Source organism: Bacillus sp. Marseille-Q1617 (assembly GCF_903645295.1).
Taxonomy (GTDB): Bacteria; Bacillota; Bacilli; order Bacillales; family Bacillaceae_B; genus Rossellomorea.
The window spans coordinates 1-57,671 of the sequence record NZ_CAHJXM010000002.1; the positions used below are offsets into that span (position 1 = coordinate 1).

The 57,671-nt window shown below is 44.5% G+C and carries 49 protein-coding genes, 11 tRNA genes, 3 rRNA genes and 2 pseudogenes (1 of these 65 running past the window's edge); 3 read left to right on the top strand and 62 right to left on the bottom strand.

The features are described from left to right. Nucleotides 1-258 precede the first annotated feature (258 nt). From HWX64_RS11510 to spoIIE, 31 genes and pseudogenes are all read right to left on the bottom strand, one after another. Nucleotides 259-334: transfer RNA gene (locus tag HWX64_RS11510), tRNA-Ala, on the bottom strand. 8 nt (nt 335-342) lie between these two features. Continuing rightward, nucleotides 343-419 (bottom strand) — tRNA-Pro (locus HWX64_RS11515). Nucleotides 420-426: 7 nt separating this feature from the next. Beyond that, nucleotides 427-503, bottom strand: a tRNA-Arg gene (locus tag HWX64_RS11520). 67 nt (nt 504-570) lie between these two features. Next, nucleotides 571-659: transfer RNA gene (locus HWX64_RS11525), tRNA-Leu, on the bottom strand. A gap of 9 nt (nt 660-668) precedes the next feature. Continuing rightward, nucleotides 669-743: transfer RNA gene (locus tag HWX64_RS11530), tRNA-Gly, on the bottom strand. A 5-nt stretch (nt 744-748) separates the two neighbouring features. Then, nucleotides 749-833, bottom strand: a tRNA-Leu gene (locus HWX64_RS11535). Between the two features lie 35 nt (nt 834-868). Further along, nucleotides 869-944: transfer RNA gene (locus HWX64_RS11540), tRNA-Lys, on the bottom strand. Nucleotides 945-1,129: 185 nt separating this feature from the next. Beyond that, a tRNA-Thr gene (locus HWX64_RS11545) sits at nt 1,130-1,205 on the bottom strand. A gap of 105 nt (nt 1,206-1,310) precedes the next feature. After that, nucleotides 1,311-1,386: transfer RNA gene (locus HWX64_RS11550), tRNA-Val, on the bottom strand. A 12-nt stretch (nt 1,387-1,398) separates the two neighbouring features. Continuing rightward, a 5S ribosomal RNA gene (gene rrf, locus HWX64_RS11555) occupies nt 1,399-1,515 on the bottom strand. 100 nt (nt 1,516-1,615) lie between these two features. Next, a 23S ribosomal RNA gene (locus tag HWX64_RS11560) occupies nt 1,616-4,551 on the bottom strand. Between the two features lie 312 nt (nt 4,552-4,863). After that, a 16S ribosomal RNA gene (locus HWX64_RS11565) occupies nt 4,864-6,415 on the bottom strand. The 16S, 23S and 5S rRNA genes sit together here with 9 tRNA genes alongside, the layout of an rRNA operon. A gap of 418 nt (nt 6,416-6,833) precedes the next feature. Continuing rightward, on the bottom strand, nt 6,834-8,321 hold the full coding sequence (gene lysS, locus HWX64_RS11570) for a lysine--tRNA ligase (protein WP_175989745.1): 1,488 nt from the start codon (nt 8,319-8,321) through the stop codon (nt 6,834-6,836). Nucleotides 8,322-8,584: 263 nt separating this feature from the next. Next, nucleotides 8,585-8,809, bottom strand: a complete 225-nt coding sequence (locus tag HWX64_RS11575; RefSeq protein ID WP_175989746.1) for a helix-turn-helix domain-containing protein — start codon at nt 8,807-8,809, stop codon at nt 8,585-8,587. After that, a complete protein-coding gene (folK, locus tag HWX64_RS11580) occupies nt 8,761-9,288 on the bottom strand; it encodes a 2-amino-4-hydroxy-6-hydroxymethyldihydropteridine diphosphokinase (RefSeq protein WP_175989747.1) in 528 nt (175 codons plus the stop codon). Before folK ends, HWX64_RS11575 begins: the two co-directional genes overlap by 49 nt. 1 nt (nt 9,289) lies before the next feature. Then, on the bottom strand, nt 9,290-9,649 hold the full coding sequence (gene folB, locus HWX64_RS11585; protein WP_175989748.1) for a dihydroneopterin aldolase: 360 nt from the start codon (nt 9,647-9,649) through the stop codon (nt 9,290-9,292). Beyond that, nucleotides 9,642-10,475 (bottom strand): dihydropteroate synthase, encoded by an 834-nt coding sequence (gene folP / locus HWX64_RS11590; RefSeq protein WP_175989749.1) that lies wholly within the window; start codon nt 10,473-10,475, stop codon nt 9,642-9,644. The genes folB and folP overlap by 8 nt, the downstream gene beginning before the upstream one ends. After that, nucleotides 10,459-11,346, bottom strand: coding sequence for an aminodeoxychorismate lyase (pabC, locus tag HWX64_RS11595; RefSeq protein WP_175989750.1), 888 nt, complete (start codon nt 11,344-11,346; stop codon nt 10,459-10,461). Before pabC ends, folP begins: the two co-directional genes overlap by 17 nt. After that, nucleotides 11,331-11,933: an aminodeoxychorismate/anthranilate synthase component II gene (gene pabA / locus HWX64_RS11600; protein WP_175989751.1), complete on the bottom strand. Its 603-nt coding sequence runs from the start codon at nt 11,931-11,933 to the stop codon at nt 11,331-11,333. Before pabA ends, pabC begins: the two co-directional genes overlap by 16 nt. Further along, complete coding sequence (gene pabB, locus HWX64_RS11605) at nt 11,930-13,348, bottom strand: aminodeoxychorismate synthase, component I (protein ID WP_175989752.1); 1,419 nt, start codon at nt 13,346-13,348, stop codon at nt 11,930-11,932. The genes pabA and pabB overlap by 4 nt, the downstream gene beginning before the upstream one ends. Nucleotides 13,349-13,488: 140 nt before the next feature. Continuing rightward, a complete protein-coding gene (cysK, locus tag HWX64_RS11610; RefSeq protein ID WP_175989753.1) occupies nt 13,489-14,418 on the bottom strand; it encodes a cysteine synthase A in 930 nt (309 codons plus the stop codon). A gap of 614 nt (nt 14,419-15,032) precedes the next feature. Further along, nucleotides 15,033-15,935 (bottom strand): peptidyl-prolyl cis-trans isomerase, encoded by a 903-nt coding sequence (locus HWX64_RS11615; RefSeq protein WP_175989754.1) that lies wholly within the window; start codon nt 15,933-15,935, stop codon nt 15,033-15,035. 28 nt (nt 15,936-15,963) lie between these two features. Then, nucleotides 15,964-16,842 carry an Hsp33 family molecular chaperone HslO gene (gene hslO, locus HWX64_RS11620; RefSeq protein WP_175989755.1) on the bottom strand — a complete coding sequence of 293 codons (879 nt, stop codon included), beginning with the start codon at nt 16,840-16,842 and terminating at the stop codon, nt 15,964-15,966. Nucleotides 16,843-16,865: 23 nt separating this feature from the next. Next, entirely contained in the window at nt 16,866-17,633 is a 768-nt protein-coding gene (locus HWX64_RS11625; protein WP_175989756.1) for a type III pantothenate kinase, read from the bottom strand. 5 nt (nt 17,634-17,638) lie between these two features. After that, nucleotides 17,639-17,897 (bottom strand): annotated as a pseudogene (locus HWX64_RS21940) (hypothetical protein). A gap of 158 nt (nt 17,898-18,055) precedes the next feature. Then, nucleotides 18,056-20,032, bottom strand: coding sequence for an ATP-dependent zinc metalloprotease FtsH (ftsH, locus tag HWX64_RS11630; RefSeq protein WP_175989757.1), 1,977 nt, complete (start codon nt 20,030-20,032; stop codon nt 18,056-18,058). A 125-nt stretch (nt 20,033-20,157) separates the two neighbouring features. Beyond that, nucleotides 20,158-20,706: a hypoxanthine phosphoribosyltransferase gene (gene hpt, locus HWX64_RS21945; protein WP_254871133.1), complete on the bottom strand. Its 549-nt coding sequence runs from the start codon at nt 20,704-20,706 to the stop codon at nt 20,158-20,160. Nucleotides 20,707-20,709: 3 nt separating this feature from the next. Continuing rightward, nucleotides 20,710-22,116 carry a tRNA lysidine(34) synthetase TilS gene (gene tilS, locus HWX64_RS11635; protein ID WP_254871134.1) on the bottom strand — a complete coding sequence of 469 codons (1,407 nt, stop codon included), beginning with the start codon at nt 22,114-22,116 and terminating at the stop codon, nt 20,710-20,712. Between the two features lie 66 nt (nt 22,117-22,182). Further along, on the bottom strand, nt 22,183-23,196 hold the full coding sequence (locus HWX64_RS11640; RefSeq protein ID WP_175990707.1) for a serine/threonine-protein kinase: 1,014 nt from the start codon (nt 23,194-23,196) through the stop codon (nt 22,183-22,185). Then, entirely contained in the window at nt 23,165-23,905 is a 741-nt protein-coding gene (locus HWX64_RS11645; protein WP_175989758.1) for a VWA domain-containing protein, read from the bottom strand. The genes HWX64_RS11640 and HWX64_RS11645 overlap by 32 nt, the downstream gene beginning before the upstream one ends. A 97-nt stretch (nt 23,906-24,002) precedes the next feature. Further along, the gene (gene spoIIE / locus HWX64_RS11650) at nt 24,003-26,495 is read right to left on the bottom strand and encodes a stage II sporulation protein E (RefSeq protein WP_175989759.1); all 2,493 of its coding nucleotides are present in this window, start codon (nt 26,493-26,495) and stop codon (nt 24,003-24,005) included. Nucleotides 26,496-26,775: 280 nt separating this feature from the next. On the opposite strand from spoIIE, the gene HWX64_RS11655 reads away from it, so the two are divergent. Both HWX64_RS11655 and HWX64_RS11660 read left to right on the top strand, forming a co-directional pair. Then, nucleotides 26,776-26,852 (top strand) — tRNA-Met (locus HWX64_RS11655). 8 nt (nt 26,853-26,860) lie between these two features. Continuing rightward, a tRNA-Glu gene (locus HWX64_RS11660) sits at nt 26,861-26,932 on the top strand. Between the two features lie 45 nt (nt 26,933-26,977). Here the strand turns inward: HWX64_RS11660 and HWX64_RS11665 are convergent. From HWX64_RS11665 to metG, 30 genes and pseudogenes are all read right to left on the bottom strand, one after another. Further along, the gene (locus HWX64_RS11665) at nt 26,978-27,448 is read right to left on the bottom strand and encodes a DinB family protein (protein ID WP_175989760.1); all 471 of its coding nucleotides are present in this window, start codon (nt 27,446-27,448) and stop codon (nt 26,978-26,980) included. A 64-nt stretch (nt 27,449-27,512) separates the two neighbouring features. Then, nucleotides 27,513-27,767: a GNAT family N-acetyltransferase gene (locus HWX64_RS21950; protein WP_254871187.1), complete on the bottom strand. Its 255-nt coding sequence runs from the start codon at nt 27,765-27,767 to the stop codon at nt 27,513-27,515. Then, nucleotides 27,755-27,958 (bottom strand): hypothetical protein, encoded by a 204-nt coding sequence (locus HWX64_RS21955; protein WP_254871135.1) that lies wholly within the window; start codon nt 27,956-27,958, stop codon nt 27,755-27,757. Before HWX64_RS21955 ends, HWX64_RS21950 begins: the two co-directional genes overlap by 13 nt. Before the next feature lie 119 nt (nt 27,959-28,077). After that, on the bottom strand, nt 28,078-28,503 hold the full coding sequence (locus HWX64_RS11675) for a S1 domain-containing RNA-binding protein (RefSeq protein ID WP_175989761.1): 426 nt from the start codon (nt 28,501-28,503) through the stop codon (nt 28,078-28,080). Between the two features lie 74 nt (nt 28,504-28,577). Further along, on the bottom strand, nt 28,578-28,970 hold the full coding sequence (locus HWX64_RS11680; RefSeq protein ID WP_175989762.1) for a septum formation initiator family protein: 393 nt from the start codon (nt 28,968-28,970) through the stop codon (nt 28,578-28,580). A gap of 47 nt (nt 28,971-29,017) precedes the next feature. After that, the gene (gene yabQ, locus HWX64_RS11685; protein ID WP_175989763.1) at nt 29,018-29,665 is read right to left on the bottom strand and encodes a spore cortex biosynthesis protein YabQ; all 648 of its coding nucleotides are present in this window, start codon (nt 29,663-29,665) and stop codon (nt 29,018-29,020) included. Next, nucleotides 29,662-29,964, bottom strand: coding sequence for a sporulation protein YabP (yabP, locus tag HWX64_RS11690; protein ID WP_175989764.1), 303 nt, complete (start codon nt 29,962-29,964; stop codon nt 29,662-29,664). The genes yabQ and yabP overlap by 4 nt, the downstream gene beginning before the upstream one ends. Before the next feature lie 83 nt (nt 29,965-30,047). Next, the gene (locus tag HWX64_RS11695; RefSeq protein ID WP_175990708.1) at nt 30,048-30,317 is read right to left on the bottom strand and encodes an RNA-binding S4 domain-containing protein; all 270 of its coding nucleotides are present in this window, start codon (nt 30,315-30,317) and stop codon (nt 30,048-30,050) included. A 22-nt stretch (nt 30,318-30,339) separates the two neighbouring features. Next, nucleotides 30,340-31,806 (bottom strand): nucleoside triphosphate pyrophosphohydrolase, encoded by a 1,467-nt coding sequence (gene mazG, locus HWX64_RS11700; RefSeq protein ID WP_175989765.1) that lies wholly within the window; start codon nt 31,804-31,806, stop codon nt 30,340-30,342. A gap of 10 nt (nt 31,807-31,816) precedes the next feature. Continuing rightward, a complete protein-coding gene (locus tag HWX64_RS11705; RefSeq protein WP_254871136.1) occupies nt 31,817-33,439 on the bottom strand; it encodes a polysaccharide biosynthesis protein in 1,623 nt (540 codons plus the stop codon). Nucleotides 33,440-33,659: 220 nt separating this feature from the next. Next, nucleotides 33,660-34,196 carry a stage V sporulation protein T gene (spoVT, locus tag HWX64_RS11710; protein ID WP_175989766.1) on the bottom strand — a complete coding sequence of 179 codons (537 nt, stop codon included), beginning with the start codon at nt 34,194-34,196 and terminating at the stop codon, nt 33,660-33,662. Nucleotides 34,197-34,747: 551 nt separating this feature from the next. Then, on the bottom strand, nt 34,748-38,281 hold the full coding sequence (mfd, locus tag HWX64_RS11715) for a transcription-repair coupling factor (RefSeq protein WP_175989767.1): 3,534 nt from the start codon (nt 38,279-38,281) through the stop codon (nt 34,748-34,750). Between the two features lie 135 nt (nt 38,282-38,416). Continuing rightward, the gene (locus HWX64_RS11720; protein WP_175989768.1) at nt 38,417-38,647 is read right to left on the bottom strand and encodes an anti-sigma-F factor Fin family protein; all 231 of its coding nucleotides are present in this window, start codon (nt 38,645-38,647) and stop codon (nt 38,417-38,419) included. 200 nt (nt 38,648-38,847) lie between these two features. Beyond that, a pseudogene (locus tag HWX64_RS11725) lies at nt 38,848-40,205 on the bottom strand (IS3 family transposase). 151 nt (nt 40,206-40,356) lie between these two features. Beyond that, nucleotides 40,357-40,914, bottom strand: coding sequence for an aminoacyl-tRNA hydrolase (gene pth / locus HWX64_RS11730; protein ID WP_175989769.1), 558 nt, complete (start codon nt 40,912-40,914; stop codon nt 40,357-40,359). Between the two features lie 83 nt (nt 40,915-40,997). Then, the gene (locus HWX64_RS11735; protein ID WP_175989770.1) at nt 40,998-41,651 is read right to left on the bottom strand and encodes a 50S ribosomal protein L25/general stress protein Ctc; all 654 of its coding nucleotides are present in this window, start codon (nt 41,649-41,651) and stop codon (nt 40,998-41,000) included. Nucleotides 41,652-42,166: 515 nt separating this feature from the next. After that, complete coding sequence (locus HWX64_RS11740; RefSeq protein WP_175989771.1) at nt 42,167-43,126, bottom strand: ribose-phosphate diphosphokinase; 960 nt, start codon at nt 43,124-43,126, stop codon at nt 42,167-42,169. A gap of 14 nt (nt 43,127-43,140) precedes the next feature. Next, nucleotides 43,141-44,514, bottom strand: a complete 1,374-nt coding sequence (gene glmU / locus HWX64_RS11745; RefSeq protein WP_175989772.1) for a bifunctional UDP-N-acetylglucosamine diphosphorylase/glucosamine-1-phosphate N-acetyltransferase GlmU — start codon at nt 44,512-44,514, stop codon at nt 43,141-43,143. Between the two features lie 640 nt (nt 44,515-45,154). After that, nucleotides 45,155-45,448 carry a septation regulator SpoVG gene (gene spoVG / locus HWX64_RS11750; RefSeq protein ID WP_172255667.1) on the bottom strand — a complete coding sequence of 98 codons (294 nt, stop codon included), beginning with the start codon at nt 45,446-45,448 and terminating at the stop codon, nt 45,155-45,157. A 196-nt stretch (nt 45,449-45,644) separates the two neighbouring features. After that, a complete protein-coding gene (locus HWX64_RS11755) occupies nt 45,645-46,019 on the bottom strand; it encodes a RidA family protein (protein ID WP_175989773.1) in 375 nt (124 codons plus the stop codon). Nucleotides 46,020-46,034: 15 nt separating this feature from the next. Continuing rightward, nucleotides 46,035-46,871 (bottom strand): pur operon repressor, encoded by an 837-nt coding sequence (gene purR, locus HWX64_RS11760; RefSeq protein ID WP_175989774.1) that lies wholly within the window; start codon nt 46,869-46,871, stop codon nt 46,035-46,037. A gap of 69 nt (nt 46,872-46,940) precedes the next feature. Beyond that, nucleotides 46,941-47,795: a 4-(cytidine 5'-diphospho)-2-C-methyl-D-erythritol kinase gene (gene ispE / locus HWX64_RS11765; RefSeq protein WP_175989775.1), complete on the bottom strand. Its 855-nt coding sequence runs from the start codon at nt 47,793-47,795 to the stop codon at nt 46,941-46,943. Nucleotides 47,796-48,012: 217 nt separating this feature from the next. Beyond that, a complete protein-coding gene (locus tag HWX64_RS11770; protein ID WP_175989776.1) occupies nt 48,013-48,195 on the bottom strand; it encodes a small, acid-soluble spore protein, alpha/beta type in 183 nt (60 codons plus the stop codon). Between the two features lie 440 nt (nt 48,196-48,635). Further along, nucleotides 48,636-48,905: a biofilm formation stimulator Veg gene (gene veg, locus HWX64_RS11775; RefSeq protein ID WP_064091133.1), complete on the bottom strand. Its 270-nt coding sequence runs from the start codon at nt 48,903-48,905 to the stop codon at nt 48,636-48,638. 376 nt (nt 48,906-49,281) lie between these two features. Continuing rightward, nucleotides 49,282-50,163: a sporulation peptidase YabG gene (yabG, locus tag HWX64_RS11780; protein ID WP_175989777.1), complete on the bottom strand. Its 882-nt coding sequence runs from the start codon at nt 50,161-50,163 to the stop codon at nt 49,282-49,284. A 391-nt stretch (nt 50,164-50,554) separates the two neighbouring features. Further along, nucleotides 50,555-51,433 (bottom strand): 16S rRNA (adenine(1518)-N(6)/adenine(1519)-N(6))-dimethyltransferase RsmA, encoded by an 879-nt coding sequence (rsmA, locus tag HWX64_RS11785; RefSeq protein WP_175989778.1) that lies wholly within the window; start codon nt 51,431-51,433, stop codon nt 50,555-50,557. Then, a complete protein-coding gene (gene rnmV / locus HWX64_RS11790; protein ID WP_175989779.1) occupies nt 51,426-51,986 on the bottom strand; it encodes a ribonuclease M5 in 561 nt (186 codons plus the stop codon). The genes rsmA and rnmV overlap by 8 nt, the downstream gene beginning before the upstream one ends. A gap of 130 nt (nt 51,987-52,116) precedes the next feature. After that, nucleotides 52,117-53,355, bottom strand: coding sequence for a G5 and 3D domain-containing protein (locus tag HWX64_RS11795; protein WP_254871137.1), 1,239 nt, complete (start codon nt 53,353-53,355; stop codon nt 52,117-52,119). 250 nt (nt 53,356-53,605) lie between these two features. Continuing rightward, on the bottom strand, nt 53,606-54,373 hold the full coding sequence (locus HWX64_RS11800) for a TatD family hydrolase (protein ID WP_175989780.1): 768 nt from the start codon (nt 54,371-54,373) through the stop codon (nt 53,606-53,608). A 369-nt stretch (nt 54,374-54,742) separates the two neighbouring features. Then, nucleotides 54,743-56,704: a methionine--tRNA ligase gene (gene metG, locus HWX64_RS11805; protein ID WP_175989781.1), complete on the bottom strand. Its 1,962-nt coding sequence runs from the start codon at nt 56,702-56,704 to the stop codon at nt 54,743-54,745. A 474-nt stretch (nt 56,705-57,178) separates the two neighbouring features. Here metG and HWX64_RS11810 point away from each other — a divergent pair, with 474 nt between their 5' ends. Further along, on the top strand, nt 57,179-57,460 hold the full coding sequence (locus tag HWX64_RS11810; RefSeq protein ID WP_172253980.1) for an AbrB/MazE/SpoVT family DNA-binding domain-containing protein: 282 nt from the start codon (nt 57,179-57,181) through the stop codon (nt 57,458-57,460). A 49-nt stretch (nt 57,461-57,509) separates the two neighbouring features. Here HWX64_RS11810 and rsmI read toward each other — a convergent pair whose 3' ends face one another. Then, nucleotides 57,510-57,671 carry the final stretch of a 16S rRNA (cytidine(1402)-2'-O)-methyltransferase gene (gene rsmI / locus HWX64_RS11815; RefSeq protein ID WP_175989782.1) on the bottom strand. It continues 717 nt past the right edge of the window, so 162 of the gene's 879 nt are visible here — the last part of the coding sequence; its start codon lies beyond the right edge, outside the window; its stop codon occupies nt 57,510-57,512.

The following is a 57,671-nucleotide window of genomic DNA, read 5'->3' on the forward strand; positions in this document are numbered from 1 at the left end:
CGTCCTGAGCCAGGATCAAACTCTCCGATAAAAGTTTGAATAGCTCTTGTTGCAACGATTCAATCGTTGCGGTAAATCTAGAATTAACGTTGACGTATTGTCTTGTTTTGTTCAGTTTTCAAGGTTCAATTTGTTAAGTGCCTCGTTTGAAGCGACTTTACAAGTATATCATCGACACAAGATAGTGTCAACAACTTTTTTTAAGTTATTCACCGAAGTGAATTATCAAGGTAAGATTTTTGTTGAAGCAAAAATCTTTGGTGGAGCCTAGCGGGATCGAACCGCTGACCTCCTGCGTGCAAAGCAGGCGCTCTCCCAGCTGAGCTAAGGCCCCATCTAAAGTGGTCGGGAAGACAGGATTCGAACCTGCGACCCCTTGGTCCCAAACCAAGTGCTCTACCAAGCTGAGCTACTTCCCGAAATAGATGGCGCGCCCGAGAGGAGTCGAACCCCTAACCTTTTGATCCGTAGTCAAACGCTCTATCCAATTGAGCTACGGGCGCAAATATAATTAAGAATGTTTTTACTTTCGCAAATAAACGAAAGATCTTTTACCAGCGCAAAAATCTCTGGTGCCGAGGACCGGAATCGAACCGGTACGGTAGTCACCTACCGCAGGATTTTAAGTCCTGTGCGTCTGCCAGTTCCGCCACCCCGGCAAAAACCTTTGGAGCGGAAGACGGGATTCGAACCCGCGACCCCCACCTTGGCAAGGTGGTGTTCTACCACTGAACTACTTCCGCAAATATGGTGCGGGTGAAGGGACTTGAACCCCCACGCCTTGCGGCGCCAGATCCTAAGTCTGGTGCGTCTGCCAATTCCGCCACACCCGCATGTAATGAGACATTTGCCTTTTGCAAACATCAAATGGTGAGCCATGAAGGACTCGAACCTTCGACCCTCTGATTAAAAGTCAGATGCTCTACCAACTGAGCTAATGGCTCGTACTAGTTATGATTGATAATTATTATCCCACTTTTATCTTTGTGCATCTACGACGTCCAGCTCTCAGGGAGCTTAACAAGATGCTGCTCGAGCTGTACGCTAGAAGATAAATCGATGAGGTTATTTCTTTCGTGCTCTACCAACTGAGCTAATGGCTCATAAAAGTTATGAGGTAAAACCAAAATGGTGCCGGCAAGAGGACTTGAACCCCCAACCTACTGATTACAAGTCAGTTGCTCTACCAGTTGAGCTACACCGGCGTGTTAAATTGTTTGTCTGCTTGTCCTGTTTAAGGACGTTTTTTCCTTCTCTCTTAGTAAAGGAAGGAAAGATCTTTTGCTCCGCTGTCGCTTCGCAAAAATCTATGGTGGAGGATGACGGGATCGAACCGCCGACCCTCTGCTTGTAAGGCAGATGCTCTCCCAGCTGAGCTAATCCTCCGAAATATAAATCGCCTGGCGACGTCCTACTCTCACAGGGGGAGAGCCCCCAACTACCATCGGCGCTGAAGAGCTTAACTTCCGTGTTCGGCATGGGAACGGGTGTGACCTCTTCGCCATAATCACCAGACGAATATTCAATTGAAGGGTTGTTCCTTCAAAACTAGATAAAGGATTGATGTCAAGAAAGCCGAATATCGACCAATGTGTTCATTTAAAAATGACTCTTTGTGGTTAAGTCCTCGATCGATTAGTATCAGTCAGCTCCACATGTCACCATGCTTCCACCTCTGACCTATCTACCTGGTCATCTTCCAGGGATCTTACTCACATAAAGTGATGGGAAATCTCATCTCGAGGGGGGCTTCATGCTTAGATGCTTTCAGCACTTATCCCTTCCGCACATAGCTACCCAGCGATGCCTTTGGCAAGACAACTGGTACACCAGCGGTGCGTCCATCCCGGTCCTCTCGTACTAAGGACAGCTCCTCTCAAATTTCCTGCGCCCACGACGGATAGGGAACGAACTGTCTCACGACGTTCTGAACCCAGCTCGCGTACCGCTTTAATGGGCGAACAGCCCAACCCTTGGGACCGACTACAGCCCCAGGATGCGATGAGCCGACATCGAGGTGCCAAACCTCCCCGTCGATGTGGACTCTTGGGGGAGATAAGCCTGTTATCCCCGGGGTAGCTTTTATCCGTTGAGCGATGGCCCTTCCATGCGGAACCACCGGATCACTAAGCCCGACTTTCGTCCCTGCTCGACTTGTAGGTCTCGCAGTCAAGCTCCCTTGTGCCTTTACACTCTGCGAATGATTTCCAACCATTCTGAGGGAACCTTTGGGCGCCTCCGTTACTCTTTAGGAGGCGACCGCCCCAGTCAAACTGCCCACCTGACACTGTCTCCCACCCCGATAAGGGGCGCGGGTTAGAATTTCAATACAGCCAGGGTAGTATCCCACCAACGCCTCCACCGAAGCTGGCGCTCCGGCTTCCAAGGCTCCTACCTATCCTGTACAAGCTGTACCAAAATTCAATATCAGGCTACAGTAAAGCTCCACGGGGTCTTTCCGTCCTGTCGCGGGTAACCTGCATCTTCACAGGTACTATAATTTCACCGAGTCTCTCGTTGAGACAGTGCCCAGATCGTTACGCCTTTCGTGCGGGTCGGAACTTACCCGACAAGGAATTTCGCTACCTTAGGACCGTTATAGTTACGGCCGCCGTTTACTGGGGCTTCGATTCGCACCTTCGCTTGCGCTAAGCACTCCTCTTAACCTTCCAGCACCGGGCAGGCGTCAGCCCCTATACTTCGCCTTACGGCTTCGCAGAGACCTGTGTTTTTGCTAAACAGTCGCCTGGGCCTATTCACTGCGGCTCTTCGAGGCTATGCACCTCAAAGAGCACCCCTTCTCCCGAAGTTACGGGGTCATTTTGCCGAGTTCCTTAACGAGAGTTCTCTCGCTCACCTTAGGATTCTCTCCTCGCCTACCTGTGTCGGTTTGCGGTACGGGCACCTTTTTCCTCGCTAGAGGCTTTTCTTGGCAGTGTGGAATCAGGAACTTCGCTACTATAATTCGCTCGCTGTCACAGCTCAGCCTTCACGATGATGGGATTTGCCTCATCATCAGCCTAACTGCTTAGACGCACATATCCAGCAGTGCGCTTACCCTATCCTCCTGCGTCCCCCCATTGCTCAAACGGAAAAGAGGTGGTACAGGAATATCAACCTGTTGTCCATCGTCTACGCCTATCGGCCTCGACTTAGGTCCCGACTAACCCTGAGCGGACGAGCCTTCCTCAGGAAACCTTAGGCATTCGGTGGATGGGATTCTCACCCATCTTTCGCTACTCATACCGGCATTCTCACTTCTAAGCACTCCACCAGTCCTTACGGTCTGACTTCACTGTCCTTAGAACGCTCTCCTACCACTGACACCTAGAGGTGTCAATCCACAGCTTCGGTGATACGTTTAGCCCCGGTACATTTTCGGCGCAGAGTCACTCGACCAGTGAGCTATTACGCACTCTTTAAATGGTGGCTGCTTCTAAGCCAACATCCTGGTTGTCTAAGCAACTCCACATCCTTTTCCACTTAACGTATACTTTGGGACCTTAGCTGGTGGTCTGGGCTGTTTCCCTTTCGACTACGGATCTTATCACTCGCAGTCTGACTCCCATGGATAAGTCTTTGGCATTCGGAGTTTGTCTGAATTCGGTAACCCGATGAGGGCCCCTAGTCCAAACAGTGCTCTACCTCCAAGACTCTTACACATGAGGCTAGCCCTAAAGCTATTTCGGAGAGAACCAGCTATCTCCAAGTTCGATTGGAATTTCTCCGCTACCCACACCTCATCCCCGCACTTTTCAACGTGCGTGGGTTCGGACCTCCATCCAGTGTTACCTGGACTTCATCCTGGACATGGGTAGATCACCTGGTTTCGGGTCTACGACCACATACTCATTCGCCCTGTTCAGACTCGCTTTCGCTGCGGCTCCGTCTCATCGACTTAACCTTGCATGGGATCGTAACTCGCCGGTTCATTCTACAAAAGGCACGCCATCACCCGTTAACGGGCTCTGACTACTTGTAGGCACACGGTTTCAGGTTCTCTTTCACTCCCCTTCCGGGGTGCTTTTCACCTTTCCCTCACGGTACTGGTTCACTATCGGTCACTAGGGAGTATTTAGCCTTGGGAGATGGTCCTCCCAGCTTCCGACGGGATTTCACGTGTCCCGCCGTACTCAGGATCCACTCAAGAGGGAACGAAGTTTCAACTACAGGGTTGTTACCTTCTTTGACGAGCCTTTCCAGACTTCTTCGTCTACTCCGTTCCTTTGTAACTCCGTATAGAGTGTCCTACAACCCCAAGAGGCAAGCCTCTTGGTTTGGGCTACATCCCGTTTCGCTCGCCGCTACTCAGGGAATCGCATTTGCTTTCTCTTCCTCCAGGTACTTAGATGTTTCAGTTCCCTGGGTCTGCCTTCCATACTCTATGTATTCAAATATGGATATTGTTCCATTACGAACAATGGGTTCCCCCATTCGGAAATCTCCGGATCAAAGCTCACTTACAGCTCCCCGAAGCATATCGGTGTTAGTCCCGTCCTTCGTCGGCTCCTAGTGCCAAGGCATCCACCGTGCGCCCTTCATAACTTAACCGAATTGGTTGTTACATAAGGTTTAAAACCTAAAATGGCGATACTCGGTAATTTCTTGACTATCAATTTATCTTTATCTAGTTTTCAAAGAACAAGGCTACTGATTTGCTTCACATCGTGAATCGCATCAGTGAGTTCTCTTCGTGCTGCCTTGCGCTGAGGTGAAGACAACATCTTCGAATCAGCTTTGCCGCAAGCGCAAAGAAAATAAGAATTACTTGTTGTAAAACAAGTAATATCATTTTGATGGAAATCAAACCATCAAAACTGAACAAAACTTCGACTGTCAAACGTTTCATAAAATATTCCTTAGAAAGGAGGTGATCCAGCCGCACCTTCCGATACGGCTACCTTGTTACGACTTCACCCCAATCATCTGTCCCACCTTAGGCGGCTGGCTCCAAAAGGTTACCTCACCGACTTCGGGTGTTACAAACTCTCGTGGTGTGACGGGCGGTGTGTACAAGGCCCGGGAACGTATTCACCGCGGCATGCTGATCCGCGATTACTAGCGATTCCAGCTTCATGCAGGCGAGTTGCAGCCTGCAATCCGAACTGAGAACGGTTTTATGGGATTGGCTAAACCTCGCGGTCTCGCTGCCCTTTGTACCGTCCATTGTAGCACGTGTGTAGCCCAGGTCATAAGGGGCATGATGATTTGACGTCATCCCCACCTTCCTCCGGTTTGTCACCGGCAGTCATCTTAGAGTGCCCAACTGAATGCTGGCAACTAAGATCAAGGGTTGCGCTCGTTGCGGGACTTAACCCAACATCTCACGACACGAGCTGACGACAACCATGCACCACCTGTCACTCTGTCCCCCGAAGGGGAAAGCCCTATCTCTAGGGTTGTCAGAGGATGTCAAGACCTGGTAAGGTTCTTCGCGTTGCTTCGAATTAAACCACATGCTCCACCGCTTGTGCGGGCCCCCGTCAATTCCTTTGAGTTTCAGTCTTGCGACCGTACTCCCCAGGCGGAGTGCTTAATGCGTTAGCTGCAGCACTAAAGGGCGGAAACCCTCTAACACTTAGCACTCATCGTTTACGGCGTGGACTACCAGGGTATCTAATCCTGTTTGCTCCCCACGCTTTCGCGCCTCAGTGTCAGTTACAGACCAGAAAGTCGCCTTCGCCACTGGTGTTCCTCCAAATATCTACGCATTTCACCGCTACACTTGGAATTCCACTTTCCTCTTCTGCACTCAAGTTCCCCAGTTTCCAATGACCCTCCACGGTTGAGCCGTGGGCTTTCACATCAGACTTAAGAAACCACCTGCGCGCGCTTTACGCCCAATAATTCCGGACAACGCTTGCCACCTACGTATTACCGCGGCTGCTGGCACGTAGTTAGCCGTGGCTTTCTGGTTAGGTACCGTCAAGGCGCCGCCCTATTCGAACGGCACTTGTTCTTCCCTAACAACAGAGTTTTACGATCCGAAAACCTTCTTCACTCACGCGGCGTTGCTCCGTCAGACTTTCGTCCATTGCGGAAGATTCCCTACTGCTGCCTCCCGTAGGAGTCTGGGCCGTGTCTCAGTCCCAGTGTGGCCGATCACCCTCTCAGGTCGGCTACGCATCGTCGCCTTGGTGAGCCGTTACCTCACCAACTAGCTAATGCGCCGCGGGTCCATCTGTAAGTGGTAGCGAAAAGCCACCTTTCAACAGTTCCTCATGCGAGGAACTGAGTTATCCGGTATTAGCCCCGGTTTCCCGGAGTTATCCCAGTCTTACAGGCAGGTTACCCACGTGTTACTCACCCGTCCGCCGCTGATCTCAGGGAGCAAGCTCCCTTTGATCCGCTCGACTTGCATGTATTAGGCACGCCGCCAGCGTTCGTCCTGAGCCAGGATCAAACTCTCCGATAAAAGTTTGAATAGCTCTTTTTTGTAACGATAATCGTTACGGTAAATCTAGAATTAACGTTGACGTATTGTCTTGTTTTGTTCAGTTTTCAAGGTTCAATTTGTTGCTTGCTTCGTTTGAAGCGACCCTTTAAATATTACAGCATCAACACCGAAGTGTCAATAACTTTTTTTAAAAAGTTTTTTGTGTGTTAGCCGTGTTTTGCGGCAACAGATAATAATATACCACCATATAAACAATGGCGCAAGAGGTTTTTTCATCTTTTTTATACTTTTTAAATCTTAAGGGGGATTAGCATTTTCAATATGTTATTCCCACTCTTAAATAGACTAAACGGATTCATATGAATTTGTAAGATTAATACAGATCTAATGAAGAAAGCAGCGGCTATTAAGCCGCTGCTTTCTACAATAAACGATATTAGTCACGATGACGCATCAATGGGAACAGTAATACATCACGAATGGACGGAGAGTTCGTCAACAGCATAACGAGCCTGTCGATTCCGATTCCAAGACCGCCTGTTGGAGGCATACCGTATTCCAATGCTTCAATGAAGTCATCATCCATCATGTGTGCTTCATCGTTACCTTCTTCTCTTTCTTTCAGCTGAGCTTCAAAGCGTTCTCTTTGATCGATTGGATCGTTAAGCTCTGTAAACGCGTTTGCGTGCTCACGGCCCACGATGAACAACTCGAAACGATCTGTGAATCGAGGATCCTCATCGTTTTTCTTCGCAAGCGGAGAGATCTCCACCGGGTGTCCATAGATGAATGTAGGCTGAATAAGCTTGTCTTCTACTTTTTGCTCGAAGAATTCATTTACGACATGACCGTATTGCATATTGTCCTTGATTTCAATGCCATGCTCTTTAGCCAGTGCACGCGCTTCTTCAGCGGACATTTCTTTCCAGAAGTCTACTCCTGTATGTTCTTTAACGGCGTCTACCATATGAAGACGGGTCCACTCAGGCTCAAGGTTCACTTCATATTCCCCGTATTGAACAGTAGTAGAACCGAATACCTCTTTTGCAATATGGGCAACAAGGTTTTCAGTCAGTGCCATGATGTCGCGGTAATCTGCATATGCTTCATAAAGCTCGATCATTGTGAATTCAGGGTTGTGTCGCGTAGATACTCCTTCATTACGGAATACACGGCCAATTTCGTATACTTTTTCAAGACCGCCGACGATCAGGCGCTTCAAGTGAAGCTCGATTGCGATACGCATATACAGCGGCATATCAAGAGCATTGTGGTGCGTCGTGAACGGACGAGCAGATGCTCCTCCCGCTATAGAATGCATCATTGGTGTTTCCACTTCAAGGTAGCCGTTGTTATCTAAATATCTTCTCATCGATTGGATGATGCGGCTGCGGGCGATGAATGTCTCTTTGCTTTCCTGGCTTGTGATCAGGTCTAGGTAGCGCTGACGGTAGCGTTGCTCTACGTCTTTCAGCCCGTGGAACTTCTCAGGAAGAGGACGCAGCGCTTTTGTCAGCAGGGTGAACTCTTTTGCTTTAACTGAAAGCTCTCCAACCTTCGTTTTGAAAACAGTTCCTGTAATACCGACGATATCTCCAAGGTCTGCTGTGTTGAAGTACTCATACGCTTCTTCACCCACTGCATCTTTACGCACATAGATTTGGACTTGTCCTTCTAAATCTTGAAGATGGGCAAATCCGGCTTTTCCTTTTCCGCGCTTCGTCATGATCCGGCCGGCGATCGTTACGGTAATCTCTTTTTCTTCTAACTCTTCTTTTGAAAACTCATCATATTGAGCTTTGATCTCTGATGAGCTGTGTGTGCGATCAAAACGTTTACCGAACGGATCCATTCCTTTTTCACGGATGGACTCCATTTTTTCACGTCTTACGCGAAACTGGTCATTTATTTCTTCGTGACTCATGTAATTTCACTCCTATTCTATCTGCTTTCCTGCTTTACTAGACTGATACGAATATATACCATACTATTTTACACAATATCCGTGTTTGTAACACCCCTAAAGTTCCAGTTCTTTGAGAAAACTGTCCCGCGTGTGCCAATGGAGGCTCACGGATATCGTAATAAAGTTCATCTAAAAAAGGCCGCTCCGTTCATGATGGGTTTCATGAATGGAATCCAGCCTTTTTCAGAATAACAGATTTCGATCTATTTATCACCTGGCTATTATTCACTATGTTCCAGCTCCCCCTGAGGATCAAGGTCCTCAAGAGAAATATCGAGCACTTCTGCCACCTTCACCAAGAAGTCTTCCTTCGGGATACGGCTCCCTCTTTCCACTTCCCCGAGCACGGAGACGGAGATTCCCAGTTCCTTAGCCAGTCCCTCCTGGGTGAAACTTTTCAGCTTTCTGAATGCACGTACGCGTCTTCCCCATTTATCTGTTTCCATAACCGAACTCCTTCTTTGTCAGGTATTTCGTCCAGAAAGCGAGCGAACGGGGTCCCGAGAGCAGGATGCACGATAGACGGTTCAAGCTCTAAAAGCGGTATCAGCACAAATGCTCTCTCTTGCATCCTTGGGTGAGGAACGAGAAGATTATCCGATTTAATATCTTCGTAATTATAGAGTAAGATGTCAATGTCTATTATTCTTGGTCCCCACTTGAACTCCCTTTTTCTCCCAAGGTCATACTCCACCTGCAAGCACTGCTGCAACAGCACTCCCGGACTTAAATCCGTACGAACTTCAATCACCATATTCAAAAATTCACCTTGTTCAGTAAAACCTACTGGATCCGTTTCATAAATGGACGATTTCCTTAATACCTCTATTTTACCATGACTATGGAGGATATTAATGGCTTTTTCCAAATAAGCTTCCCGTTCCCCCATATTCGACCCTAGAGAAAGGTATGCGATGTTTTTCATGTTATCGACTCCTCGTGATTTCCACCGCCACCGACCGGTAATGACCGGGAATGGGTGGATCAGGCTTGATCAGTGTGATTTTGCAGCTTTCAACGACAGAAAAGGTACGAAGTATTTCAGAGGAGATCCTTTCAGCTACCGCTTCCACCAGATTAAAGGGTTCTCCTTCGACAACTGACTTTGAAATAGAATATACATCCGCATAGTTTACGGAATCCTCAAGATCATCACTTTGTCCCGATTTTCTTAAGTCGAGATGCAGCTCCACGCTGACACGGAATCGCTGACCCAGCTTATTCTCCTCTGGGAACACCCCGTGATATCCGTAAAACTCCATTTCATTCAATTTGATTTTATCCATCGTGCCGCTCCTTTCCCATTAACGCATCCATCATCTTCGCCATCCGCGCCATTTCTTTTACATCATGGACACGTAGGAGCTGGCACCCTTTCTGAATGCCCCAGCATACAGTAGCACCTGTCCCTTCCACACGCTCCTCGACCGGCAGATCCAGGACGTGACCGATCACCCTTTTACGCGATGTGGCATAAAGGACCGGATATCCGAGTGATACAAGGACGTCCACGTGCCTCATCATTTCAATGTTCTGCTCGAATGTTTTAGCAAAACCAATCCCGGGGTCCAGGATGATCTGGTCATCCTTCACTCCGGCTTTTTTCACCAGTGCGATGCTTTCCTGCAAATCTTGAACAGCATCCCTCATGAACACCCCATATTCTTTTTTCTCCCGGTTGTGCATCAGGATGATCGGCACTCGCTTTTCAGCTGCCACTTTTCCCATAAGCGGGTCTTTCTTCGCTCCCCATACATCGTTAATGATATGGGCGCCTGCTTCTATCGCAGCTCTGGCAGTCTCTGCTTTATACGTATCAATCGAGATCGGCACATCCACTTCTTTGACAAGAGCTTCGATGATCGGGACCACCCTCTCAATTTCTTCCTCGGCAGAAACGGGGACATGGCCCGGACGAGTCGATTCGCCACCGACATCTATAATGTCCGCTCCTTCTTCCACCATTTCCTTGGCACGGGCGACCGCCTTCTGGACAGAGTCATATGAACCTCCGTCAGAAAAAGAATCCGGTGTCACATTGAGGATCCCCATAATGAGGGTTTTGCTGGAGTAATCCAATTCATATTTTCCGCATTTAATCGTTTGTGGCATGAGCGTTCCCTTCTTTCATCTCTTCAATTGAATCTAAATAGGTCACATACTTCTGGTAATGTTCATGCAGCAATCTGACAAATCGGCCTTCTCGGCCCTCAAACGTTCGGTTCCCGATCCTGTTTACCGGGACCACCTCTTGAACGGAATTCGTAAAGAATACTTCGCTTGCCGATTCAAGATCACTTTCACGATACAGCCCTTCATGGACAGGCATCTGCAGGCTTTTTGCCATGGCCAGAATGAACTGTCTTGTAATCCCGTTCAATAACCCCGTTTCAATTGAAGGGGTATAGATTGCCCCTTCTTTTATCCAGAAGATATTCGAGGTGATGCCTTCACATATATGACCGCCGCCTGTCAGGAATATCCCCTCCCTGTCATGGGAAGGGCCGATTTCTCTTTTGGCAGCGAGGTTATTGAGGTAATGATGGGACTTCAACCTCTCGTCTATTTCAGGTGTGCTCCGCCTTAACCGGAGGAAGACACCTTCTTTTTCTCGAAGCGGCCTTGAAGGCGGTAATTCTTTTTGAAAGAGAATGGTGGTGGCGTCTTCGTAAGGGGCAGTCTGCAATCCTATTTCACCCGGCCCCCCGGAAACATTCAAGCGGCAGTATGCATCTTCCCATCCATTGTTTCTTAAAAGTGTACTGACGATCTTCTTTATTTCAGCTTCCTTTATATCCCATTCAATGTTCAGGGCTTTGAGCCCCTTTTTCAATCTGGATAAATGATCTTTTAATAAAAACGGGTGGCCGCCATATGTTCTGAATGTTTCAAAGACACCCAGCCCGTACAAATAACCATGATCAAAAGGGGATATGGACGCTTCTGATTGATGAACGATGACCCCATTCAAATAGATATACATGATGCAGGCAGCTCGGCTTTCTTATATGTTTCGAGGAAGTTCTTCAATAACTTCTTGCCCTGTTGTGTCATGATCGACTCGGGATGGAACTGTACACCTTCAATTGCGAGTTCTCTATGACGGATGGCCATGATTTCGCCTTTGGAGGTTTCCGCTGTGATCTCTAAACAATCGGGAAGGGTTTCCCGCTTTACAATCAGCGAATGATATCTTGTCGCTTCAAAAGGGTTCTGAATTCCATGGAAGATGGTTTTTCCGTCATGATGCATGTCCGACACCTTCCCGTGCATCAACCGCTCGGCACGGATGACGTCGCCTCCGAATACCTGGGCTATCGACTGGTGCCCAAGGCATACGCCGAAAATCGGAATCTTCCCGGCAAAATGTGAAATGGCCTCAAGGCTGATCCCTGCTTCATTCGGGCTGCAGGGCCCCGGGGAAATCATCAGATAATCGGGAGACATCATTTCTATTTCATTTATCGTAATGTCGTCATTCCTTCTGACGACCAGCTCTTCGCCCAGCTCTCCTAAAAACTGAACGAGATTATACGTGAATGAGTCATAGTTATCGATCATGAGTATCATAGTTGTGCCCCTTTTCCTTCCGCCAAGGCTTTTGCGACCCAAAGAGCTTTGGCTTTCTTCAGCGATTCTTTATATTCATATTTCGGATTTGAGTCGATGACAACACCCGCACCTGCTTGGATGTATGCTTCATTACCCTTCACAAGCATCGTCCGGATGACGATATTCAATTCCATATCCCCGTTCACACCAATCCAGCCAATCGAACCTGTGTAAATGCCTCTCCTCACCGGTTCAAGCTCTTCAATGATCTCCATCGTCCTTACTTTCGGGGCACCGGTAATCGTGCCGCCCGGGAAAACAGAACGGATCACATCTGCACCGGTTTTTTGTTCATCCAGTGTTCCTCTAACATTCGAAACGATGTGCATGACGTGCGAATACTTTTCAATCACCATGAACTCATTGACTTCAACCGTTCCGTATTTGCACACTCTTCCCAAATCATTCCGTTCAAGATCGACAAGCATGACATGCTCGGCACGTTCTTTTTCATTGTCGATCAGTTCACGCGCCAGCGCTTCATCTTCCGCGGCGTCCTTTCCACGGGAACGCGTACCTGCAATCGGCCTTGTACTCACTTCCGTCCCTTTTTTCTTCACAAGGAGTTCAGGCGAGCCTGAAACAATCTGGAATTCAGGCGTCTGGATGTAGCTCATATAAGGAGAGGGATTCAGTTCACGAAGTTTTTTATAAACCGTGTACGGCTCTGTCCCCAGCTCCTGGGATTGTCTGACTGACAAATTGACTTGAAAGACATCACCCTGAGAAATATAATCCTGGATTCTCTTTACGGCATTTGAAAATTGCCCTTCGTTCATAGAGACGGTGATGGCAGGGACAATCTTATCAGCAGCTCCAGCTTCTTCCGTTTGCCTCTGTACAAGGTGCTCTTGCCACAAGTTCGTCCACTTTGTCAGCTGTACTTCTGCCTCGGTCTTGTCATCAGGAGTAAGAATCATCGTCCACAGCAATTCTTCTTCATGGTCGAACACCACCCATTGATCTAAATAAAAGAAATACACCTCCGGAATTTCAAGGTCATCTTTGCTTAGGGAAGGCAGTTTCTCGATTCTTCTTGCATAGTCATAGCTCAGAAGCCCGATGACCCCGCCCTGAAAGTCAGGAAGATCCGGCTGTCTCTCCGCTTTCAATGGCTGAAGCCAATTTTCCATTTCGATCAACGGGTCCCCTGGTCTGACTTCCATGTTATGGTCAGCCTGAATCGTAAGTCCTTCCGCTGTGCTTTCCAATACCGCCTTGGGTTGAAGTCCGGCAACACTATATCGTCCACCGCGGCCGCTTTCCAGCAAAACATGGTGTGTTTGATCTTGACTTAGTTGTTCATATGCTGAGAAAAACTGTTCTTTCGTTGTACGGTTTTTATGAAAATATAGGTGCTGCACTTCCTTCACACTCCTACTGTTTTATCTTCTTTCATGATACATGAAGTTTGGGAAGGTTTCACTGTTGAAAGTTTGGAAGTAGGCAACAATATCGACGAAATAAAAAGCGGACCCCGAAGCAAATGCTGCTTCAGGGTCCGTTCGTTTTATTATTCATCATCAAATTGATAAAGAGGGGTGCTTAGGTAGCGTTCGCCGTTGCTTGGGATGACGGCGAGGACTTTCTTTCCTTTGCCTAGTTCTTTCGCCACTTGGAGTGCTGCATAGATGGCTGCCCCTGAAGAGATCCCTCCAAGGATTCCCTCTTCCTTGGCTGCTTTTCTGGCATAATCAAAGGCTTCTTCGTTTCGAACTTGTATTACTTCGTCGTAGACGGAGGTGTTAAGGATATCAGGTACAAATCCCGCTCCGATTCCTTGTATTTTATGGGGTCCCGGCTTTCCGCCCGACAGGATTGGTGAATCCGTAGGTTCAACTGCGTATAACTTGATGGACGGATAATGCTCCTTCAATACCTCTCCTGCCCCGGTGATGGTTCCGCCTGTACCGATTCCGGCAACAAACCCATCAAGCTGGCCGCCCATTTGCTCGACGATTTCTTTCCCTGTCGTTTCTCTGTGAACTTTTGGGTTTGCTTCATTTTTAAATTGCTGCGGCATGAAGTATCCTTTTTCATTGGCCAGTTCTTCCGCTTTACGGATAGCCCCGCCCATTCCTTCAGATCCAGGAGTCAGTACAAGCTCAGCCCCGTATGCACGCAAGAGGTTGCGTCTTTCCATACTCATTGTATCTGGCATGACCAATACCGCCTTATATCCTTTTGCTGCAGCAACCATTGCAAGTCCGATTCCGGTATTACCGCTGGTCGGTTCTACAATGGAATCGCCGGGCTGGATCTTTCCGGCCTTTTCGGCTTCCTCGATCATCGCTAACGCTATTCTGTCTTTCACGCTGCTTCCGGGATTCATATATTCCAATTTTAAATACACATCTGCACTATTTTCATCGACCAGGCGATTAAGTTTCACTATCGGAGTTTGCCCTATTAATTCTGAAATTGAATTAGCGACTCTAACCATTCATTCTTCACTCCTAATCCCAAGTAATTTTGTTGGATTTATTATCTAAAATGTACCAATATTCAATCATTTTGTCAACAGAAAAGGCTTTGTCCAGAGGCGGGTGGTCTAAGATGAATCAAGCGTAAAGGCTCATTTCTCTTTTCCTACTCTATTCACTTTTTATCCCTACTATGATTAGTTAAACCTCATATGTTTATGTACATGGAAAAAGACTGGCGGGTAAGCCAGTCTTCCTGAATTTGTCCAGCTGCGGCGGCTAGACGCTCGAGACATAAGCCGTGCCATCCAGAAAGGCAAAGAACGCCTTTATGGCTGCCCCGTCTTATGCTTGTCGCCTCTGGGCAAGCCGCCTCCGCTTTTCTTATTGTCCAGCTGCGGCGGCTAGACGCTCGAGACATAAGCCATGCCATCCAGAAAGGCAAAAAACGCCTTTATGGCTGCCCCGTCTTATGCTTGTCGCCTCTGGGCAAGCCGCCTCCGCTTTTCTTATTGTCCAGCTGCGGCGGCTAGACGCTCGAGACATAAGCCATGCCATCCAGAAAGGCAAAAAACGCCTTTATGGCTGCCCCGTCTTATGCTTGTCGCCTCTGGGCAAGCCGCCTCCGCTTTTCTTATTGTTCCGTACCGTAGAACCATTCCACTTCGGCTTCTTCCCAGAAAGCTTCTGGAAGCAGTGGTGTTTCCACTTGTTCTATTGCAAGCTGACGCCGGATTTGAGATTTTACATCATCATAGCTGTAGTGTCTTTCTTTCATGACGTCTTCCAAAAGGTATACTACATAGTCAGGTCCCGATTTCACGGGCTGACTCCATTCGCCTTCGCTTATAGAATCAAGTTCCTTCACCGCTTCCTGTGATAACAGCTCTCCGTCTGCAGGGATATATCCGATTTCTCCCCCCAAATGAGCACTTTGAGCATCGGTGGAGCGTTCCATTGCCAGCACATCAAAGCTAGATCCATTTTCAAGTTCTTTGATGACCTGGCCGACTTCGGATTGATCCCCTACCTTAATTTGCTTCAGATTGTACATTTTAGGGATCGAATACATTTCTTCATTCTGTTCGTAGAAGCTTTTCATTTCTTGTTCTGTCACTTCCACATCTTTCGTCAAAAGCTCTTCCAGTAATAAATCCGTTTTGATTTGCGTTTTGACTGTTTCTTCATCTTCTGTATACTCTTCATCGAATGAATTGTATACAGAACGGATTAAATCATACTCTTGGTTGACCTCTTTATCAGAAACGGAAATGTCGTACTTCTTTGCGACTTTTTCAATCACCTTTTGATTGATCAATTGCTTAAGCTCTTGTTCGCCGTACTTTTGTTCAAGGGCATATAGCCAGTCTTCTCTGGTGACAGAATCACCGCCGACTGTGGCAACGACTTCGTTTCCGGCCTTCATCCCTCCCACACTGGAGGCGGCATCCGGCTTTAACCAAAGGAATAACGTGACAATGTTAGTGACAAGCAGTAAAGCTGCTGCAATCAGTAGAGCTTGTGGTTTAAGTTTCATTGATTGAGTTTCTCCCTAACGTGTTTTACTATTTTGCTTCCCCTTTGAGTTCTTCTAATTCCACATCTGAAAATACATACGTTTCGTTGCAGAAGTGACATTTCGCTTCTGCTTGCCCGTCTTCGTCGATGATATCCTGGATTTCAGTTTCACCCAGGCTGATGATCGCGTTGGCAAATCGTTCTTTCGAGCATTGGCATTTGAATGATACCGGCATTGTTTCAAGGACTTTCACTTCACCTTCGCCCAGGACTTCTTCCAGGACTTCTTCAGGTGTAAGTCCTTTTTCAATCAGCTTTGAAATCGGCGGGATTTTCGATAGTCTCTCTTCTATCTTTGTAATCGTCTCATCGTCGGTACCCGGCATCAACTGAAGGATGAATCCACCTGCAGCGAGAATCGTATTATCGGGATTTACAAGCACTCCCACCCCTACAGAAGAAGGGACCTGCTCCGAAGTGACAAAATAATACGTAAAATCTTCTCCAAGTTCACCAGAGACGATCGGCACCTGGCCCGAGAAGTGATCTCTCATTCCGATATCTTTCACGACAGAAAGAGTACCAGAAGTTCCTACAGCACGACGTACATCCAGCTTTCCATGTTCGTTAAGATCAAAGTGAACATGCGGATTGGAAACATAGCCCCTTACTTCCCCTTTGGCGTTGCTGTCCACAAGAATCGCTCCGATCGGACCTCCGCCTTCCACCTTGATCGTTAATTTATTTTCTCCTTTAAGCATAGCTCCCATCATGACCCCGGCACTGATGGATCTTCCTAATGCGGCTGAAGCAGTCGGCCATGTGTCATGTCTTTTTTGCGCTTCACCGACGGTTTCTGTACTTTTCACGGCATACGCACGCACTTGCCCATCATAAGCCAAGGCTTTCACTAAGTAGTCACTCATGTTCATGCTCCTTTCCTTGGTTGTTAATTCATATTTCGTTTATAAATCAGTTTTAATCCTTTAAGGGTAAGGAATGGGTCCACTACATCGATTGAATTTGATTCTTTGGAAATCAGAGCAGCAAGCCCTCCTGTTGCAATGACAGTCGGTTCTTCTTTACTTTGTGCTTTCATTCTTTGTACGATTCCCTCAACTTGTCCTACATATCCATAAAGTATGCCGGCCTGCATCGCCGTTACCGTGTTCTTCCCGATAATGTGATCCGGTCGGGCGATTTCAATCCTTGGCAGCTTTGCCGCCTTCGAATACAGGGCTTCTGTCGAAATACCGATACCCGGGGCGATCGCACCCCCCATATACTGTCTATCCTCGTTGATATAGCAATACGTTGTAGCGGTTCCAAAGTCCACTATGATAAGCGGGCCGCCGTATTCATGGATGCCAGCTACCGCATTCACAATCCGGTCTGCCCCTACTTCACGCGGATTTTCGTATTTGATATTCAGTCCTGTTTTGATGCCAGGTCCCACAACAAGCGGGGTGATATTGAAATATTTTTCGCACATGCGTTCCAAGCTGAACATGATCGGCGGAACAACAGATGAAATGATGATTCCGTCTATCTCTTCGAATTTCAAGTCTACGTGCTGAAACAGATTTTTCACCAGCATGCCGAATTCGTCTTCGGTTTTGTGACGGTTCGTTTCCGATCTCCAGTGATATTTTAAATGGTCGCCTTCATAGACGCCATACACGATATTTGTATTCCCTACATCCATTACAAAAATCAATACTCTCACCTACTAAGCCAATTGTTTTCACATACTGCCAACATCATACCATATCTTATAAATAATAGGTAAGTACAAAAACTGAGCGGAATTCTTACGATAAAAAAGGTTAGTGTCAGACGGGATTGAACTTCTATTCCCGCTTTTGATTTCTGTGCAAGACTTCGCTTTCCGCGGTTGACCCGTGAGCCTCCTCGGCTTTGGCTGCGGGGTCTCACATTGGCCACTTCTCCCGCAGGAGTCTTCGTCTTGCACTCCAATCAACCGCTCGAGGGGTTAAAATCTGTTTTACAAATCAATATCAACAAGTGTCATATGAGGCAGCTTTAATATGAAGTCCAACATTGTGCGTGCAAACGCTTTTGCTCTTGCTATAAAAAACAGAAAAAGACTGCACCCATCATAGGTACAGCCTCTGCGTATTATGTGCGATCTGTTTTGTCAGGATCGTCGGTTTTTGGTGTAGTGTCTGGTGTTTCTGCTTCGATCACGTTTTCTTCGTTTTTCTTTTGGATGTTTACCTTCACGTCGCTTTTGTCTGCTTTGTCAGACTCATAAGTGCGCTCAGGTAATGTTCCGTGATCTACTAGATGCTTGATTTGTGCTGCATCTAGTGTTTCGACGTCAAGCAGCGTTTTGGCGATCAGTTCAAGCTTGTCGCGATTCTCTGTGAGAATTTTCTTTGCACGTGCATAGCTTTCCTTGATCAGGCGCTGCATTTCCATATCGATTTCATGGGCAATGGCATCTGAATAGTTTTGTTCACTATTGATGTCACGTCCCAGGAACACTTGACCGCCTTGCTGTGAACCGAATTGAAGCGGTCCGAGCTTGTCGCTCATACCGTATTCGGTCACCATCTTGCGTGCGATACCCGTTGCACGCTGGAAGTCATTATGGGCACCGGTGGATACTTCGCCAAAAATGATTTCTTCTGCGACACGACCTCCCAGCAAGCCCGTAATTTTATCGAGAAGCTCAGGCTTCGTCATAAAGTAGCGATCTTCTTTAGGCAGCATGACGGCATATCCGCCAGCCTGACCGCGGGGAACGATGGTTACTTTATGTACCATATCCGCTTCATCAAGTATCACTCCAATCACGGTATGGCCCGCTTCATGGAATGCAACGATTTTACGTTCTTTTTCAGATATGACGCGGCTCTTCTTGGCAGGTCCCGCAATGACGCGGTCCGTTGCTTCATCGATATCGCGCATATCAATCTTCTTCTTGTCTTCACGGGCGGCAACAAGTGCTGCCTCGTTCAGAAGATTTTCTAAATCCGCTCCCGAGAAACCTGGGGTTCTCATCGCGATCGCTTTCAGATCGACTGAATCATCAAGCGGTTTGTTGCGGGCATGTACTTGAAGTACAGCCTCACGACCGATAACATCCGGGCGGTCCACCGTGATTTGACGGTCGAAACGACCTGGACGCAATAATGCAGGGTCAAGAATGTCCGGTCTGTTCGTCGCGGCAACGATGATGATTCCTTCGTTCGCTCCGAAACCGTCCATTTCGACAAGCAGCTGGTTAAGCGTCTGCTCACGTTCATCGTGGCCTCCGCCAAGACCTGCCCCACGCTGGCGGCCCACTGCATCAATCTCATCAATGAAAATGATACAAGGCGCATTTTTCTTCGCGTTTTCAAATAAATCACGTACACGTGATGCACCGACACCGACGAACATTTCAACGAAGTCAGAACCACTGATGGAGAAGAACGGCACTCCCGCTTCTCCTGCCGCTGCTCTGGCAAGCAATGTCTTACCGGTACCAGGAGGCCCTACTAACAGCACCCCTTTAGGAATACGTGCACCTATTTCAGAGAATTTACGTGGATCCTTAAGGAATTCCACAACCTCTACAAGTTCCTGTTTCTCTTCATCCGCTCCGGCTACATCTTTAAAGCGGACTTTCTTCTTCTCTTCACTATAAAGCTTCGCCTTACTCTTACCAAAGTTCATGACTCGGCTTCCGCCGCCCTGAGCCTGGTTCAGTAAGAAGAAGAATAGAATGAAAATGATGACAAATGGAATGATCGTTGTAAAGAACGATACCCATCCGCTCGTTTCTTTGGCCTGTAAAACGCTGACGTCAATCCCCTGCTCAGAAGCTGCAGCATTGATTTGATCCATCAGCTTGCCATCGGTAGTAAGGACATAAGTTAAGAAGGATTCTCCTTCTTCAGCTCCTTTTAACTCTCCTTTTACCTCATATACACCTCTTCCAGGCTGAATGGAGAACGATTCGACTTCCCCTTTTTCAAGCTGGTTGATGAACGTACTGTATTCGATATTTTTGGTTGGTTCGTTGTTGTTACTGAAATAACTCACCACACCTATAATGACTAAAAAGACCAGTAAATAGAATATGGTGTTACGAAAGATCCGGTTCATCCCTTACCTCCTCCCACGGGTAAACAAACTAACTAAAATAGTATCATAGTAAATCATGGCATTACAACAAATAGGACTTGATGTTTTACACTAAAACGAATAGAATATTCCTCTTTAGATTACACTTATTCCCCTGTTGTATACACTTCAGGTTTCAATACACCGATATACGGCAGGTTACGGTATCTTTCCGCATAATCCAGTCCGTATCCCACGACAAATTCATCCGGAACAATAAAGCCGACATAATCTGCTTTGATATCCGCTTTACGGCCGGTAGGCTTATCTAAAAGAGTGACGATGCTGATTGACTTCGCTTTGCGGTAGCGGAACAGCTCCACAAGATAGCTTAACGTCAAACCGCTGTCGATGATATCCTCGATGATCAGGATGTCACGGCCTTCGACTTTGGTATCCAAATCCTTCACAATCTTTACTTCACCGGAAGAAACAGTGGAATTCCCGTAACTTGAAACATCCATGAAATCCATTTCCATATGAGTGTCCATACGCTTGCACAGGTCAGCCATGAAAGGCATTGCACCTTTCAATACACCGATTGCCAAAGGGAATTTATCTTGATATTCCTCTGTCAGCTGTGCCCCTAAATCTTTGATCTTTGCCTGAAGTTCTTCCTCTGAAATCAATACTTTTTCAATATCCTGATTTAACAATGTTCAACTGCCTCCTAGAAGATGATTGCTTTTACATTCTAATACTAAACTATTTTCCCTAGCTTCTCCTAAATCGTAAATCGACTTCTTTATTCCGGGAACCCAAAGGATTTCCTCCTTCGAGTCGACAACTACCGGCCATTCATCACGCAGGTGCCGGGGAACTTTTTCGTCAATGAATAGGGATTTGAGCTTCTTTGTCCCTTGTAAACCTTTGATCTTCAATCGATCTCCCGTCCTTCTTGTTCGAATGAATAACGGAAGTGTTACGTCCTCGCGATGTAAATAAACACAATCGCCGTTACAGGATTCTGGATCGAATAAAGAATCATGGAGAACAAACTGAGATCCGCTTGGAAGCGTAAGAGGGTTATTATCCTTCAGCTCATAACAATAAGGGGCTTGACCAGACTCTAATTTCCCAAAGTGAAAATAACAGGTGTGATACGCCCTTGTTACTCGGAGACCTCCAGGTAAATCCAAGCTAGCATTAGGTGATTTTCCTCTTAATATACCCAATACATCGTAAATATGTATAGTCGATAAAGAAGATGGTCTTTGTTTGTAAAGATAGTTTAATATTAGATTAATCCCTCTTCTTTGTAAAGGCTCAGCCATTGCAAGAAAGCCTTCAATATTCAACTCAGAGAAAACCTCTGTGTTATTCCATACCTTATTCAACTTTTCCCGTGTTAATTCCTCTAAAAACTCTTCATCTTCCGTTATTTCTTCACTAAATTGTTGAAATTGATGATGAACCAGCGGGTTTTCTTCTTTTAAAAATGGAATGATTGCTCTTCTAAATCGATTCCTCGTATAAAGTTCTTTCTCATTGCTGGGGTCAAAGCGCGGAGAAAGGCCGTGCTTCCCGCAATACTCTTCGATCTCCCGCTTGGTGACCGGCAGGAATGGGCGAATGATCATACCCGGTGTGAATTCACGCTTATAAGGAATCCCCGCTCTTCCCTTACCTGCTGAACCCCTCGTCAGCTTCATCAAGATCGTTTCCACCTGATCATCCCCATGATGACCCAATGCAAGTTTGTCTGCAGAGACTTCCTCCATGACTTCCCTGAGAAAACCATATCGCACGTTGCGGGCGGTCTCCTGGAGGCTGCCATTTGTATCTGCCATGACTTTTTGAACATCGATTCTTTCACCGTAAAAAGGAATCTGACGCTCCGTACAAAATTCCTTAACAAAAAGGAGCTCCTGATACGACTCCTCTCCCCGAAACATATGATCGAGATGAGCAGCAATCACTTCGGCTCCCCATTCTTTTCTATTCATATGAAGAAAATGAAGCAGCGCCAAGGAATCCGGTCCTCCGGAAACTGCTGTCACAATCCGGTCCCCGGCTTCTATCAACTGATGACGTTGAATGAACTCTTTTGTCGACTTCTCTAACATGATTACTTCCTCTTCCTCGGCTCTTTTTCCTTATTGTATCAATTTCAGACCTCAGGTACTACTATTCTACATGAGCTCTCCATAGATATATAAGACATATAGAAGCGATACAATCATGACCACCAATACAGTTTCAAGGAAATGACTTGATTTCTTCCGTTTCTGTTTCTGGACTCTGCTTGGATGAGAGCCCGGGTGTGATGTAGACGGACGGGAAGAAGAAGATGCTGATGCTTTCCTGGCAGGCCTGGAGCCAGTAGATTGAGTGCTTCCGCCATGTGAAAGTCCATTCAGTAAGTGATTCCTCATTTCACCTGCAGAAGGAAAGCTTCCTTCCAACGCTTTTTCAATGGTAGACTGAAATTTGCTCAATTGGTCTTTCGCTCCGATGGCCTTTCTTAATTGCTGCATATTCCCTGTTCCTGTCTTATTGAAACGTCCGGGATAAGCTAAATTTATAAAAATCATGCCAACTGAAAATAGATCATAGGTGGGTTCTGCTTTTCTGGAACCCCCAAGCCAGTAGCCGCGGTCGAAAAACTCGGTAAATTCCTTTATGGCTCTCCCCTGTATGGTCGTCCCCCCTACATCGATGCAGCGTATCCTGTAGGGAGGTCCTGTCACAATCAAATTTTCAGGCTTAAGATCCCCGAACACCCAACCCTCCTGATGAATCCGTTCAAGGTCGGAAAGCAGCTGTGCGATCAGCACACCCGTCCAAGCAGAGCCTTTCGATTGTACAAAGCTTAATAAATTCACTCCCTGAATATATTCCATCGTATAAAAATGTATGATCCCGCCTCTCGTCTCCCAATCATCCACCTGATGAAGTTTAGGTCCAAGGGGAGTTCCCTGGACCTTTGAAAACGACTTTAATACATTGACTTCAGAAGTGATGGAAACATTACTGTCACTCATCTTCAATGCCAGGCAGCCGGAAGCTCCCTGTACCAGATAGACCATTCCGTTGGCGCCATACCCCAGCTCTTTTACAATCGTATAGATCTGTTTGTACCATTTCCCTCTGATCACCGTCCCCGCAGGGAAATTAAATGGTTTCTTCGAAGTATTGTTCATCATCGCCACGAGAGAGCAATCCCCTTAATGAACGTTTTTTCTTGAAGTATGTCAGAGCTTCTGAAATGGCCGGACCAGTCGGGGTTATTCCGCCTGGGGACAATTTAGAGAAAATACTCGTAAGTGTTTCAAGCTTTGGTGTCCAATCCAGCAATTTTTCGACATCTTGTCGTTTCCCGGGAAATACGAATACAGAAAATTTATTATCTCCCATTCTAGCATTCAAGCTTAAAGACAAGTCCAGCAAGGCTTCTTTGACTGTCGGAAGTTTATGTTTCATACTTGCAGACGTATCGACAAGAATCAACACTTCCATGTCAACAGATTCACCCAGCTCGTCCACCACTTCCATTACTTCCCCGCGCTGATCAGGCGGCAGTTCTTCCATAGAAGCAGACTTCCCAAGAATTTGTTTTAATTCATTATTCACTACCCCTTGCAAGGTTTGTGTCATTGCTTTTCTCGTTACCATTTGAACCGTTTGTGAAAGCTGCTGGGCATATACAATTTGACTTACCCCGCCTCCTGATAGAGCGATCCCTTCAATCTCCTGCATCCCGTTATCATCAATCACATCATTATCCATTACTCCTATGACGTTTACCGAAATACCCTGTTCCTTGGCAAGTGCCGCCATGGCGATCGGGTCTTCACCTTGATTCGAGCAGCCATCCGTAATTAATAGAATTTGACGAAGTGTACCTGTCTTCATCAGACTCCCCTCCTAATTCAAAAGATGGTATCATCTTCGCCGAATCAGGAGGATTTTATACTTCATTTCACTATATTTATAGAGGGGCTCCCCTTTCTTACGAGATTCTTTTTTTATCTTTTTCGTGTGTTTTCTGTACCGGGATAGACGACCATTTAGGTATATTATGTTTGATTTTTGATACCACGATCGTCATATCATCTTCTATTAAACCTGAACTTGAACGTATCACTTCCTCCATTAAAATATCTGCGACTTCCTGAGGTTCATCTGTTTGGAGTTCCGCCACTTTCCGCTTCATCCATACATCATAGTTTTCTACATGCTTCGGCCCCTCAAAGGCACCGTCACTCATCATGATCAAGAGATCTCCCGCTTTCAGCTGCTCTGACACCACATCCACATCAAAATCATGCTGCAGCATCCCCATCGGCAGGTTGCTGGCTTCTATTTTCATCACTTTATCTCCACGTTTAATAAAACTAGGGGTTGACCCGATTTTCAAGAATTTTGAAGATGCATGTTGAAGGTCGATCATGGCTAAATCCAGAGTCGAGAAAATTTCATCATTCGTCCTGAGTGACAGGATGGAATTAATGGATTTAATCGCTACCTCCTCTTCAATTCCCGATTCAAGTATCTTTTTAAGGAGCCTGAGAGTTTCATTGCTTTCATAATGGGCACGCTCTCCGTTCCCCATACCATCACTGATGGCCACCGCGTATTTCCCGGCCCCGAGTTCGATCATGGAAAAACTGTCACCAGAAACAAGCCCTCCACCTTTGGCTGCATGGGATACTCCTGTGTCCACAACAAATTTCTTTGCCGACCTGAACGTCATCTGACAGTAACCATTAGGAAATTGAGCACAATCCTCCTTAAAGACCACAATATTTTCTCCCAAAATGTCCGATAACATCGGGGCAATCAGCTTTTCTCCCTGTCCATGGCCTCCACAGTAAGGAATCGTCATATCTATGTCCACTTTCCCCTGTTCCAAGTTATAAATTTCAATATTCTCGATCTCTATGCCGAACTCATTGATGCTGGCGAGTATCTGCTCCTCCTGTATATGATGGTTTTCCCTTTCTCTTTGGATTTCCTTCGCGAAATTGCCCATGACTTCAGAGACGCCCAGTAATTGATCGGCTACTAACCTTCTGCTCTCCTTCACTTGTTTTTTTAGTTTGAGATTTGCCTGGTAGAATGTCAGCTCCTGATAAATCGTGTCCTGCAGCTTCTTTTCTTTCGTACAATGCTTGTCCAGCTCCCTGTGAAGGCGCGGCGACAGCGGAACCTTCCCTTGATCAAACTCATTCATCACATCTTTCATCAGATTATAGGTTTTATCAAAATTCCTTGACCAGCACTGGTCCTTTTTGAAACACGTCTGACACGTCTTTTCTGTGACATTGCTCAAGAAATAGTCGAACTCTTTATCTTCCTCCTCTTCAAACTGATCTTCTATTTGCTGAAAACTATTCGATAACGCCTGGAAAACGGAAGAAAACTGAGTGACCCTGTTTGCGGTCACATCTCTTACCCTTCTCATATATCCCTGCTGTTCCTGCTGATATTCGGGTGTCCCCGGAATATGCTTAGCGATTTTAACGGCCAGGCTCTGCGGGGTTAAGAACAACAACAGTATCGCCACTCCCGATTCATACAGGGTTTTGGTCAAAACCGTATCACTATCTCCGTACATCCCCATAAGCAGGGTAGCGATCATCAGACCGATTGCAGCTCCAAATTTCTTCCCTTCCTTCATCAATCCGCCCAGAAGGCCCGAGAAAGCAAGCAAGCTCATCTGATAAAAGCTCGCAACACTCGCCAAACTGAAAATCAGACCGGTTACGACCCCTACTGTTGAACCGATTGTAGCTCCTGCCACAAAAGAAAATAATAGAACTAAGTATCTGGATAGAATGTGTTCAATGGACAGGCTGTATACTGCCCATCCGATTGTTCCGGTCATGATCGAAGCGAGCAGGATGATCAGACTGACCACTTCTTCTGTTTTAAGTGAGCGTCTTCTGCGCTGCACCGTCACAAGCGGTACGCTTTGAATGAAAATGTACGTCAGCAGGAAGGCAAGACTCGCTTCGATCATTGCCATGACGCCATTGTATATGGTAAGGACCTGATCCTGCTGGATGTAATTGAATGCAAGCTTTACTCCTATTACAGTGAATAACACATAAAATGCTACGTATTTCAGTTCGTTTTTATGATATTTTTGTGTTAAACGAAAGATTAACAGGAATAGTATCGTGCTTGCGAACGTATAACTGATACTAGAGAACGATAATGTGACGGAACCTGCAAGCAGCCCCAGTAAAGCGATCGGGGACTTTTCACGCCTGACGAGATAGACAGATGCAAAGAAAGGCAGTGCAAACGGAGTCAAATGCGACAGAATGAGTGCCCTTCCCAATAAAAATCCAATGATGAACAGCGCGATCCCTTTTTGCACAAACAGCCATTCCAACTTGGAATAAACCCACTTTATTCCTTTAGACAATTCCAGTCTGGTGTGTTCAATGTCTACATTTTGAACAGGTTCTATGATTGTCTGATTGGCTTTACCCATGTAACAAACACTCCCCATTTACTTTTTTGTTAAGTATAAAGGGGACAAGCTCAAAAGTTTGTCAAAATGAGGGAATCCACCCTAAGAATGTTTCGACGGCATTCTATGGATTCCGTTATAATATTCTGAATATTTTATATTATGGAGGTCTTTTATCCTCCATTTTTTAGCTAAGACTTAGACACAGACTGACTTGAAGGAATTTTGACAAATTCTTTTATAATATCTGTTGACAAGATTTTTGTTTCTATGTATTATAGATTTTGTGCTTAAAACATATGGCGGTGTAGCTCAGCTGGCTAGAGCGTACGGTTCATACCCGTGAGGTCGGGGGTTCGATCCCCTCCGCCGCTACCATATTGCACGGCCCGTTGGTCAAGCGGTTAAGACACCGCCCTTTCACGGCGGTAACACGGGTTCGAATCCCGTACGGGTCATATTTAAAAGACTATCCAGAACTGGATAGTCTTTTTTTTCGTCACTTATGCTTTTTCTTTATAAAGCGCCTCTTCGATCTGTTTCTCATGATGTTTGTCATGCCAGATAAAATCTTCAAAAAACTCGCTTAATGTATAGTGGTGATCATCCACCTCAAAAGACTGCTCCATCCGCTCCTCATCCAGAGTCTCTATATAAAGAAGGATGGATTTTCTTGTTTCCATGCCTTCTTCCAGTAAACGTTCCTGTGTGACCCCGTCATGGGCATATTTTGCAGCTTCCTGATTAAACGCATCGAATTCCGGAAATGAAGGAAGGACAGCTCCATCCGAAATATTTGGCAATACCTTTTCCATGATATATCCGTCCCACTTTATGATATGCGAGACATTTGCGGCAATCGACCATTTCCCTTCGTCCATCGGTGCGTACCATCTGTCTTCCTCAACATTCTTCAATTCTTTCAGCCAGGATATAAAATAGTCATGATGATTGAGAAGTTCTTCCTTTTTCATGTTTTTTCCCCCATTGAGATTATTTAAAAACAAGTATTCGGTGCAGGGGAACGTAATTCCTTTTTTACAGAATTAAATAATGTGAGGATTTTTGATAGCTGTCGGTTTTCTGGTAGCCAAGTGACCGGTAGAATAGATCTCCTTCAGAAGTGTCTGTATGCAGGATGACCCCTTTATAATACTTCTTGGCAAACTCCTGAAGTTCATTGCATAATAGGCGTGCAATCCCTTTTTTACGGTAATCCCGAAGGACGTAGACCCTTCTTAAACGTCCAAGACTTTCCCCACGGTTATAGGGATCCCGGTTTAAGCCTCCAATCGCGACGAGCGTTCTTTTTCATAGATACCAAGAAGAATTTCTCCATGCCGATCAAATCGGTTCTCACCTGTAGTGTATTCCGCTATCATTCTGTCCAGAAAGCGAAATCCTTCTTCCTTGCTTTCTTCCACCAAATGATGAAGATCAATGATTGAGAGATCGGTAAGTACCGCTACTTTTAATTCCTTCATTAGCCCCTCCGAAAATGTTGATCTATAGATAATTCGGTAATCAAAAAAACAGACACACTCAACATTGAATGTGCCTGTTTCAGTCGTACAACCTGCTATATTAGTTAATAGACAGCAAGTTAACCTCGTTTCGCCCCTCTTCCGCCGCGTCGCGATTCAGTATTTTTCTTCAAAGATGACAGACGGTCTTCACTGTCTTTCAGGAAGCGCGCCATCTTTTGTTCGAAATTTTCCTTCGTACGCGTATCATTCGGTTTGTTGTTGTTACGCGGACGTTGAGGGCGCTGTGGGCGCTGCGGGCGTTGTGGCTGGTCCTTGGCTTTACGGATGGATAAACCGATCTTCCCATCGTTCTCAACATTAATTACTTTTACTGTTACTTCGTCGCCAACTTTAAGGTGTTCATTGATATCCTTAACGTAGTTGTCCGCAACCTCACTAATGTGTACTAAACCAGTTGAACCTTCCGATAGCTCCACGAACGCTCCAAAATTTGTAATGCCTGTTACCTTACCCTGTAACTTGCTGCCTACTTCGATTGACATAAAAGAAATGCTCCTCCTTAAAATGATAAAAGATAAACCTTACTATATATTATAGCCAATTAAAAAAAAGAGTGTCAATAAGACTCCTCTTCTTCTTCCTTCTTTTTCTCCGGTTCAGGAATATTAAAAATAATTTCCCCTTCATCGGATAAGAAATAATCACGGCGTGCAAGCTTGGCGATGTATTCATCGTCATTAAGCTTGACGATCTCTTCTTCCAAGGCACTTTGGTGATCTTTCAGTTGTTCCATTTTATGTTCAAGATGGGCTTTTTCTGCGCGTTTTTCCTCTAACATTTGGGCTCTGGAAATGAGAGTCGAGATCAAAAATCCACTAATTGCCAGCACTAAAACAAAAAATAAGGATAATCTACGAACTAAACGCTTTTTTCTCTTAGATGAAGACTTATGTATATGCTCCTGGTGACGAACATATTCATTTTCCATAGACGTTACGTTTTTACTCATTCCCAAACCTCCTTTTTTACTAGAGACAGCAGCAAAGGGAAAAGGCGCTATTTCTTAAAGCGCTTTTTCACCTTTTCTGTGACTCTATATATTTTTTTGATATAGACCGTAATAATTCCTGCCATTTTATTATATAACTTCTCGACTCTTTTTGTAAGATGATTCGGCAATAAATTCCATATACCTTTAAGAATCCACCAAACCGGACTCAATGTGAGCTTAATCGCCCATTTAATGATGGAATAAACCATCTTCAACAGGAAGGTTACGGCTTTCAAGAGCCCCTTCGCTATAGAAAGAACCAGCGTAATCAGTAAAACCACTAACCATTTTATCGGTGAATACACTATCTTTTTCACCATTGAAACAAAAAAATTGTAAAGTGAAATGAAAAAAAGGATCAGTTTTTCCAGCAAATGAAGATATCCTTGTTTAAGCAGCGCCTGGTATCCGGCAAATCCGCAGAGCAGCGCGATGAAGATATAAAAGCGGAGCTCCCCGAAGTTGACGGAAAACAAGGTATAAAAAATCGACAGCGCTTGAAAAATCCAGAATAACAGGTCGTTTACGAAAACCAGCCAGCGTTTCCTCTGAGACCGGTTTAAAAACCGATTGTAGGTGTCCAGTGACGCACCAAATAATGCTCCCATCCCGATCATTGAAAGCATGGTGTAAAACTGGGTTGTCAGAGTCATCGAAACAGCTTGCTAAAGAGCCCTTTAGCCTTCTCCGTATTGTGTTCATCCAAGTAAATCAGATCAAACACCTTTCCTTTTATCGAGACAATCCCTTTATCGACATCAAGGTTTTTCATTTGCAGATTTTGCCCTCTTACTGACAGGATCCCCATGACCGTTTCAAGGAGGAATTCTTCGTTATCAAAGCTTTCCACCTGTTTGACGCCTGTAATATCAAGCAGCTTCCTGCCTCTCATGATGACATCATGTTCCTGGTAAGAAGTCTTGTCTTTGTTTCCGTCATAATATTGGTTCATATTTATCCCTCACATTCACATAGTACAAGCTTTGTACTATATGTATGTAGACAGGGCGGATTTAGAACAAAAATAAGACCGGCTTACTCCGATTCCTCATTGACTCTTTCTTCAGAAATAACGGAATAGAGGCTCGATGCTTCTTCTTTTTTTGTTGTATCAAGAAGCCTTTCTACCTTTACCCTCATCACTTTTTGTCCAAACCTTACACTTAGCTCGTCTCCCACTTTCACATTGGAACTTGCTTTGGCCTGCGTGCCATTCACAAGGATACGGCCCTGGTCGGCGATTTCTTTCGCAAGCGTCCTTCTTTTGATCAATCTTGATACTTTTAAATATTTATCTAATCTCATCGATACCATTCATAAAACTCCCCTACTCGATATTTTTCTTTTTCGCTTCATTCCAGAAGGCATCCAGTTCCTCCAAAGTAAAATCGTCAAAGTTCTTTCCCGAGCTTCGTACCCTTTCCTCTACATAGGAAAAACGGCGGTAAAACTTCGTATTCGTCATCGCCAGCGCTTCCTCAGGAAATACTTTGTAGAACCTTGCAATATTGACAAGAGCAAATAAAATATCCCCAAACTCTTTCTTTATTGCAGTTTCACTATTATTCTCCACTTCGTTCTCGAATTCCTTCAATTCTTCCCATACTTTCGCCCAGGCCCCTTTAACATCCGGCCAGTCAAAACCAACCTTGGCGGCCTTTTTTTGATATTCATATGCCTTCATGAGAGCCGGCATCCCCTTGGCAGTATCTTTCAGCATAGACACAGGTTCTGTCGTTCCTCCTTTTTCCCGCTGCTTGATTTCCTCCCAGTTGGACGTGACCTGCTCGGTATTCTCCACTTCCACCGAACCGAAAACATGAGGATGCCGCCGTACCATTTTAGAAGCGATGCTTTCAATCACTTCCTCCATCGTGAACATTCCTTCATCCTCTCCGATCTGGGCATGAAGCATGACTTGGAGAAGGACGTCTCCCAGCTCCTCGACGATATGATCGATATCATCTTCATCAATGGCTTCCAGCAATTCATAGGTTTCTTCGATCAGATACTTTTTCAGGGATTGGTGTGTCTGTTCCCTATCCCACGGACATCCGTTCGGCCCCCTCAAGGTCGAGATGATTTCCCGGAGCGTACCATATTGCTTGAAGGAAGTCTCCATTTCTCTGACTGCCGGTACATAGAGACTTGTTAAATTACTGAGACCCGCCGCGCGGTCAAGCTCAACGAGTGAAATGGTCTCCACTCTCTCTTCCTTGCTGCCTGCAGCTGTTACAAGCTTTACTTCGTAATCATAGGGATAAAGCTCCATCAGTGTAAGTTTCACTTCAGAAGCGATAAAGGCGTCATATACTTGACCAATGATGAGCTGCTGGTTCATGTGGATATCCTGAAGTCTCAGGCTCGTCCCATCCAATAATTGAAATCCATCGATCGGGTCTGCCCCGACAGATGCAAACAGTGGATCGATGAAACTCTGGCCGCCGCCGACCTTCACTTCAACCTTTCCTTCCTTATGAAGCTCCAGAAGAAGCTGAACCGTCTTTTCAGCCACAAGCGGATGACCAGGTACGGCATAGACGAGCGGCCCTTTCTCAGCATGTGACACAAGCAGCTCTGTGATTTCTTCATACACCTGTTCAAACCGGTCATGTTTTTCATATATGTCATCGAAGGATTGAAAAGTCACTCCTTCAGCTGTTAAATCTTTCACCACAGGGTGTTCTTTTGTTCGTAAAAATAACGTTTCACTATTTTTTATAACACGGTAGACACCTAAAGGCAGCTGCTCTAAATCCCCAGCTCCCAAGCCTACAATAGTTATGGTGTTCATAACGATTCTCCTATCTGCTTTTTATAATCGGCTGGATTTTTCCCATTAGCCGCACCCACTTGCTTCCAAATGGCAGGAAGCTGATTTCTTCCTCACTCAGTACATTCCCTCTCAGTAAGACAACCATAAATACCGCCCCGCCAATGATCACTCCTCCCAAAGAAAAGAGGACTGCCATCCTGCGTTCAGGCATCCCGGCTGTCAAAACGAGCTCATATAGCATCATCAGACCCTGAAGCACAATGGTCATCGAAGCCCCGCTTACGAACAGTGTTCGATAAAAAGAGGAATCGATCAGTCTGATCGGAAAAAATTTCTTTAATCTTACAACCATCAGAAGCGTGATCACCGCCAAGGATAAAATGGTTGATAGAGATGCGCCCATCGTCCCGAACGCAGGAACCAAAGTCGCATTCCCTGCAAATTTAAGGACGACTCCCGCAATGATGCAGAACGCAGGATAGTAAATGCTCCCGATTCCCTGAAATATCCCGGCGAATGTAAGGATCAGGCAGCTGAAAAAAATGGAGATACAAAAAACGGCAATCACACTTGAACCGGACGCATTCTCAAACAGCATCGTATTCGTCGGAACGATGAGGTTGATCAACCCAAGCGACGCGGCGAATCCTATGATGATACTGATCTTTAACGATAATTGACTGTATTCCCTCACGAGTGACTCCTTTTTGCCTATATAAGCACTCGTCACCAGCGGCACGATGGTGAGTGAAATAGAGGTGGCGACTACATTCCCCAGCTGCACAAAAGGCTGCCCGCGGTCGTAGATCCCCTTCCACTTCTTGGCTGCACTTTCTTCCATGCCAGAAGAAGTCAATAACGCGTACACGTTTAATGAATCGATGAATTGAAGAAGGATCAACAGCATGGCACTGACACAGATAGCCGTCCCATCCTTCAATAGCCGTTTCCAGATGGAGAGGTAATCCTTGGAAAGCGTGAAGATCCCCGGTGACAGTTCACTTTTCTTTCTCAGTGCAAGAAAGAATACCAGTACGATAATGCCAGCTATCCCCCCGGTGATCGATCCGAATAGCGCACCCTTTCCAACCGTGTATAAAGAATATCCCTGACCGACCAGCAAGATTGAAAACACAAGGATCGTCACAACCCTGAAACTCTGTTCTCCCACCTGTGAAACAGCGGTCGGGAGCATATTTTCGCTTCCTTGATAATATCCTCTCAATGCAGACAAAGGAGGCAGCAGCAAAAATGACAGGGAAATGACCTGGATGAGAGGCATCAGATTCGGGTCTCCCATCCAACGGGCAACCATGCCTGCACCGAAATAAATGAGCATAAACCATATCAATCCTACGATGCATAAGAAAAGAAAGGAGGTCAGGGCCACATCCTTCGCCCCTTCTTCATCATTCTCTTCAAGCTTTTCAGCGACAAGCTTTGAAATGATAACAGGAAACCCATAAGTGGATAGCGCAATCGCTATTCCGTAAAAAGGGTAAACCTGCTGATATATATAAAATCCGATATCTCCAACGATATTCTGAAAAGGAACCCGGTACACAGCGCTTAATATCTTGGTTACAAGCGCTGCCGCTGTCAACACCATAGCCCCTTTAAGAAAGTGCTTGGAGGAGTACTGCTTCCTCAACGAGCTTCCTGCCTTTCCATATCAAACTTCCAACGACCAAGCATATGTATAAACTATTGTCATTTTATCATAAGACACTTTTAAATACCGCTGTTGATTTCCGTGCAAGACTTCGCTTTCCGCGGGCGAGCGTGGAGCATCCTTACACAACTTCACGGGGTTTAGCTGTCTAGCTGCGGGGCTAAAAAAAAGAAGAGTGGCGGCTGCCACTCTCTTTACATTATGATTCCATCTGTCTTGCCAAGAAGCCAGCTGCCGTTTCCACTGCCTTTTGTTCCACTTCACCAACAGTACGATCCTTTGAAAAAATAGCAACGGCACCAATCGGATCTCCATTTGCTACAATCGGAGCGATTGTATAGGAATTCAAATCTTCATCATGCCCATCAACAAGTTCTGCTTGTCCCTGTTGAGTGTGTAATAGAGAAGAACGATCATCCATTACTTTTTCAATTAATTCACTAACGTTTTTGTTTAGATACTCTTTCTTCGATGCACCGGCGATAGCGATCACTGCATCACGGTCGCAAATCAGGACCGCACTTCCTAAACTGTCGTATAATGCTTCCGCATATTCCTTCGCAAAATCGCTGAGCTCACTGATAGGAGAGTATTTCTTTAAGATGACTTCCCCGTCACGATCAACGAAGATCTCAAGTGGGTCTCCCTCGCGGATCCTTAACGTTCTGCGAATTTCTTTCGGAATAACAACGCGTCCTAAATCATCAATACGACGAACAATTCCAGTTGCTTTCATCTATAGTTGCCTCACTTTCATCAGATGATTTTTATTTAGCAAGGCATTCATTTGTTTTGAATACTTTGCCATTGTTGAGTTTAGTATCTTACATCTTAGAAGTTCTATACACATTCAGTTATTTTTTCTGTAATTTCACTAAAATGCTAGTGCAGGTTACTTTTTCCAAAGTTGGCAGCTGCATTAATACTAATACCCCTATCATAGTAAAATAAACCAGTAAACGCGTTTACAGTTCAGTTACAATGTGATAACGAATATTAGAATTAAATGTCGAAAATCATCTGATTGTATCGAAAGTGAAGGCTTAAATTGATGATTTAATCCCCGGTGTTAATCACCGCTTTTGATTTCCGTGCAAGACTTCGTTTCCGCGGGCGAGCGTGGAGCCTCCTCGGCTTCGCTTTTCCCGCAGGAGCCTTCGCCTTGCACTCCAATCAAAAGCTAGATAATAGTTATATATGACCATGTACTTTCAAAACCATTTAAGAAACAAAAGTTAAAGTTATCAAATAGTCAACTTGATTCTTTATTCAACAACTAATGGTTCATCATGAAACTGTATTTTCTTCTTTTAGGGCTGTATCCAGGTTCTTGATGATGTCGTATGCCATGTGGAACCATTTTGATGTTTCAAGGCGTCCTGTGTTGATGGAGATTTTTAATTTGGAGCCTTCCATTCCAAGGCCTACGGCACGTCCGTGTTTACTGCATAGATCGAACACTTTTGATCCGTCGATGCGGTTGGTTCCTTCAGGGGACATATAGATATTGACGGTTTTCTGTTCCTGTTTGATTGCTTCTAAATCCGTGTTTTTGGCAAATATCTTCATTTCGGAAATGAGGAAAAGATACTCCACTTCCTGAGGATATTCACCAAATCGGTCAAGCATCTCTTCCTGCAGTTCCTCTATTTCAGGGAGAGAAGCCAGCGAACGGAATCGTTTATACATCTCGATCTTCTGATGACCGTCTTTAATATAGTCGTCAGGAATATAGGCATCCACTTCAATATCGACTTCAAACGTGGATGCAGGCTCTTTAGGAAGATCTCCCTTCCGCTCCTCTATCGCTTCTTTCAGCATTTGAGAATAGAGATCAAATCCAACGGAGTCGATGAATCCATGCTGCTGTGCACCGAGCAGGTTCCCTGCACCGCGGATTGTCAAATCACGCATGGCAATCTTAAATCCGGAGCCAAGCTCTGTGAATTCCTTGATCGCCTGCAGTCGTTTTTCAGCTACTTCCGTCAGTACTTTATCTTTCCGGTACGTAAAGTAAGCATAGGCGACCCTGTTCGAGCGGCCCACACGCCCTCTCAACTGATACAGCTGCGATAAGCCCATTCGGTCGGCGTCAAAAACGATGAGTGTATTGACGTTTGGAATATCGACCCCTGTTTCGATGATTGTCGTCGTGACGAGGACATCATATTCGCCCGCAAGGAAGCTTAATATGACTGACTCCAGTTCACTTTCACTCATTTGACCGTGAGCATACGCAACTCTTGCATCAGGGACGAGCATCGATATTTCATCCGCTTTACGCTCGATGTCTTCCACCCGGTTATAGAGGAAATACACCTGGCCATTACGTGCCAATTCCCGTTCAATCGCCTCTTTGATCAGAGGCCCATTGTATTCCATGACATACGTCTGTACTGGAAAGCGGTTCTCAGGCGGTGTTTCGATGACAGACAAGTCCCTCACCCCGAGCATCGACATATGAAGCGTACGCGGAATCGGGGTTGCCGTTAAGGTCAGAACGTCGATATTCGTTTTGAGCTGTTTGATTTTTTCTTTATGCGTAACACCAAATCGCTGTTCTTCATCGATGATCAACAAGCCGATTTCACGATATACGATGTCTTTCGATAAAAGACGGTGTGTACCAACAACGATATCCACCGTTCCTGACTTCAGTCCTTTAATCGTCTCCTGCTGCTGCTTTCTCGTTCGGAATCGGCTTAATAAGCCGATCTCAATCGGAAAGTCCTGAAAACGTTCCTTGATGGTTTCGTAATGCTGCTGAGCTAAAATTGTCGTAGGTACAAGGAATGCAACCTGCTTCCCATCTGCGATCGCTTTAAAAGCAGCTCGGATGGCCACTTCTGTCTTGCCGTACCCGACATCTCCGCACAGCAAACGATCCATCGGCCGTTCTTTTTCCATGTCATGCTTGATTTCATGGATCGACCTTAACTGATCATCCGTTTCTTCATAAGGAAAGGCTGTTTCAAAGTCACGCTGCATATCACCGTCAGGGGAAAAGGCGTAGCCTCTTGCCGCTTCACGTTCTGCATATAGCTTGATTAAATCGTCGGCAATATCCTGAACGGACGACTGCACCTTGGATTTGACCTTTTTCCACTCACTGCCGCCTAACTTATAAAGCTTGGGTTCTTTACTTTCAGAGCCGACATACTTCTGGACAAGCTCGATTTGCTCCACCGGAACATACAGTTTATCGCTGCCCTGGTATTTGACGTGAAGATAATCTTTATGCACACCGTTGATTTCTAATGTTTCCAACCCTAAATACTTTCCGATCCCGTGGTTGACATGCACCACGTAATCCCCGACTTTCAGTTCCGAGTAGCTTTTGATTCTTTCAGCATTTGAAAGCTTTTGCCTTCTTGGTTTCTTCTTTGTTTTTTTATTAAACAGCTCTTCCTCGGTGATGACAGCAAGCTTCTGCATCGGAAGCTCGAACCCATTCGTAAGGCTTCCATTGATCATTTGAACCTTGCCCTTTAATAACGTTGAACCATCTTCAACAAACGCAATTTCGATTTTATAGTCATCGAGCACCCGCTGAAGTTTCTTTACACGGTCTTCATCCGGTCCAAGCAGAACTACGGTGTATTTCCCTTTTTTCCAGCGATCCAGCTCTGCCTTCAGGACATTCATCTGTCCATGGAAACTCTGCATCGGCTTGGCGGAAACATTGAAAATGTTCTGCGGGCTTGTATTCGGGATGTGGCGAAGGAATAACGAGAAATAAACCTTAGGCAGCCTGGTATTGGCTGTTAAGGATGGAAACGTATGAGACACTGATATATCATGAATGATTTGTCCGTCCTGTAGAAGAGACGTATACCACTCTGCTTCCTCTTTTTCCAGGGATTCACTCATCTCCAGGATCCTGCTGTATTCATCAAAGAAAAGAACACTGTCGGCCGGCAAATAGTCTAGCAAACTACTAGGCGTCTCGTAGGCCAGTGAGAGATACTTGAAGATTTGTTCAGGAATCTGCCCATTCTCCAGCTGGGCGATTTCGTGTCCGATGTATTCTGTAAGCTTTTCTTTCACGCTGTCCGTCTTTATCTTTTTCAGGCTTTTGGACATTCCGGATTCAATCTTTTGAATTAAGCTCCCCATATCCTCATAATTCATCAGTACCTCGGAAGCAGGACCGACTTCAATTGTTTTCAGCTTGTCTATGGATCGCTGATCATCCACTGAAAATGTACGGATGGAATCGATTTCTGTATCAAACAATTCAACCCGGACAGGATTTGGAAGGGTTAACGGGTAAATATCGACGATTCCGCCGCGGAGACTGAACTCACCCGGTGTGCTTACCATTCCAGTACGCTGATACCCCATCTGAACCAATTGATTCAACACATCATCGAGGTCGATATCTTCTCCATACGTAAAGGTGATTTGATTTTGTTCCCACAGTTGTTTTTCGGGAAGGATCTTTCTTAATCCTGCTACAGGTACAACGTACACACCTTTTTGGTTTTTAGAAAGTTTATTCAATACTTCTATTCGCTGGGACCGCAGCTCGGGACTTGCTACACTCAGCTCCGCTGCAATCAGTTCATTAGCGGAATAGAGATAGACTTCATCTTCGGAAAGAAACTGGATCAGGTCATCATATATTTTCTGGGCCTGAAATAAGTTATGGGTAACCACCATGGTGGATTTATTTGTCTCTAGATAAACATCCGCTATATAAGCTGTACGCGAAGAGCCTGACAGTCCTGCAACAAGCTGCTCTGATAATTGTTCCTCAATCCCGGAAATAAGGGATTGCAGTTCTTCGCTCTGATGGATTTGTTTTAATATACCTTTCAAGAGTACGCTCCTCCCCGTGGATCTTTCTATATCTGCCGCTTCACTATTTTCATAAGCTTCGTGGCGGCACTATTTATAAACAGAAAAATGCTTTGGTTCTGCTACCAAAGCGTTGTTCCTTTGAATGCTTTATTTTTACTGAATGATATAATCCAATTGATGATAATCCGGATTTCTTTCCAGACTCTCCTGACAATCTTCGCATATTGTCCGAACGTGGATATCTCCATTGTTCTGATACTGGACCATATGGAGCCGTTCTTCCTCTGTCAGTTTATGAATACCCAGTTGTTCTGAGTGAACCGACATATCGGAAATCGTCCCTACAGTTGTTCCACAATGACGGCAATGATAGTGGATAGCCAATTGATATCCCTCCATTTACATTTATACGATTAGTATGAACGTATTAGAAGGGAGTTATTCATTGGCTGCTTTGTTTTACCATTGATTTAAGGGTGCTAATCACCGCTATTGATTTCCGTGCAAGACTTCGCTTTCCGCGGGCGAGCGTGGAGCCTCCTCGGCTTTGCTGCACTGGACCCATAAAGTTGGACACTTATTTGTTAAGCAGCTAATTCTGTACTAAGTCGATAAGCTACTGGACTTTTCCGTTTCAACCTTGATTTAATTCTCAAATGGTTGTAGTAATGCATGTATTGTTCAAGTTCGTCTTTAAAGTGCTCGATACTATCAAAATCTTGTAGATAAAGGAATTCTGATTTTAGGATTCCAAAAAAGTTTTCCATGACAGAGTTGTCATAACAGTTTCCTTTGCGAGACATACTTTGGGTGATGTTGTGTTCCTTCAGTACCCTTCGGTACTGGGCCATTCGATAGTGCCAACCCTGGTCGGAATGAATTAAGAGCTCGTCACCTTCGTTTACATGTTTTAAACCTTGTGCCAACATCGTTTCAACCAAATCAAATGTCGGCCTTGATTGAATCGTGTAGGTGATGATTTCGCCGTTAAACAGGTCTAAAATCGGAGACAGATATAGCTTTTGTCCAAACAATGCAAATTCCGTAATGTCCGTCACCCACTTTTGGTTAGGTTTTTTGGCACTAAAGTTACGGTTTAAAATGTTTGGAGCTGCTTTTCCGACTTCTCCTTTATACGATTTGTACTTTTTCATTCGCACCATGCATTTAAGTCCGAGGTCTCTCATAATTCGAAGTACTTTCTTTTTATTGATCGAATATCCTTTTTCCTGAAGCACGTCGGTAATGCGACGGTAACCAAACCGACCTGAATGTCTATGGTAAATGAAATGTATTCTCCTTTTCCATTTACGGTCAGGGTCTGGTTGGCTCCACTTTTTAATGAGGTTGTAGTAAGTACTTTTGGGCATCTTGGCTACTTTTATCGTTCGAGTCACCGGGAATTCATTCCTTAGTTCATACACTACTTTCGCTTTGATTTCGTTGGTGATTGTTCTTCCTGAACTAAGGCTTTCAGCTTTTTTAAATAGGCGTTCTCCATACGAAGGTATTCAAGTTCTTTTTTCATATCTTCTACCGACTGGTTGGAAGAGTTGTCTTTGGCCTTTTTATTCTTGTTATTAGAAGTCATTGTAGAAAGCCCCTTTCCTTTAGGTTCAAGGGCATCTTCTCCAGCTGTCTCCCACTTTTTCTTCCACCTGCGAACCATACATGGATCTGGGATATGAAAAATGGCTGATGCCTCTCGAATGGAGTAATTCTTTTCCGTAATAAATTGAATTACCCTCAGTTTAAAGGCACGAGGATAGTTTGTATAGGGAAAGGTAAAAGCTTGATCACCGTGGTGACGAACTAACATCACCCAGTAGCGGAGAATCGAATCATCAACACCCACTTGATTCGCTAGGTCTCGATAACTGACCAATTCATTGAGATAACGCTTGGCAACATGAAGTTTAAACTCTTGGGTAAACTTAGCCATTTGACGGGCACCTCCTATTGTTGGATGGGTGTCCAACAATAGGGGTGCAGCACATGCCTGCGGGGTCTCCCCAGCTTCGCTTTTCCCGCAGGAGTCTTCGTCTTGCACTCCAATCAACCACTGGAAACGGTTAGATCAATCATAACGTTTCTTAATTAAATTTATTCATAACTTCAAGAAACGGCTTGTCAAACCATGTTTCGCATGCTTCGACTGAGTCGGAGATGACTTTATCCAGTTCGGCCTGTTCTTCCTTCCTGAACTTACCGAGTACATAGTCGGGGACACTCATGCCGTTTGTGGGACGGTCGATGCCTACTCGTATGCGGTTGAAGTTCTGGGTGCCTAAATGGGCAATGGTGGATTTGATGCCGTTATGTCCTCCTGCACTGCCTTTCTGGCGAAGCCTGATCTTTCCTACAGGCAGGTCCAGATCATCATAGATGATAAGCAGGTCTTCTTCATCTATATCGAAATAATCCATTAACGGGACGATGCTTTCTCCTGATAAATTCATATATGTAAGCGGCTTTAAAAGAACGATTTTCTCTCCTTTATAATGATAGGTGCCGTATACCCCTTTAAACTTTGATTGATTTAAAGAGACACCTAACCGCTCTGCAAGAGCATCAACAATCACAAACCCGATATTATGTCTTGTTTTTTCATACTGCGAGCCCGGGTTTCCGAGTCCGACGATCAATTTCATATTTCCACCTCACTCTGACCTATTACTTCTAGGATAAACGTAAAAAGCGCAACCTGCAAAAGGTTACGCTAAAAAACTTCATTTTATTCTTCAGAAGACTCGCTTTCTTCACTTGCTTCCGTCTCTCTTCCTTCTTCGTTCTCAGGAACGCCTTCTTCCTGCTCTTCACCAGTCGAAATTTCTTCTTCTTGTCTAGGAGCAAGGATAGAAGCAATCGTACGATCATCTTCTTCGTTTAATGTAACACTGTATTTATTACGTACATCCCCGATGGTAACCGTGTCACCCACTTGAAGTTCTGTAATATCCACTTCAATTGATTCAGGGATATCTGAAGGCTTCGCAGTGACGGATACCTCATGAAGCGGCTGCTGGAGAACCCCGCCGTCTTTCACGCCTGCAGCTTCGCCTGTTAGCTCAATGCGAACGTCTGCATCGATTTCCTGAGACATGTTAACAGCAAGGAAGTCCACGTGAGTGATTTCATCTTTAATATGATCCTGTTGGTAATCACTTAAAATGACATTTTGTTTATTACCATCGATGTTTAAGGAAATGATTCCGTTTCTTCCTACATCACGGATGGTTTTAATGAATGTGATCGCGTCAACTGCAATTGGAGTATTTTCTGTTTTATAGCCGTAGACAACGCCAGGGATATTTCCGCTGTGTCTAAGCTTCGTTAAAGTTGAGCGTTTAAAATCATCTCTTGTATTCGCTTTTAATTCTGTTGCCATGTTTAATCCAACACCTTCCCAAATCATATAATTGTCGAGTTCTATATATAGTAATTACCCTATTTGTATGGGGAATAAACATGTGTATTTTAGTTTGGTTAAAACTTGTCAGGGAATCGGCTTTTAAATGCCGCTATTGTTTTCCGTGCAAGACTTCGCTTTCCGCGGGTAGCCCGTGAGCCTCCTCGTCGCTACGCTCCTGTGGGTTGGAAAAGCGGAGGGGCTTCGCTCAGAGGCGGGTGACATAAGGCGAATCGGTCACGAAGGCGCTCTTTGCCTTCTTGGACGAGTTGACTTATGTCATGTGCCTCTAAGCCCCGCAGCTAGACAAGTCTCACATAAGCTACTCTTCCCGCAGGAGTCTTCGTCTTGCACTCCAATCAACCGCTAGAATGGGTTAGAAACATGGACAAGCACTACACGATTTGTATTCCAACCGAACATAATAAAAAGAACCCGCCTTCTCAATAGGAGAGGACGGATTCTTATCACAGCACAAACACTGATATTAATTCTTAATCGAATAATGTACTTACTGATTTTTGTTCGTATACACGGATGATTGCTTCGCTGATCAATTTCGCTACTGAAAGCTGCTTGATCTTTCCGATCATTTTCTCTTCAGGAAGCTGAATCGTGTTCAGTACCACTAACTCTTTAATATTGGAATTCTCGATACGCTCGATTGCAGGACCTGATAGAACAGGATGTGTACAGCAAGCGAACACTTCTTTCGCACCGTTTTCCACTAATGCGTTTGCTGCTAATGTGATTGTACCGGCAGTATCGATGATATCATCGATTAAAATCGCTACTTTGCCATCAATATTACCTACGATGTTCATGACTTCTGCCACATTAGGCTTTGGACGGCGTTTATCGATGATCGCGATTGGTGCTTTCAAGCGCTCTGCAAGTTTACGGGCTCTTGTTACACCGCCATGGTCTGGAGATACGATTACGATGTCTTCATTTTTCAAGCCTTTTTCCTGGAAGTACTCAGCCAAAATAGGCACTCCCATTAAGTGATCAATTAAGATGTCGAAGAAACCTTGGATTTGTGGAGCATGCAGATCCAGGGTGATTACACGTGTAGCTCCTGCCGTTTCCAATAGGTTTGCTACAAGCTTAGCTGTGATCGGTTCACGCGCTCTTGCTTTACGGTCCTGGCGTGCATACCCATAATAAGGCATAACGATTGTGATCGTTTTGGCAGACGCACGTTTTAATGCATCAACCATGATCAACAGTTCCATCAGGTTCTCATTGACAGGCTGAGATGTTGACTGAATAACGAAGACATCACATCCGCGGATACTTTCTTCGATATTGATTTGAATTTCTCCATCACTGAAACGTTTAACAGACGATTTTCCCAACTCAAGGCCGACTTCATCTGCGATTTCTTTCGCAAGTTCGTGGTTTGAATTAAGAGAGAATATTTTCAACTTAGAATTAATATAAGAGTTTGGCATGGTGGACCTCCAGTTTATTTCTTATGATTAAGATTTTGTACATAATTTTCTTTATTGACCTGGCGAGCCCTCGCAATTGACAGCGACTCTCCCGGAACATCTTCGGTGATCGTCGAACCTGCTGCGATATAGGCACCCTTACCGACCTTCACAGGGGCAACCAAGTTGGAGTTGCAGCCAACGAACACTCCGTCTTCTATCGTTGTAAGATGCTTGTTCTTACCGTCATAGTTGACTGTAATCGATCCACAGCCGATATTGACGTCACTTCCTACCTCGGCATCACCGATGTAGCTTAAGTGAGAAGCTTTGCTTCCTTTACCAAAGGATGCTTTTTTGATTTCAACGAAGTTACCTATTTTCACTTCATCCGAAATGCTTGAATCCGGACGGATGTGAGCGAACGGTCCAATCTGCACATCAGAACCGATGGAACTGTCATGTGCTACGGATTGCTTCACAACGGTACGATCGCCGATTGTGGAATCCTTCACTTCCGTATTAGGCCCGATCATGGAATCCTCGCCGATTGAAGAGTTGCCTTTAATCACGGTCCCCGGCAAGATGACAGTGTCTCTGCCGATGGTCACTCCTGAATCAATATATGTGTTGGCAGGATCTTGGATCGTCACGCCGTTTCTCATATGTTGTTCATTGATGCGTTTCTTCATTGTCGTCTCTGCTTGCGATAATGCCACCCGGTCGTTTACGCCAAGTGTCTCATCAAAGTCGCTTGTTTGATAAGCGCTCACGATCTCGCCCTCTGTCTGAAGGATTTCAATGACATCCGGCAGGTAGTACTCACCCTGGACATTGTCATTTGATACCTTTTTCAGCGTATTGAATAGTGCTTTATTATCAAAGCAGTACGTACCTGTATTGATTTCTTTGACTTTTCTTTCGTCTTCTGACGCATCTTTATGTTCTACGATGCGCTCCACCAAACCTGAATCATTGCGGATGATTCTTCCGTATCCATCAGGAGATTCTGTGTGCCCGGTCAGAATGGTTGCTTTTGCACCTTGTTCTTCATGATGCTTCACAAGCGCCACCATTGTCTCTCCCTTGATCAGGGGAGTATCTCCGCACACAACCAGCGTAGTACCATCTAAATTGCCCAGTACTTCTTCTGATTGCATGACCGCATGAGCTGTACCCAGTTGTTCTTCCTGAAGGGCAAAATCGCTTTTGCCTTCAAGGTGAGATTTCACCAGTTCAGCACCATGACCGATGATCGTAACGGTTTTCTCTATATTCAATGTTGTAATTTGGTCGACCACATGTTCCACCATAGGCTTACCGCATACAGGATGAAGAACTTTGTATAACTTCGATTTCATTCTTGTGCCCTGTCCGGCAGCTAATATAACGGCATATCGTTTTGTCATTTTTGGTCCTCCAATAACCTTTTTATCCATAACGAATATATCCTAAAAGCTCTTTCATTTCAAGGATAGAGAAAAATATACATATATTTGTCAAGTAATAGATTTGTTAATAATATTCCGGTGGCTGAGACTTTTTAAGAAAGGATAAAGGAGAATAGTAATACAGCGCTAATTTTATTAATAGAAATTGAAGAACCACTTCTAAAAGCCTCTTTTGATTTCCGTGCAAGACTTCGCTTTCCGCGGGCAGCCCGTGAGCCTCCGGGGTCTTACCTGTCCAGCTGCAGGGCTTATAGGCACACGTCATAAGCCAAACCGACCAAGAAGGCAAAGAGCGCCTTCTAGGCCGATTCGTCTTATGCCACACGCCTCTCTTCAAAGCCCTTCCGCTTTTCTGATAGGAGTCTTCGTCTTGCACTCTGATCAACCGCTGGAACCGGTAATTATTCGGCGTTAGTTAATTGAATTTCTATCTGTCATCAGTGACTATATAGACTGTGTAGATTTTACGATTTTCCCTAACAAAAAAATAAATGAAAATATTTCTAAAAGAGGTTTCAGGAGGGGTTTATTGGGGTAATAGGTAAAAAGAAAAAAAGAGCGCTACTGTGGAAGTAGGCTCTTGTTGCAATAGATTCTTTTAGGAAGCGCCAGCTTCTTCTAACTCCACTTCTTCAAGCTCACCTAGACGGTGATACTCTGATAACACAGCGTCTTGTATCTTGCCGCGGGTACCGGAGTTGATCGGGTGAGCGATATCACGAAATTCCCCATCAGGAGTACGCTTACTTGGCATCGCTACGAATAATCCATTATTCCCATCAATCACACGAATGTCATGAACAACAAATTCATTATCCAGCGTAATAGATGCAATCGCTCTCATGCGACCGTCGGTGTTCACTCTGCGTAATCTTACGTCAGTAACTTCCATTCTGTTCACCACCTTTTTCACTAGATGAAATCTACTGTACTTATTCAACGAAATTATTAGATATTCCTTCTTTAAATGTAAAATTTTTTGAAAAATTTTATTTTTCACTTAATGCTTTTTATGTTTCTTTTGACCTAAGACTTGAAATGAACACGGAAATCGAGGATGGAAATAAACAAAAAAACACCCGTGAAGATTACTTCACGAGTGCGATTACTTCGATTTCAACCTCTGCATCTTTCGGCAGGCGGGCGACTTCTACACAAGAACGAGCAGGTTTATGTGTGTGGAAATACTCCCCGTAAACTTCATTGATGACACCGAAATCATTCATATCCTTAATGAATACTGTTGCCTTTACTACGGTTTCAAGAGAAGCTCCTGCTTCTTCCAGGACAGCTTGCAGATTTTGAAAGACTTGGTGTGTCTGAGCAGACACATCCCCATCAATCATTGTTCCTTCTGCCGTCAATGGAATTTGACCTGAACTGTAGAATAAATTATTCACGATGATCCCTTGAGAATATGGTCCAATTGCTGCAGGTGCTTGATTTGTTGAAACTACACGCATCGTAACTGCCTCCCTTTAAGATAAGAATGTCAGATTTGATTGAAAGTAATTTCCTTCTTTCAAGGAAATTTGCTTACTCTTTTCATTAACATCAGATAATTTCAATAACGATACATAATCATCCACTAATCGTTCTTCGGCATTTTCCGATTCTACCAGTACACCGATGCCTGAGAGCTTTGCTGAGAATTCTTCCAGCAGGTTCTTCATTCCGTTAACCGTTCCGCCGGCTTTCATGAAATCATCGACTACCAATACTTTCGAACCTTCTTTCAGGCTTCTCTTTGAAAGGACCATCGATTGAATTCTCTTGGACGATCCGGATACATAATTGATACTGACCGTCGAGCCTTCCGTCACGCGGCTGTCCCTTCTGACGATGACGACCGGGACATTCAAATATGCTGCGATGGCATTTGCAATCGGAATCCCTTTAGTGGCAACAGTCATGATGACGTCAATTTCTTTTTCAGCGAATGCCGAGGCAAGGAGCTTCCCTACTTTTTTCATAAGCAGCGGATTTCCAAGCAGATCCGTCATGAATAAGTAGCCGCCGGGAAGGAGCCTGTCCGAGCTTTCCATGTGCTGGCACAGTTCCTCTATCACCTCTGCTGCTTCACTGCTATTCACCTTGGGAATGTACTTGACTCCCCCTGCTGCCCCCGGTACCGTTTGAACAATTCCTATCCCGCGTCCTTCGAAGGTTTCTTTTACAATCGTCAAATCTTCACTGATGGAGGACTTGGCAGAACCGTAACGCTCAGAGAAAAATGTCAAAGGTACAAGTTGGTGAGGGCGCTCCAATAAGTAATGAGTCATATCGATCAATCGTTCACTACGCTTAAACTTCACCAAAACTACCTCCTAAATCCGAATATTATAAAGTAAATATACCATTAATATACGGATTTAAGCAAACACTTATTCACCAAGCATGCGTACTGCGAATACTTGGTCACAAAATCCTCTCAACCCATTATAGATTCGGTGAAGTCTTGATTCATATTGGACTAACCCATATACAGTCGGTCCGCTTCCGCTCATCAATACCGCATCCGCTCCGAAACGTTCCATCTGATCCTTGATCTGAGCGACTTCAGGATACATATCCAGCGTCACGGACTCCAGGACGTTCCCGAGATTGGCACAGATATCGCTGTAGGAACCGCGGTTTAGTGCAGATATCATCGCTTCTGTATCAGGATGCTGAATGTTCGAAACGTTCAAATTTTTATACACATCCGCAGTCGAAACCCCTATGGTCGGCTTGGCTAAGATAACCCAGCAGTTCGGAGGAGCAGGTAAATGTTCGATTTTCTCTCCCCGGCCCGTTGCAAGTGCGGTGCCCCCGTAAACACAGAAAGAAACGTCCGATCCTATCTCCGACCCCAACTCAGCAAGCTCGTCCAAGCTAAGTCCCAGATCCCATAAACGGTTCAACCCTTTTAACGTAGCAGCCGCATCACTGCTTCCACCAGCCAATCCTGCAGCCACCGGGATCACCTTATCGATGGAGATCGCGACTCCCTTTTTGATATTGAGCCTGTCCTTCAGCAGCTGAGCAGCCTGGTAGGCAAGGTTCCTTCCATCATCCGGAACAAAACGATTATGAGAAAGAATTTTAATCGTGTCATTTGAAAGACTTGTGAGTTCAATTCGATCTGCTAAATCGATGGTCGTCATGATCATTTCAACCTCGTGAAATCCATCGGGGCGTTTATGTAAAACATCAAGTGATAGGTTAATTTTTGCCGGCGCCTTCACTAATAACCTCATTTCATCACCTTCTTACCATATCTTTTCACTTATTGTATCATACACTTCTTACAGAAGCGTCATCATCTTACGATACTCATACAAATATGATATTTTACCACGTTAACAGGCAATAGAAAAGAAAACTTTACATAAAAAGGATCATCTCATGGCCAAAGCATCTGAGATGATCCTCTATTGGTACGATAAAAGGTTGGCCACTCCTAAAAGAAAAGAATTATTGGCTGTTTCGGGCTGCCATCTGACTGCTGGCCCGTTCCACGGCACGTTTCACCATGTTCCCGGCATCCCTTGATGTGATGCCGCCCCAGCCATCTTTCTGAACAACATCATAGAAACCCAGTTCCTGTGCCAGTTCTTCCTTTAATTGATCAGACATGATTCCTCTTCTTCTGCTCATTGTTTTTCCCCCTTCGGATGTACCATATGTTTAATATGTGTTGGGAGGGATAAAACATTACTAGGGTGTGAAAACCAATTTTTGAAGGATTTTTTAGATTTCAGCATTGAACTTCGCTGTTGATTTCCGTGGAAGACTTCGCTTTCCGCGGGTGACCCGTGAGCCTCCCTCGGCAGACTTAAAGAAGTTTAACTGTCTAGCTTCAGGGCTTAGAGGCACATGTCATAAGCCAAACCGACCAAGAAGGCAAAGAACGCCTTCGTGGCCGATTCGTCTTATGCCACACGCCTCTGAGCAAAGCCCTTCCGCTTTTCCGATAGGAGTCTTCGTCTTCCACTCCAATCAACAGCTGGATCCGGTTAGAGCAATAATAACGTTTGCTTAATCTCTCTTTATGCAAAAAGAAGTTTTAGGCAAATAAAAAAGCAGCAAACGATTGTTTACTGCTGGCTAAAGATGATACTTCCTGTTGCTTCATCATAAAAAGTTAATTGAACTGTCTCAGTGAGAACATCTGCATAGCTGTAAGAAACTCGTTCAAACGCATTCTCTTCTTGGTCAAGCTGTACGACAAATACAGAAGGATACGTTTCGGCTAGAACGCCTGAACGCTCAATTGTTTTTCGACGTCCACCGTTTGCTTTAAGCATTAAACGTTTCCCGAGATTCGAATCAAGGGATCTTTTAATGTCGGCTAATGTTTTTGGCATTTCGCTTCCACCTCACTGTATAAAATTATAACACAATATGTAATTTAAGTCAAATAAATTTATTATTTTAACAAGAAATTTAAATACCTGTCAATATATTTTATTCAACAAAAAATACGTTTTTTCTACAACATTACCTTTCCCTGGTAATTGATAAATTATGTAAACTATTTTCAATATGGAGTTTTCCCTTTGTAAACACTGATGCTCAAGTAATCTTTTTCCTTACAGAAGCAGGATTGAGAGGTTCTTAATCTCCATTGTAAAAAAGGTCTAGAGGACCGAAATTGAGCTAACCGCCTATCCTGCAGGACAAAAATAAACCCCGCAATTCATATCATAATTGCAAGGTTTCAGTCTTTATGTCGAAATGTTTCTATTCTTCTTCTTCGACGATTTTATACGGCATTCCAGTTCGTAACACACCTTTAGTCTCCACGCCGCCGAGCCCTTTATCTCCGGTCAACGTATTTCGGATCACATCCCATACATTGACGGAATCCTTAAAAGCGGTATAACTGATTTTCGCGACAATATAAACCGGGTCAAGGGCATGTATATTGACTCTGGAAGGCGAGCTTGCAAAATTCGCACCTGCATGAATCAGGGATTCAAAATGAGACTGACAGGCTCCTGCGAAAACAACAAGCTGATCCAAGTGGGGATATCTCCTTCTCACTTCCCTTACCGCTTGAACAAAATATTTGGAATGACGGTAAGCGTTAATATCCGACTTTAGCCCTTTGGCTTTGGAATAGGCATCATGACCCGTTATCACTACAATATTCGGTCTGTATTTATCAATAAGGGGGCCAATTTCATTCGGCATTTCTGTCTCACTGCAATGAACACCCTTCACTGGCACTCCGATTCTCTCATAAAGATCTAGACATTTTCGTAAATAGCTGGGATCTCCATCAAGATGAAGAACTTTACCGGGAACCTGGAAATAGTTAAACTCATCTCTATAAGCATTCGTCATTGTATATTCTTGCTTTCGCTTAAGGAGCTCAATATCCTGTCGAAACAAATCAAAAGACTGTTCTTCCTTAGAACGAAACTCTTGAATGATCCGATCCTGCTCTCTAGGGTCCATCTTCTTCAAATCATGAAAAGGAGCATCCGCTATTAATCGATAATCTTCCCCGTAAAGTACAGCCGTTCTCACACCGTCTATCATGCGTATATCGATGATTCTGAACAAGATATCACATTTATATGAAAGACGACCCACGACATCATTGATTTCGATCTTCACATCCGTCACTCCCATGGACTTACATTCATTATGGAAAAAGCAAATAAAGGGCTGACGCCATCTGAATCTTATTTACGCCCCGCACGCCCTCTTCATTTTCCATTTTTCATAAGTAATTACTCCCTTTGATAACCTATGCAGGGTATGGGTGTAAGGTGTATGTAAATGTGGGTGTATCCTCATCTGAACTCCGGAATGGTTCCGTCTGCAAAAATATACATTTTTAAAAGGCTGACCACTTTATTTGCTGAGGCCCCATTTGGACATCAATGTTTCATTTTATGCCGGCTTTAACAAAATATGAAAATGAATTATAGGCTCTCCAACAAAAAAGCTGCCTTCCAAAATCATTCACATGATATCAGAAGACAGTCTCAATAATTCCAGCTATTTAATTAAACTGCGGATAAAGTGCATCACTTAACGCACCAAACTCCTCGATGGTGAGTGTCTCCCCTCTTCTCGAAGGCTCCACTCCCGCCTTTGACAACGCTTCTAAGATGTGTTCTTTCTTTTCTTTCCCGTCCGGCAGCTGGCTGGTCAGATTGTTCAGTATCGTTTTCCTGCGCTGAGCAAAGGAAGAACGGGTCACCGTAAAGAAGAAATCCTCATCGATCACTTCCACAGGGGGCTTTTCTCTCTTCGTTAAACGGATTACTGCAGAATCTACATTCGGCTGCGGCATAAAGACCGTCTTCGGAACTGTCATGACCATTTCCGCTACTGTGTAGTATTGAATCGCAATCGATAATGAGCCGTATTCCTTCGTTCCAGGCTTGGCCGAAATCCGGTCCCCGACTTCCTTTTGAAGCATGACACAGATCCCCCTGATCGGCAGCCGTTCCATCAAGAGCTTAAGAATGATCGGCGTAGTAACGTAATACGGAAGGTTGGCCACGACCATGATGTCTTCAAAGTCTGCAAACTCTTCCTCTATGATCGATTTCACATTTGCTTCTAAAACATCCTCATTGATGATTTTCACATTATCATAAGGTGACAGGGTATCTCCCAGGATCGGGATCAGTCTCTGATCGATCTCAAATGCGACTACCTTGCCTGACGTGCGGGCCAGATGTTCTGTGAGGGCTCCGATGCCCGGTCCGATTTCAATGGCTGCAGTGCCCTTCGAGAGGCCTGCATGCTCTGTTATATTTCGCAGTATATTCGGATCGATCAGGAAATTCTGACCGAGGCTCTTTTTAAAAGAAAATCCGTATTTTCCCAATATCTCTTTTGTACGCAGCGGGGTGGCAATATCTTTATGCATTAGTTTCCTCCTGAATAATTTCCATTAGCGCACGCTTGAATTCATCCTTCTGGATATTGAACATCATCAAACGCTTATGAAGCTGTTTACCATTAGTGTATCCGATTCTAAGCTTCTCACCAAGTGCTATCCTTCTGTCTTTGGACTTCGGGCTCCCGATCAGCCCTGCTGTTACCAGATCATCCTTTGTAATGATTTCTTCATTGTCATCTTCGATCATATGAGCTTCCCTCAGGGCTTCCCTTATCACTTCAGGAGAAGCATGCTCTACGCCTATTCCCCTCCCTGCCTTCGGGAGGGCATCCTTCTTGTGTACGAAGGCGTGTTTGCAGCCGGGAACGGACTCACTGACAATCTTCCTGATACGCTCACCGGGGTAATCGGGATCTGTGAAGATGATGACACCTCTTTTTTCTTGCGCATGCCTTATTTTTTCAATCGTGACAGCAGAAACCGCCGAGCCGTTTGTTTCAATCGTATCGGCTGATACGGCCCTCTGAATCGCTACCGTATCATCCTTGCCTTCCACCACAATGATTTCTTTTATTTTCATAAAACCTCCAAAAAAGTTGAAACTTATTTTCAGTCACGATCGTCTAATCAGTAGAACTCATTATTTTTATTATAACTAAATTATCTAAACGCTTATACAAAAAGAAAAAAGCAGGAGAAGACCCCTGCTCTTAGTCTAATATTTTTACTTTTATCGTTTTTCTTCCCCAGCGGTATGCATCTGACTTGGAGGCAAAGAAAACATCGATTTTATTTCCTCTGATTGCACCGCCTGTATCAGCTGCCACGGCATAGCCGTACCCTTCAACATATACTTTCGTACCTAACGGAATCACTGAAGGATCGACTGCAATGACTTTAATACCAGGGTTAGCTTTAAGGTTGATTCCTGTGGCGGTATAGCCTGAGCATCCGTTACATGACGCAGTATAGGCTGTCGAGCTCACATAGAATTCCCTGCCGCCGCTCTCTGCTGAAGCTGAAGCTGAAGCCGAAGCTGAAGCGGAAGACGAGCTTCCCCGAGAAACCTGAGCCACGAGGACCTTCGTGCCGACGTTCACAATTTTATCCTGGCTGTCTTTTACCACTTTTTCACTGACTAACTTTCTGGAAACTTCTTTTCCATTTTCTTTGACGATTTCGTATTTCTTTTCAACTAGACCCTTTTTCCCTTCCTGCACAACTTTTTCCTTGCCTTTGGAAAGGTCTGAGTCTTTTCGAGAAACAACCGTAAAGTCAGTTGTCTCTTCCACTACATCGGTGACTTTTTCAACTCGAACGACATTAATGACATCATCTGCTTTGACGAATTTGTCTAAGCCTGGTTCAACGCGATCGGTTTTATTGAGTGTGATTCCCTGTTGCTTTAAAAAGTCAGCGACCGTAGTCGAAGTGGACCATGCCTTTTGCTTTTTGCCTCCATCCACGAGCTGAAGTGGAAAGGCTTCCTCAATGGTAATTTTCATGTCCCCTGTGATCTTCTTGGATAAGTCTGGCTGAACCTTATCATGTTCCCCTACTTCTATCTCGTTCTCCGATAGTAACTCTTTTACGGTATCAGCATTGGTCCAGATTTTCTTCTTCTGATCCCCAACTGATACTTCTACCTGTTTTGCCGGTTTCCAAACGATCTTCATGTTGTTTGTAACCTTTGTTGTTCCCGAGGGATACAAATAGTCTTCTGAGCGGGTTGAAATCTCTAATTCTTTTAATATATCTTGAATCGTGTTTGCATGCGTTCTTATCTCTTTTTGCTCGCCGTCTAGGGTCAATGCTACAGTGTTTTTGGAACCTTCATAAAAAAGGATTCCGAATACAGCTGCCGATGCTGCAATGGTTGCGATTGCAGCGATCCATTTCCTTCGACTCAAAGACTTGGAAAACAGGCTTTTCATGTTTTTGATCTTCATGAAAAACGCCTCCTTTTCTCGGAGTGATTATATAGAGTATTCCAGAGAGTGTCAACCCTTGCTTCTTTTTTCTTAATCTAGCAAAATATTGAAAACCGGGGAACATAGGACATATTATGCATAAAAAAAGAGAAAAAGAAAAGAGAGAGTTATCGACACGGTTATCCTATGAAAGGCAAAAGCTATGTAGAACTTTTTGTTTTCATTAAACAGTTGGACATGCTCTCTCAATTCTCGACACCATTCGATGTCAGTTTATGTTGAATAATTTGTTTGCATTTTCGGTTGTGATCTTTTCTACTTCTTCTAAGGAGATGCCTTTCAATTCTGCAATCTGCTCTGCTACCAGTTTCACATACGCAGGTTCATTCCTTTTCCCTCTGTTCGGATGAGGGGCAAGATACGGGCAGTCCGTCTCGATGAGAAGCTTTTCCAATGGAATTGCCTGAGCTACTTCTTTTGGCTTCTTCGCGTTCTTGAACGTCACCGGTCCGCCAAGGGAAATATAGAAATTCATGTCTACGCATTCCTGGGCGATTTCAGGACTTCCGCTGAAGCAGTGCATGATTCCGCCAACTTCTTCAGCTCCTTCTTCCCGAAGGATATCGACTATATCCTGAGTCGCTTCCCTGTTATGTATGATGATCGGCAGTTTTACTTTTTTCGCTAAGTGAATTTGTTTTCTGAACACTTCTTTTTGAACGTCCTTTGGTGATTTATCCCAGTGATAATCAAGGCCCATCTCACCCAGGGCGACTACTTTGGGATGTGAGGAAAGCTCTTCTATCCAAGCAAGATCCTCATCTTTCATATCAATTGCATCTACAGGGTGCCAGCCTACGCTTGCATATAGAAAATCATAGTGTTCCACCAGTTCCATGGCTCTTTCGATGGTAGGACGGTCAAAGCCGACAACAACCATCTTTCCTACTCCTGTTTCCTTTGCTCTTGAAATTACCTCCTCAAGATCTTCATTGAATTGTTCAGCGTTCAAATGAACATGTGTATCAAATAACATGTGTGACACTCCTCGTGTTAAAAATAATTTTATTATAAAAGTGAGTAACAAGCATCTCAGCAACGTAACAATTAGGTTACAAATTATGGATTAGCGAGAAAATATTTACTTCATTACTTTACCGCATGTTAGTAATTAACAGCTGGATCTAGCTGCTATCAATTTTTCCATCTTTATTATTATCTATCTTCGTACATTGTATAGGCTTCAAAGCAAATTCTAAAATAATTTGATTACTTCTTTCCAAGTTATTATCTTTATATAATATAAACCGAGGTCAATGCGTATATTGAAAACACATCACTTTTTGATATATTATTTCAAGATAACAAAAGGATGTTCCACGTGGAACATCCTTTTGTTGCTTGTTTATTTTACTTTTGTCCCGTTTGGCAGTGTTTGGTCCACTGTTGCGAGGGATAGGGTGCCGTTTTCTTCTCCAGCAAGAATCATTCCTTGGGAAAGTTCTCCCCGTAATTTTACCGGCTTCAGGTTGGTTACGCAGATGACTTTCTTTCCGACTAACTCTTCAGGCTTATAGTGTTTAGCGATTCCGGATACCACTTGTCTCTTTTCGTACCCGAGATCAAGTTGGATTTTAAGGAGTTTATCCGCTTTTTTAACATGTTCGGCATCTACTACTTGTGCCACTCTAAGCTCTACTTTCATGAAGTCATCAATGGTGATTTCATCACTCTCATCCGGTGCCGGAGCAGCTGCTTTTTCTTCTTGAGCAGGCTTGCTTCCCTGCATTTTTTCTTTGATATAGTCAACCTCTTCCTGCAGGTCAAGACGCGGAAAGATCGGCTCGCCTTTCTTCACCACTTCAGTTCCTTCAGGGATGGCACCAAATTCCTCTAAGCTTTCCCACGTTTGAAGTTTTTCATCGTGGAGATTCAGCTGTTCAAAGATTTTCTTTGGTGTTCTCGTTAGGAATGGCTGCAGGAGAACGGCAACTCTGCGAAGGGATTCTGCCAGGTGGCTCATGACACTTCCCAATTCGTCTTTCTTATCTTCTTCTTTTGCTAGTGCCCAAGGCTGAGTTTCATCTATATATTTATTTGTACGGCTCACCAGCTGCCATAGGCTGGATAGCACAACCGAAAATTCCATGTTTTCCATTGCTTCTTCGTATCTTTCCGCTGTTTCCTTGTTGATGCTCAATAGATTTTGATCGAACTCTCCATTCGAACCAGTATATGCCGGGATCACACCGTCAAAATACTTGTTGATCATGGCAACCGTTCTGTTCAACAGGTTACCAAGGTCATTGGCAAGATCGAAGTTGATGCGTTCTACAAATCCTTCCGGCGTGAATACACCGTCGGAACCAAATGGAACTTCCCTTAATAAGTAGTAACGCAGTGAATCAAGACCGTAGCGGTCAATCAGCGTGACCGGATCGACCACATTCCCTTTTGACTTCGACATTTTACCGTCTTTCATCAATAACCACCCGTGGGCAAATACCTTTTTAGGAAGAGGCAGGTCTAATGCCATCAACATGATCGGCCAGTAAATCGTGTGGAAGCGGACAATTTCCTTCCCTACCAAATGAACATCCGCTGGCCAATATTTAAGATACTCTTTATCATTTTCACTGCCATATCCTAAAGATGTAATATAATTAGATAGCGCATCGACCCATACATAGATAACATGCTTGGGATCACCCGGAACCTTCACACCCCAGTCGAATGTGGTTCTTGATACAGCCAGATCCTCTAAGCCAGGCTTGATGAAGTTATTCACCATCTCATTTTTACGTGACTCAGGCTGGATGAATTCAGGATTTTCATTATAATAAGCCAGCAGACGATCGACATATTTACTCATCTTAAAGAAGTATGATTCTTCTTTTACCTTTTCGACAGGACGTCCGCAGTCAGGGCAGTTTCCGTTTTCAAGCTGTCTTTCAGTGAAGAAGGATTCACATGGCGTACAGTACCATCCTTCATATTGATCAAGGTAGATGTCGCCTTGATCCACCAATTGTTTGAAGATCTTCTCGACGATGTCTTTATGGCGATTCTCCGTTGTACGGATGAAATCATCATAGGAGATGTCCAGTTTCCCCCACAAATCCTTGATGCCGCTGACGATATTATCTACGTAGCTTTGAGGGCTGATGCCCTGCTCTTCCGCTTTCCGCTGAATTTTTTGCCCGTGCTCATCGGTACCCGTTAAATATTTGACATCGAATCCGCGCATTCTTTTATAACGGGCCATCGCATCTCCGGCCACTGTCGTATATGCATGGCCAATATGTAAATTTCCACTTGGATAGTAGATTGGTGTTGTAATATAGAAGGTCTTCAATTTTTCTTCCACTTTCGCTTCCTCCTCTTTCTTTCTAAAATGCCCACATAAACATCCAGGCGGGTCCGAATGGTATAGAGTGGATTTTTTCTATTGTCTTACCTATTATCTTAACCTCTTATCTCATCAAAATATACCTAAAATATAGTGATTCTGCAACTGTACGGTACATCGATTAGGGTATGTCGAAACGAAAGAAGAAACATGTCGATTTCTGTCGAATTATTGCGTGTGCAAAGATTATTCGACAAGTTTCTTTTGATTACAATAATATTAAATTGGTAATACATTTTTTTACAATACTCTGTAAAGCTTATCATATCAACTTTTTTGTTGTAAGTTATTTTTAAAAATTTACAAATATAATTATTGACGATAGATAAAATCGTTGGTATGATATTACCAGAAACAGAAAAATGTCGAATATTGACGAACATAGAACTAACTAGAGAGATAAAATAAAACATTTTTTGGAGGAGAAATTACATGAAATCTACAGGTATTGTAAGAAAAGTTGATGAATTAGGCCGTGTCGTTATTCCAATCGAACTTCGCCGTACACTTGGCATCGCTGAGAAAGATGCTCTTGAGATCTACGTGGACGACGAAAGAATTATCCTTAAGAAATACAAGCCAAGCATGACTTGCCAAATTACTGGTGAAGTATCTGATGACAACATCAAGCTTGCAGATGGTAAATTGATTCTAAGCCGTGAAGGTGCAGAACAATTGATTAAAGAAATCCAAAATTCTTTCCAAGCAAAATAAGCTTTTTACTAATAAATAGAAGGGCTGAGTCATGAACTCAGCCCTTTTTCTATTCATTCTCTACGTGAAATGCCTGATAGACTTCTCTCTTCTGGAGGTTTCTTTCTTTGGCCACTTCTTTGATCGCCAGTTTAGAGGACATTTCTTTTTCTTCTATATAATACTGAACATGATCTTTTAAGGAATAGTCCTCCCACCAATCTTCTTGTTC

Excerpts from the sequence above, each read along its gene's own strand:
- HWX64_RS11740 (WP_175989771.1), bottom strand. The coding sequence starts at position 43,126 with ATGCCAAACTCTTATATTAATTCTAAGTTGAAAATATTCTCTCTTAAT.
- pabA (WP_175989751.1), bottom strand. The coding sequence starts at position 11,933 with ATGATACTCATGATCGATAACTATGACTCATTCACGTATAATCTCGTT.
- HWX64_RS11800 (WP_175989780.1), bottom strand. The coding sequence starts at position 54,373 with ATGTTATTTGATACACATGTTCATTTGAACGCTGAACAATTCAATGAA.
- glmU (WP_175989772.1), bottom strand. The coding sequence starts at position 44,514 with ATGACAAAACGATATGCCGTTATATTAGCTGCCGGACAGGGCACAAGA.
- veg (WP_064091133.1), bottom strand. The coding sequence starts at position 48,905 with ATGCCAAAAACATTAGCCGACATTAAAAGATCCCTTGATTCGAATCTC.
- pabC (WP_175989750.1), bottom strand. The coding sequence starts at position 11,346 with ATGTATATCTATTTGAATGGGGTCATCGTTCATCAATCAGAAGCGTCC.
- yabP (WP_175989764.1), bottom strand. The coding sequence starts at position 29,964 with ATGAACCAATATTATGACGGAAACAAAGACAAGACTTCTTACCAGGAA.
- yabQ (WP_175989763.1), bottom strand. The coding sequence starts at position 29,665 with ATGACTCTGACAACCCAGTTTTACACCATGCTTTCAATGATCGGGATG.
- HWX64_RS11675 (WP_175989761.1), bottom strand. The coding sequence starts at position 28,503 with ATGTCAATCGAAGTAGGCAGCAAGTTACAGGGTAAGGTAACAGGCATT.
- rnmV (WP_175989779.1), bottom strand. The coding sequence starts at position 51,986 with ATGAAAATAAAAGAAATCATTGTGGTGGAAGGCAAGGATGATACGGTA.
- HWX64_RS11665 (WP_175989760.1), bottom strand. The coding sequence starts at position 27,448 with ATGAAAAAGGAAGAACTTCTCAATCATCATGACTATTTTATATCCTGG.
- HWX64_RS11755 (WP_175989773.1), bottom strand. The coding sequence starts at position 46,019 with ATGCGTGTAGTTTCAACAAATCAAGCACCTGCAGCAATTGGACCATAT.
- rsmA (WP_175989778.1), bottom strand. The coding sequence starts at position 51,433 with ATGCATAAAGATATTGCCACCCCGCTGCGTACAAAAGAGATATTGGGA.
- folP (WP_175989749.1), bottom strand. The coding sequence starts at position 10,475 with ATGCCACAAACGATTAAATGCGGAAAATATGAATTGGATTACTCCAGC.
- HWX64_RS11770 (WP_175989776.1), bottom strand. The coding sequence starts at position 48,195 with ATGAGCAGAAGAAGAGGAATCATGTCTGATCAATTAAAGGAAGAACTG.
- spoIIE (WP_175989759.1), bottom strand. The coding sequence starts at position 26,495 with ATGGGTAAAGCCAATCAGACAATCATAGAACCTGTTCAAAATGTAGAC.
- folK (WP_175989747.1), bottom strand. The coding sequence starts at position 9,288 with ATGAAAAACATCGCATACCTTTCTCTAGGGTCGAATATGGGGGAACGG.
- ispE (WP_175989775.1), bottom strand. The coding sequence starts at position 47,795 with ATGAGGTTATTAGTGAAGGCGCCGGCAAAAATTAACCTATCACTTGAT.
- ftsH (WP_175989757.1), bottom strand. The coding sequence starts at position 20,032 with ATGAACCGGATCTTTCGTAACACCATATTCTATTTACTGGTCTTTTTA.
- HWX64_RS11795 (WP_254871137.1), bottom strand. The coding sequence starts at position 53,355 with ATGAAGATCAAAAACATGAAAAGCCTGTTTTCCAAGTCTTTGAGTCGA.
- tilS (WP_254871134.1), bottom strand. The coding sequence starts at position 22,116 with ATGTTAGAGAAGTCGACAAAAGAGTTCATTCAACGTCATCAGTTGATA.
- HWX64_RS11640 (WP_175990707.1), bottom strand. The coding sequence starts at position 23,196 with ATGATGAACAATACTTCGAAGAAACCATTTAATTTCCCTGCGGGGACG.
- hslO (WP_175989755.1), bottom strand. The coding sequence starts at position 16,842 with ATGAGTGACTACTTAGTGAAAGCCTTGGCTTATGATGGGCAAGTGCGT.
- mazG (WP_175989765.1), bottom strand. The coding sequence starts at position 31,806 with ATGAACACCATAACTATTGTAGGCTTGGGAGCTGGGGATTTAGAGCAG.
- lysS (WP_175989745.1), bottom strand. The coding sequence starts at position 8,321 with ATGAGTCACGAAGAAATAAATGACCAGTTTCGCGTAAGACGTGAAAAA.
- spoVT (WP_175989766.1), bottom strand. The coding sequence starts at position 34,196 with ATGAAAGCAACTGGAATTGTTCGTCGTATTGATGATTTAGGACGCGTT.
- cysK (WP_175989753.1), bottom strand. The coding sequence starts at position 14,418 with ATGGTTAGAGTCGCTAATTCAATTTCAGAATTAATAGGGCAAACTCCG.
- HWX64_RS11575 (WP_175989746.1), bottom strand. The coding sequence starts at position 8,809 with ATGGAAACAGATAAATGGGGAAGACGCGTACGTGCATTCAGAAAGCTG.
- HWX64_RS11735 (WP_175989770.1), bottom strand. The coding sequence starts at position 41,651 with ATGGCAACAGAATTAAAAGCGAATACAAGAGATGATTTTAAACGCTCA.
- pth (WP_175989769.1), bottom strand. The coding sequence starts at position 40,914 with ATGAAATTGATCGTCGGACTCGGAAACCCGGGCTCGCAGTATGAAAAA.
- folB (WP_175989748.1), bottom strand. The coding sequence starts at position 9,649 with ATGGATAAAATCAAATTGAATGAAATGGAGTTTTACGGATATCACGGG.
- HWX64_RS21955 (WP_254871135.1), bottom strand. The coding sequence starts at position 27,958 with ATGAAGGAATTAAAAGTAGCGGTACTTACCGATCTCTCAATCATTGAT.
- HWX64_RS11695 (WP_175990708.1), bottom strand. The coding sequence starts at position 30,317 with ATGAGATTAGATAAATATTTAAAAGTATCAAGATTGATCAAAAGAAGG.
- HWX64_RS11680 (WP_175989762.1), bottom strand. The coding sequence starts at position 28,970 with ATGAGTAAAAACGTAACGTCTATGGAAAATGAATATGTTCGTCACCAG.
- spoVG (WP_172255667.1), bottom strand. The coding sequence starts at position 45,448 with ATGGAAGTTACTGACGTAAGATTACGCAGAGTGAACACCGACGGTCGC.
- HWX64_RS11615 (WP_175989754.1), bottom strand. The coding sequence starts at position 15,935 with ATGAAACTTAAACCACAAGCTCTACTGATTGCAGCAGCTTTACTGCTT.
- HWX64_RS11810 (WP_172253980.1), top strand. The coding sequence starts at position 57,179 with ATGAAATCTACAGGTATTGTAAGAAAAGTTGATGAATTAGGCCGTGTC.
- HWX64_RS11645 (WP_175989758.1), bottom strand. The coding sequence starts at position 23,905 with ATGAAGACAGGTACACTTCGTCAAATTCTATTAATTACGGATGGCTGC.